The sequence below is a fragment of the Streptomyces sp. NPDC058470 genome, assembly GCF_042721055.1.
Taxonomy (GTDB): Bacteria; Actinomycetota; Actinomycetes; order Streptomycetales; family Streptomycetaceae; genus Streptomyces.
This window is the reverse complement of the sequence record NZ_JBHXMF010000011.1, coordinates 92,375-146,915: the sequence shown is the minus strand read 5'-3', so window position 1 is coordinate 146,915 and position 54,541 is coordinate 92,375. Positions and strand designations below refer to the sequence as shown.

Genomic DNA, 54,541 nt, shown 5'->3' with positions numbered 1-54,541 from the left:
GCGGGTGGCGCTCGGAGACGTCCGCGGCCGCCAGGAGGTTCGCACGGGCCATCAGGTTGGTGTACGTGTTGTCGTCCGCGACGGCGCTGTACTCGTCGGGGCCCGTCACCCCGTCGATGTGGAAACCGCCCTGGTGGTCGTGGTGGCCCAGCGAGCGCCACAGGCGTGCCGTCTCCACCAGCAGCTCGACCCCGGTGTCGCGTTCGAACCGCTTGTCGCCGGTGACGGTCGTGTAGTGCACGACGGCGTCGGCGATGTCGGCGTTGACATGGAAGGCGGCGGTTCCGGCCGGCCAGTACGCCGAGCCCTCCGAGCCCTCGATGGTCCGCCAGGGGAACGCCGCGCCGCGCAGGCCGAGTTGGACCGCCCTCGCGCGGGCGGCGGGCAGGGTGCTCTGACGCCAGCGCAGTGCCTCGGCGACCGCGCCGGGCGCGGTGTAGGTGAGCAGCGGCAGCACGAAGGTCTCGGTGTCCCAGAAGGCGTGGCCGTCGTATCCGGATCCGGTGAGCCCCTTCGCCGGTATCGCACGCTGTTCGGCGCGGGCCCCGGCCTGCAGGACGTGGAACAGCGCGAACCGGACGGCCTGCTGGATCTCCTCGTCGCCGTCCACCTCGACGTCCGCGCGGGCCCAGAAGTCGTCGAGGTAGGACCGCTGTTCGTCGACCAGGCCCTGCCAGCCGCCGTGCCGGGCCGACGCGAGCGCCGCGTCGGCCTGCGCCCGCAGAGCGGGCAGGGACCGGGTGCTCGACCAGCCGTACGAGACGAGTTTCTCCACGTGCAGCTTCTGTCCGGGTTCAAGGACGGAGGTGACGGTGAGACGGGCGATGTCGGCGCTGCTCTCACTGCTCGTGGTGGTCGGCTCGGGTCCCGTGACGGTGTGGTCGGCGGCGGTGGCGACCCGCAGTCCGCTGCGCCGGGTGCGGTGCACGAGTTTCAGCCGCCCGTTCTCCGCGAAGTGCTCCTCCCCTTTCAGCGGAGCCTCCAGGACGATCGCTGCCCGCGGGTCGCCGTTGCGGCCCGGCAGTTGTTCGTTGGCGACCAGTTCCGACTGGACGACGACACGGACCCGGGAGTCGACGGCCTCCACCTCGTAGGAGATGGCGGCGATCGCGCGCTGCGTGAAGGAGACGAGCCGGGTGGAGCGCACGCGGACCGTGTCGCCCGCCGGGGAGGTCCATTCGCAGCTCCGGGTGAGCAGCCCGGTGCGCAGGTCGAGGACGCGCTCGTGGGAGTGGAGCCGTCCGTAGCGCAGGTCGAACGGCTCGTCGTCGACGAGCAGTCGCATGATCTTGCCGTTGGTGACGTTGATGACCGTCTGGCCGGATTCCGGGTAGCCGTATCCGGCTTCGGCGTACGGCAGCGGGTGGACTTCGTGGACACCGTTCAGGTAGGAGCCGGGAAGGCCGTGCGGTTCGCCCTCGTCGAGGTTTCCGCGCCAGCCGACATGGCCGTTGGAGAGCGCGAACACCGACTCGCTCTGCGGCAGCACGTCCAGGTTGAGGACGTGCTCGCGCAGCGCCCACGGTTCGACGGCGTAGGCCGTGTGAGTGATCACGCGTTCTCCCCCAGCTCCGCGAGATCCCGTACGACGATGTCCGCGCCGTGTGCGCGAAGTGCGGCTCCCTGGCCGACTCGGTCGACACCGACGACGTAGCCGAAGTGGCCCGAGCGGCCCGCGTCCATGCCGGCCAGCGCGTCCTCGAAGACGGCGGCCTGCGACGCATCGGCTCCGAGGTCCCGCGCCGCGGCCAGGAAGGTGTCCGGTTTCGGCTTGCCCGGCAGCTTGCGTTCGGCGGCGACGGCGCCGTCGATCCTGACCTCGAAGAGGGACTCGGCGCCCACCGCGCGCAGGATGTCCTGGCAGTTGGTGCTGGAGGAGACGACCGCGGTCCGCAGTCCGCTCGCGCGGACCGCCTCGACATAGCGCAGCGTGCCGTCGTACGCCTCGACGCCGCCGCTGCGGATCAGTTCCAGGAGCAGGTTGTTCTTGCGGTTGCCCAGGCCCTGGACGGTCGCCCTGTCCGGCGGGTCGTCGGCTGCGCCCTCGGGCAGTTCTATGCCGCGCGAGGCGAGGAAGGCGCGAACGCCGTCGGCCCGCGGGCGTCCGTCCACATGGTCGTTGTAGTCGGCGTCGTCGAAGGGACGGAATCCGTCGCCGTCGCGGTGCTGCAGGAACTCGTCGAACGTCCGCTTCCAGGCAGCCGCGTGGACGACGGCGGTCTTGGTGATGACCCCGTCGAGATCGAAGAGGCAGGCCAGGATTTCTTTCGGAAGACCAAGCTGCTCTGTCATACGGGCAGTGTGCCCCGAAGTGCGAAGACCACGGGGTGGCGCACGCCACACGGCCGCGGGGCGGCCGGGTCCCTCTAGGACTTCTTCAGGTCCGCCCGGTAGGTCCGGTACAGCGCGGTTCCGTCCTCGCAGCGCCGCGGTGGGGTGCTGCACTTCTGACAGCCGAGCAGATGGTCGAAGTACGCCCGGTAGCTGTCGGGGGCGAACGTGGGGCTCTGCTGCGACATAGTGTTCTCCCCGTACGTGGCCGCTGCGGTGCCGAATGTTGACCAGAATTCAACAGTCGCGTCAGCATAAGCCGAATCCGCCGGGAAGAGGCGCTGGGCGCCGCCGGACTGGCCGGAATCGACCTGTCGGCCCCGATACTGGAGCCATGGGATTCGTCGTCTTCATGACCCTTCCGGGATTGGTCATCCTGCTCACACTGCTGGCCTTCCTCGACCAGCTGTTCCTACGGCTCGGCCGGGCGGGAATGCTGCCCTGGCGGAACGGCGCGCGGCAGGGGCAGATATCCGCAACAGGGTTCGAGCAGCTCCACGCGAGTTTTTCGCCGGGCAAGCAGAACGAGCTCAAGGAGCGTCAGTCGGCGCTGGTGATGCGGGACGACGAGGAGGACGGGGCGCCGCCGAACCGGACGACGGTCGATCTGGACGGCAGGACGGCGGTCGTCCGAATGCCGCGGGCCGCCCGGCAGGAGCGCCCGTGACCCTCGACGAGCCGCTGGCCTTCGCCGGCCTGCTCGAGCGTGCCGCTTCCCTCGTACGTCCCAGGCACCGCGCCCTCCTCGGCATCACCGGCAGCCCCGGAGCGGGCAAGACCACGCTTGCCGAGCGTCTGGTCTCGGAGCTGAACGGCGACGGGCCCGCCTGGGTCGCCCACGTGCCGATGGACGGGTTCCATCTGGCGGACGCCGAGTTGGACCGCCTGGGCCGCCGCGACCGCAAGGGTGCCCCCGACACGTTCGACGCCGCGGGGTACACGGCGTTGCTCCGTCGGCTGCGCGAGGACGAGGACGACCTGATCTACGCGCCCGGTTTCGAGCGCACTCTTGAACAGCCCATCGCCGGTGCCGTCCCGGTCCCCCGCACCGCCCGCCTGGTCATCACCGAGGGCAACTACCTCCTGCTCGGGGACGACGCCTGGACCCGGGTGCGGGCGCAGCTGGACGAGGTCTGGTTCTGCGAGCTCGACGAGGCTGAGCGCGTACGCCGTCTCGTGGCCCGGCACGAGGAGTTCGGCAAGGACCACGACACGGCGGTGGCCTGGGTCCTCGGCACGGACCAGCGCAACGCCGAACTGATCGACGCGACACGGCACCGCGCCGACCTGGTGGTGGGCTCGGCGGTCAGCGGAGGTGGACTTCCAGCTCGGGTTCCCCACGCGCATCGCCCGCAGGATCGCCGATCAGCGCGGTGAACGCCTCGGTGCGGACCGTGAGTCCGGCCGGGGTTTGCTCGAAAGCTTGGGTGAAGGGGGCCGCCGGTCCATAGCGGACGGCGAAGATGTGCAGGTCGGGCGGTACGCCAGAAGCGCCGGGGTCGCTTCGGGGGCCGTGGAGGTGACGAGGCGGCGCCGGCCGTCATCCGGGTTGCCGTAGCCACGTGGGTCGGCCGCCGGGGCGGAGGCCACCTGTTCCTGGGTGCGCTCCGCGCGCGCGGCGAAGTGGTCCACGCTCTCCGTGGGCGGGTGCGTGAGGCGCAGGTCGCCCGCCGAGGTCACGTCGGCCTTCGCGGTCCTGCGCACACGGTCGCCGTCGTCGGTATCTGGACACCATCAGGAAGATGGGTCGACGAGCCGCTGCCGCGCTTGACGAGGCGCCCGGAGCACGAGATGTCGTCGCGCCAGGTGTCGGCGGCGCCGAAGCCCCCGTCGGCCACAGTGAGCGCGGGTGCGTGACCTGCGCGAGCTTCACGTCCAGGGTCGCGACGGACGCCTGCGCGTAGAGGCCCCGCACGCGTGCCGCCGTGGTCGCCCGGAGCGTGGCGCCCTGCGCGCGTGCGTCGCCATGAGCGTGATGTCCGATTTCCGCCAGCGGGGTGCGGTGTCCTGGCCCACAGTGGAAGGGTGACGAGCGACGACAGCAGGTACGAGGCGGTGTGCAGCCGCGATGCAAGGTTCGACGGCGAGTTCTTCTTCGCCGTGGCCACGACGGGGATCTACTGCCGCCCCAGTTGCCCGGCGACCGCCCCCAAGCGGCAGAACGTGCGCTTCTTCCCGACCGCGGCCGCCGCGCAGGGCTCCGGTTTCCGGGCCTGCCGCCGCTGTCGCCCCGACGCGGTGCCCGGCTCGGCCGAGTGGAACGTCCGCGCGGACGCGGTCGGCCGTGCGATGCGGCTGATCGGTGACGGTGTCGTGGACCGTGAGGGCGTCGCCGGGCTCGCCGCGCGCCTCGGTTACAGCGCCCGGCAGGTGCAGCGGCAGCTGAACGCCGAGGTGGGCGCGGGACCGATCGCACTCGCCCGGGCACAACGGGCCCACACCGCGCGGATCCTGCTCCAGACCACGACCCTGCAGGCAGCGGAGATCGCCTTCGCGGCCGGGTTCGCCAGCGTGCGGCAGTTCAACGACACCGTCCGGGAGATCTACGCCGTCACCCCCAGTGGGCTGCGCGCGGCGAAACCGGGCCGGTCCGCACGCTACGGATCGGTCGGTACGGCGAACGGAGCGGGCGGGGTGCCGCTGCGGCTCGCGCACCGCGGCCCGTACGCGGCCGCCGAGGTCTTCGACCACCTCGGCGAGCGGGCCGTCACCGGCGTCGAGGAACTCACCGGCGAGCGCGGCGGGCGGACGTACCGGCGCACCCTCCACCTCCCCCATGGCAGCGGTATCGCAGAGGTCGGCGAGGTGCTCGGCGAGGGCGGCTGGCTCACCTGCCATCTGCACCTCGGTGATCTGCGCGACCTGACCACGGCCACCCAGCGGATCCGGCGGCTGTTCGACCTGGACGCCGACCCGTACGCGGTCGGCGAGCGGCTGGGCTCCGACGCCGCGCTCGCGCCGCTGGTCGCGCTGCGGCCCGGGCTGCGGGCTCCGGGCTCCGCCGACCCTCACGAACTCGCCGTCCGTGCGGTGCTGGGCGGGCAGGTCTCCGTGGCCGCCGGTCGCAGGCTCGGCGGTGCCCTGGTCGCCGCGTACGGGCAGCCCCTCACGGTGCCCAGCGGTGGGCTCACGCATGTCTTCCCCACGGTCGACGACCTCGCGCAGGCGTCGCTCGAAGAGCTCGGCATGCCCGACGCACGCCGCGGCACCCTGCGTACGGTCGCCGGCGCGCTCGCCGACGGCACCGTGCGCCTCGACGCCGGCGCCGACCGCGACGAGGCCGAGAAGGCGCTGCTCGGCCTGCCTGGCGTCGGCCCCCGCACCGCCGGCTACATCCGGATGCGCGCCCTGGGCGACCCGGATGTCCTGCTCACCGGAGACGTGGCCGTCCAGGCCGGAATGCGCCGGGCGGGCGCCGATCCGGTCGACGCCGAAGCCTGGCGGCCCTGGCGCACCTACGCCATGCACCACTTCTGGAACGCTGCCGCCGACCGGCTCCGGCCTGCCGAAGCGTGACGTCCGAATCCCGCCAGCTTCTGCGCTCGGCACACCTCATTGTTGGAGGTGGAAGAGATGAACGGATACTCAAGACAGGACATGACTGATGACGGTCTACACGACGATCGACAGCCCGCTGGGTGAACTCCTGCTCGTGGGCGAGGAGTCGGCCACGGCTAAGGGCGGCACGGCGCTCGCCTCGCTGTCGATGCCCGGCCAGAAATCCGCCGCCGTCGTCCGGGACGGCTGGATCAAGGACGCGGACGCCTTCGCGCAGATCGCCTCCCAGTTGCGCTCCTACTTCGAGGGCAGGCTGACCCACTTCGACATCGAATACGTCAGCGGTGGCAGCGAGTTCCAGCAACGGGTGTGGAAGGCCCTGGAGGTCATTCCGTACGGGACCACCCTCAGCTACGGCGACATCGCCGCGCGGATCGGCGCGTCGAGGGCCGCGGTACGAGCCGTGGGCACGGCCATCGGTGCGAATCCGCTGCTCGTCGTGCGCCCCTGCCACCGCGTGATCGGCGCGAACGGCGCGCTCAGCGGCTACGCGGCCGGTATGGAGCGCAAGCAGCGGCTTCTGGACCTGGAGAAGGTGCGCCCGGCCGCTGCCGTGTCGTCATGACCCGCACAGCGCGAACCGCGGTGGCGCACCTGGCCGACCGCGTCGGGGCCGGTGACCGGAAGGCGCTGGCCGCCGCGCTCGACGAGCACGGCAGCGCGCTCACCGGCCCGTTGCTGTCGCCCGACGAGTGCCACGAGATCAGCGCCCTGTACGACGACGCCGACCGTTTCCGTACGACCGTCGACATGGCCCGGCACCGTTTCGGCTCCGGCCAGTACCGCTACTTCACCCACGAACTACCCGATGTGGTAAGGGAGTTGCGCGCGGCGTTCTACCCACGCCTGCTGCCGATCGCGCGCGACTGGGCCGGCCGGCTCGGGCAGCCCGCGCCCTGGCCCGACAGCCTGGAGGAGTGGCTGGCGATGTGCCATGCGGCCGGGCAGGCCAAGTCCGCGCAGATCCTGCTGCGTTACGGGCCCGGCGACTGGAACGCCCTGCACCGCGATGTGTTCGGCCCGATGCTCTTCCCGCTCCAGGTCGTCGTCGGCCTCGACTCCCCCGGAGTCGACTTCACCGGCGGCGAGTTCCTGATGACCGAGCAGCGTCCCCGTGCGCAGTCGCGGGGTTCCGCCACGACCCTGCCGCAGGGGCACGGTCTGATTTTCACGACCCGCGACCGGCCGGTGGCCTCCCGGCGGGGCTGGTCCAGCGGCCCGATGCGGCACGGCGTGAGCACCGTCCACTCAGGGCGCCGTCACACGCTGGGCCTCGTTTTCCATGACGCCGCGTGACGCCACCGTCGGCTCGGCCGCGCTGCCCCGCTCTCGGCTTGCGAACGCGGTGTTTCTGTTCTGCGAACAGGCAGCCGCAGCCGGAGACACGGGCCGACCGCCGATGTGACCATGTGCGCATGCTCCCGGGAGAAGATCGCGCCGCCCGGCGGGTGCTGCTGGTGTGCATGGCGGCAGGGGTGACGACTCTGCTCGACCAGTCGGTCCTCAACATCGCGGTGCCGGCGCTGCGCCAGTCGCTGGAGGCCGGTCCCAGCGACGTGCAGTGGATCGTCGCCGGCTACTCGCTCACCTTCGGTCTGATGCTGGTTCCCGGCGGCAGCCTGGGTGACGTACGCGGTCGCAAAGGTCTGTTCCTCGTGGGGCTCTCGACCTTCGTGCTGTGCGGCGTGGTAGCCGCCACCGGCGGGCGGCCGGACATGGTGATCGTCGCGCGACTGGTACAGGGCGCCGGGGCCGGTCTCGTCAACTCCCAGGTCATCGGCACCCTTCAGGACGTCTTCAGCGGCCTGGACCGGGCCCGCGCGCTGGGACTGTACGCGGTCACCGGCGGTGTCGCCGCCGCGCTCGGGCCGGGCCTCGGCGGCGCCCTGGTCGCGGCCTTCGGCCCGGAACCGGGGTGGCGGCTGTGCCTGCTCCTCAACACCCCCTGCGGGCTGCTCACCCTCTGGCTCGCGTTCCGCTGGCTTCCGGCGACACGACGGACCGGCAGGCGGAGTCAGCTCGACTGGTGGGGGCTGATGTGGGCGGGTGCGCTGACCCTCGCTCTGATGCTGCCGTTCATCAGTACCCCGGGCAGTGGCCGGGCTGCCGCGCTGTGGGCCGGCGCCGCACTCGTCCTGGCCGGCTGTTTCGCCGTGGGGCAGCGGCTGCGGGTACGGGCCGGGCGAGCCCCGCTGGTGCATCCGGCGCTCGCGCGTTCGCTCCCGTACACGCTCGGGACGGGCATCGCGATGGCGAGCTTCGGGTCCTCGCTGGCGGCGACGCTTGTCCTGACCATGTTCCTGCAGAGCGGACTCGGGCTCTCCGCGCTGACCGCCGCCGCGGTCACGCTTCCGTCCGCCGTCGCCATGGGAGTCACCTCGGCCGTGGCCTGGCGGGTGGTGCGCCACCTGGGACCGCACACCGTCACGGTCGGCCTCGCCCTGGGGATCCTCGCGCTGCTGGCCGGGGCAGCGGCCACCGTCAGCGCCCCGCGTACCGCACTCCCCCTGGTGCTCGCCGCCGTGCAACTGCTCTCGGGCGCCGCCGCCGGCCTCACCATCGCCCCGAACCAGGCCCAGGTCCTCCAGCACGCACCGGCCGAGGCCGCCGGAGTGGCCGGCGGCATTCTGCAGATGGCCCAGCGCATCGCCGCCGCCGTCGCCCTCAGCGCCGTCTCCGGAAGCTACCTGCGCGGTTCATCAGGGGCAACGGGGTTGCCCCGTACGGCTTTTGCCCACGCGACGCTCCTCTGTGCGGGGCTGCTCACCGTGGCCGTCGCCCTGTCGCTGCTTCGCCCTCGCCTCACGGGCCGACGAGGCCCGCCTGCCCTCCCGGCTTCCGCACACCGTCAGTCCGCACCCGTTCACAAGGAACCGTCATGACCCTGCCGCCCACCACCACCGCTCGCTGGGTGACCGAGGACTGGGACGCGCCGTCCCCGGCCCTGCTCCGCGAGCAGATGTCCGCCGAACTGGCCCCACGCTACGCACCGGTCGCCCACCGCCGCGTCCGGCCGCCCCAGCCGACGGCCGAGGAGATCGTCGTCACCTGGGTGGCGTACGCGGACGAGGTGGCCGTGGCCACCGCCTCGTTGCGCAGGCTGCCGGACCGTCACGAGGTGAAGCGGGTGTTCGTCCATCCCGACCATCGCGGCCGGGGTCTCGCCAAGGAGGCACTCTCGGCGGTGGAGTCCTCCGCGCTCGGGCTCGGCATCGAGCGCCTGTGGTTGCAGACGGGTGAGTTCCAGCCGGAGGCCCAGGCGCTCTACGTACGGGAGGGCTGGCAGCAGGTGCCGCCGTACGCCCCGTACGACGGCAACCCGTTCTGCTTCTGCTATACCAAGGCGCTTGAGTCGCCGTCTCGTTGACGGCCTGTTGCGCCAAAGCGCTTCAACCACCGCCCGTTTGGCATCGGCCAGCCACGCCACGACGGTCGTGGCGGACCGAGGTGCTCGCGCAGGGTCGTGCCCGTGTACTGCGTACGGAACAGGCCGCGGCGGCGCAGTTTCGGGGACCACCAGGTCGGCGAAGTCGGAGAGTGTGGCCGGCAGATACGAGAAGGTCACGTTGAAGCCGTCGGCTGCGCGGCCCCGGAACCACTCCTCGATGTGGTCGGCGATCTGTTCCGGGGTTGCGTACGGAGAACGGAACACCGTGCCCGGTGACGTAGAAGAAGCCCACCTCGTGGGCGGCTGCCCGGAGTTCGGCGAGGGAGGTGGGCCGGTCGGTGTCGGGGGCGCGGAAGCCGGAGATGTCGATGACAGGCAGGGTGGTGGGCTGTGCCATGGGAATCCTTCGCAACGGCGGTGGACCCGGCAGGCGGCGTTGGGTGGCAACGGGCGTGCGGGATCAGCCAGTCGGAGGCAGAGGGGGCGCCGGGAGCGGTCGGGCAGGCGGGAGGCGCGGGCCGTTACACGGCGGTCAGCGACAGATCTCGTCGAACTGGTCGGCGCGGCGGCTCACCCGAGCGACCCGTACTGGCGCGACGGTGACTACCACGACGCCGGGCCCGGGCTGGGCCCGCACGCAGGACTCGGCCTGGCGCGGCGTCTCGCGCACGTCACCTATCGCAGCGAGCCGGAACTGCGGGTCCGCTTCGGCCGCGCACCCCAGGGCGCGGAGGAACCGTTGAACGGGGGCCGGTACCAGGTCGAGTCCTACCTCGACCACCATGCCGCCAAGCTCGTGCGCCGTTTCGACGCCGGGAGTTATGTCACGCTGGCCGAGGCGATGAACACGCACGACGTCGGTCGCGGCCGCGGCGGAACGAGCGCCGCCCTGCGCCGGGTGGCCGCCAGAACCCTGGTCGCCGGCGTCGACTCCGACCGCCTCTATCCACCCTCCCAACAGGCGGAGTTGGCCGCGGGCATCCCCACGGCGGACAGCCTTCGGGTGATCGAGTCCCCCTACGGTCACGACGGTTTCCTCATCGAGGTGGAACAGGTGGCCGCGCTCGTGCGCGAGCTCGTCTGCTGGCGCGACCCGGCGATGGTGCTCTGTGAACTTCGGAAGACCAGTTGGCCCGCTCAGTGGAACGTTCCTGGCAGCGTGCCGTGGGCGCCTGCCATGGTCGATCAGCACGGGCCCGGCACGCTTGGATGTTCTCCCTATGCACACAGGAGAGTTGGCAATGTCGCAGGAATCGTTGAGCCGAAGAAGCATGCTGCGTCTGGGCGGGACAGCCGTCGCGGCCGCGGGACTCGCCGGCATCACCTCACCCGCAACGGCACTGGGCAGTGGAACAGCCGACCTCGGCGCCGGCAGCACGTTCATGGCGTGGAAGGGCGTCACCGGTGACCAGCAGGTCTGGTGGAACAGTCTGCAGAACGGCGGAAGCGGCTGGAGCACTCCGCAGCCGGTCCCCGGCGCCTCGAGCAGCGCCGGAGTGGCGCTGGCGGGGCAGGCGAACGGACCGCTGTTCATGACGTGGAAGGGCGTGGCGGGCGACGAGAAGATCTGGTGGAACTGGTTCGACGGCAACACGTGGTCCGGGGCGCAGCCGGTACCTCGTGCCCTGAGCACCGTCGGCCCCGCCCTGGCCCCCTACTCCGGTGTCTTCATGGCGTGGAAGGGCGGTTCGGGAGACCAGCAGATCTGGTGGAACAGCTACTACGGCGGCTGGACCGTGCCGCAGGCGGTCTCCGGCGCCAGCTCCGGCTTCGGCCCGGCCCTGGCGGTCCGGAAGATCGGCTACGGCGAGCCCTACATGGCCTGGAAGGGCGTCGAAGGCGACCAGGCGGTCTGGTGGAACAAGTACCTGGGCGGTTCGACCGGCCAGAACACCTGGACCGTCCCGCAGCCTATCCCCGGCGCCTCCACCTCCGCGGGGGTGGCGCTGGCCGCACCGCCCGGCGGGGGCGTACACCTGGCGTGGAAGGGTGTCGCGGGTGACCAGCGCATCTGGTGGAGCCAGACCTACCCGTCCTCCCCGGACGTCTGGACGACACCACAGGTCGTCCCCTACGCGACCACCGATGTCGGTCCGGCCCTCGCCGTCTACGGCAGCTCGACCTACATGACCTGGCGGGGGATCCAGGGCGAGCAGGTCTTGTGGAGCCTGTTCAACGGCTCCGGCTGGACCACGCCCCGATCGGTGTCCGGTGCAGCCTCCAGTTTCCGGCCCGCCCTCGCCGCCCTCGGGAGCTGAAACACAGGCTCTGCCCGGCGTCGGCCCGCCCAGCGGACTGGCCGACGCCGGGCATGCCGTGTCACCTGCGCCGCCACTCCTCGGCCAGCAGCTCGTAGGAGCGCACCCGGTCGGCGTGGCCGTGGGTGATGGTGGTGATCAGCAACTCGTCCGCGCCGGTGGCCTCCTGTAGCTGCTCCAGCTGGTCGGCGACCCTGGCCGGGGAGCCGACGAACTGGGTGTCGACGCGATCCTGGACAAGTGACCGGTCCACGTCGGTCCAGACGTGGGCGCGCGCTTCCTGCGGAGTCGGGAACTCGATGGCGCCCTCGGCCGTACGAATGCTGCGAACCCACGCGCCGTAGCCGGTGGCGAGTTCGCGGGCGGTGCTGTCGTCCTCGGCGACGACGACGTCCGCGGAGACACTGACATACGGCTTGTCGAGTACCTCGGACGGCTGGAACGCAGCCCGGTACCCCTCCGCCGCCTCCAGTACGGTCCCGGGGCTGACGTGGTAGTTCGCCGCGAACCGCAGGCCGCCCCGGCCCGCGACCTCGGCGCTCTCTCCCCCGCTGCTGCCCAGGATCCACACCTGTACGTCGGCTCCCTCGCCCGGGACGACATGCGCCTCGACGCCGTCCGCTGTGCGGTATGTGCCGGCCAGCAGTGCGAGGATGTCGTCGATCTGCTCGCCGTAGTCCTGCGACTCGGCGTTCGGCTGCTTGAGCAGCTTGATCTGGAGGGCGACGCGCGGTGAGCCGAGCAGGTGCTCGAAGGAGAACCGCGGTGGAATCCGCAGCCCGTTCGGGGCCAGGCCGTCGACGACCGGGGTGGCCGTCGGCAGCGGCGCGGCGGGCCCGGCCGGCGGGCGACCGCCGGAACGGCCGAGCCCCAGGTCAAGGCGCCCGGGGTGCAGCGCGTCGATCAGGCCGAACTCCTCGACCGTGGACAGCGCGGTGCGGTGACCGAGCTGTACGGCACCGGAGCCCAGCCTGATCGTCGAGGTCGCGGAGGCGGTCAGGGCGAGGACGACCGCCGGAGAGGTGCCGGCCACGCCCGGGTTCAGGTGATGCTCGGCGAACCAGTAACGGGCGTACCCGAACTGCTCCGCCCGCCGGGCCAGGTCGATGGAGTTGCGCAGCGCCTCGGCCGCGGTGGAGCCGGACGAGACCGGGACGAGGTCGAGGACGCCGAGGGGGATGTCGGACATGGGAACGGGTGCTCCTCAGCGGTCGGCCGGCGCGGATACGCGCTCTGGTACGGACGGGGATTCGGGCTCGGATACGCGCTCTGACGCCGGCCCGGAAACGCGCTCGGATTCGGGCTCCGGCTGGGACTCGGGTGTACTCGTGCCCGCCGACGGTTCCGCGAACACCGGGCCCCACGCGAACGGCGGATCAGGAATCTCCCGTCGCAGCACGGGCGCGATGTCGGACTGGAAGAGTTCGAGGGAGGCCCGGTGCTGGGCTCCGGTCAGCCCGCCTGCGTCGGCTTGCAGATGCAGCACGGTGTGCCCGAACTGCTCGTGATAACGGTGCACTTTCTCGATCACCTGCTGGGGGCTGCCGATCAGCGCCGAGCTGCGCTCCACGAAGTCCTCCAGGGTCGTGAACACCGGCTCCAGGCCCAAGCTCTTCTGGAACGCCAACTGCCCCTCGAAGACCGGGCGGTAGGCGGCGATCGCCTCCTGCGACGTACGGGCCGCGTGGTAGCCCGCAGACCCGGCACCGACCGCGATCCGGGCCGGGTCGTGGCCGTAGTGCTCCCAGCGCTCCCGGTAGTAACGGATCAACTCGGCATACGGCTCGATGGGGTTGGTGACGTTCGCCGAGAACAGCGGATCGCCGTAGCGGGCGGCGAGGTCCACCGACTCCTTGCTGGTCGCGCTCCCGTGCCAGACCCGGATGGGCTGCTGGAACGGCCGGGGCCACACCTCGGCCTCGTGCAGCTCGGGACGGAAGCGGGTCGCGGCGGTCACCTTGTCCTGCCGCCAGATCTGCCGGAACACCTCGTAGCCCTCGGCGTTGCGGTCCCACTGATCCTCGGGCGTGACATGGAACAACTCCCGCTGGGCGGTGCCGTTGCCTTTGCCGATGATCAACTCCAGCCGTCCGCCGGACAGGTGGTCCAGGGTCGCGTAGTCCTCGTACGCGCGCACCGGGTCGAGGAGGCTGAGCGTGGTGACCGCCGTGAACAGGCGGATCCGGGAGGTGAGCGCCGCGATGTGGCTGAGTACGACGGGCGGCGAGGAGGAGATGAACGGCCGCTCGTGCCGCTCCCCCACACCGAAGCCGTCGAAGCCCAACTCCTCGGCCAGCAACGCGTTGTCGATGACCTCGCGAAAACGCGCGTTGGTGGGTTTCCGCACGCCGGTCACCGGGTCCGGCGCGTGCACGATCAGGGTGATGGCGAGGAACTTCATGACGCGGCCTGTACGGCTGGAGCGTCGGCGTCGGGGTGGGCCAGGCCCAGGTGATCGCGCAGGGTCGTGCCCTCGTACTCCGTGCGGAAGACGCCGCGTTCCTGGAGCAGCGGGACGACCGTGTCGGCGAAGCCGTCGAGGCCGCCCGGAGTGATGTGCGGGACGAGGATGAAGCCGTCGCTGGCGTCCGCCTGGACGAAGTCGTTGATGGTCTCGGCGACGGTGGCCGGGGAGCCGACGAACGACTGACGGTTGCCGGTCTCGATGACGAGGTCGCGGATGGACCACTTGTTGGCGGCCGCACGCTCCCGCCACTCCCGGGCGGTGGCCAGCGGGTCGCGGTACATCCGCACCTGGGCGCGGCCTCGGGCGATGGTGTGCTCGCCCGGGTCCGGATCGATGTCGGGAAGCGGTCCTTCCGGGTCGTACGCGGACAGGTCGCGGTTCCAGACGAACTCGAGGTGCTTGATGGCGGTGGCGCCGCTGACCTGCTGGCGCCGCACCTCACGGGAGATCTCCTCCGCCTCCGCGTCCGTGTCACCGAGGACGAAGGTGGCGGCGGGCAGGATCAGCAGCTGGTCGTGGGCGCGGCCGTGCCGGGCGAGGCGGCCCTTGACGTCCGTGTAGAACGCCTGGCCCTCTTTGAGGGTGCTGTACCGGCTGAAGATCGCGTCCGCGCCGGCGGCGGCGAACTCGCGTCCTTCGTCGGAGTCTCCGGCCTGGAAGATGACCGGGCGGCCCTGCGGGCTGCGCGGCACGTTGAACTGCCCCTCGATGTCGAAGTGCTGCCCCTTGTGCACGAAGGCTCCGGCCTGCGCGTCGCGGAGGAAGGTGCCGCTCGCCTGGTCGGCGACGATCTCGTCCCCTCGCCAGGAGTCGAACAGTTCGTGGGTGGTGGCCAGGAACTCCTTGGCCCGGGAGTACCGCTCGTCCTGTGGGAGGAAGCCGCCGCGGCGGAAGTTCTCACCGGTGAAGGCGTCCCAGGAGGTGACGACGTTCCAGGCGGCGCGCCCGCCGGAGAGGTGGTCGAGGCTCGCGAACTGACGGGCCACCTCGTAGGGCTCGTTGAACGTGGAGTTGATGGTGCCGGTCAGGCCGAGGTGTTCGGTGACGGCGGCGAGTGCGCTGAGGATGGTGAAGGTGTCGGGCCGTCCGACGACATCCAAGTCGTAGATCTTGCCGCCCTGTTCGCGCAGTCGCAGCCCTTCGGCAAGGAACAGGAAGTCGAACTTGGCGCGTTCGGCGGTTCGCGCGAAGTGCGCGAAGGAGCTGAACTCGATGTGGCTGCCGGCCTCGGGGTCGCTCCACACGGTGGTGTTGTTGACGCCGGGGAAGTGCGCCGCGAGGTGGATCTGCTTGAGCGGCTTGTCCGTTGACTTGCTCATGAGTGAGGTCCCTCCGGCTCAGACGTGGGCGGCGTAGCGGTTGGCGGGGCGGGCGAGCCCCAGCAGCCCGCGCAGGGTGTCGGCCTCGTACGAGTGCCGGAAGGCGTCGCGGCGCTGGAGTTCGGGGACCAGGCCCCGGGTGATCGCCGGGAGGTCGTGCCCGGCGACGGCCGGACGCAGTCGGAAGCCGGTCAGCCCGGACTCCCGCAACTCCTGGAGCAGATCGGCCAGTTGTACGGGGGTGCCGGTGAACACCCGCGCGTCGCTGGTGTACGGGTAGCCCGCGAGGGCGTCGAGACGCTCTCGCCGGTCCACCGCGGCGGCGGGGTCGTTGTCCAGGAACACCACGAGGTCACCGAAGAGGTGCAGGGGCTCCTCGGCGCGTCCGGCCGCCTCCTGTTCGGTGCGGACCGCGGCGACGATGGCACGCGCCTCTTCGACGTCGTGCGGAGTGACGTACCCGATGTCGGTGCTGCGGGCGAGCAACCGGAACGGCGCGCCCGTCGTGGACTCGTGGGCCAGTGCGGTGACCAGGGGCTGGCCCTGCGGCGGGCGGGGTGTGATGGACGGGCCCTTGACGCTGAAGTGCTTGCCCTCGAAGTCGATGTAGTGCAGTTTGTCGCGGTCGACGAAGCGGCCGGTGGTGACGTCCCGGATCTCCGCGTCGTCCTCCCAGCTGTCCCACAGTCGGCGCACCGCCTCGACGTAGTCGGCGGTCTCGTCGAACAGGTCGACGATCAACTCCTGTAGAGCCGGGGTCTCCAGGTCTTCGATACGGAGCTTCGGGAACGTCCGGCGTCCGAAGTGAGCTGCCTCGTTTTGCCGCGCGGACGCCTGCACCCGCAGGCCCGCGCGGCCGGTGCTCACATAGTCGAGGGTGGCGATGGCCTTGGATATGTGGAAGGGCTCCGTGTGGGTGGTCACCACGCTCGGCACCAGCCCTATGTGGCTGGTCAGCGGCGCGACACGGGCGGCGATGAGGACGGCGTCGAGTCGGCCGCGTACCTGATCGGTGCGTGCGTCCGGTTCTTGGAGGCGTGCGGACTGCGGGCCAAGGCTGTCCTCGATGGTCACGAAGTCGAGCAGGCCGCGCTCTGCCTCGGTGATCAGGTCGGTCCAGTACGAGGCGGTGAACAGATCGTGGGGGCGGGCCACCGGATCACGCCAGGCGGCCGGGTGCCAGCCCGCGCCGTCGAGGGCGACGGCCAGGTGCAGTGCGGCGGTGGAGGAAGAGGATGAGGGCAACGACGTTGACGAGGACACGAAAGGGGTGCCTTCCTGATCGACCGTGTGAGATCGCCGGGCCTCGAACTGGGAGGGTGCGGCGGCGGGGTGACAGGTCAGGGACGACAGAGCGCGCCGGCCACGCGCTGGAGATCGATGTGCGGCCGGGAGTACAGGTGCACGCGACGGCGCGGGGCGAGAACCGGGACACGAAGACGGGGCACGGGCTGCACGTCCGTCACCTCCGCCCTTCCGGCTCGGCGGGCTGGAGGCCGCCGGCATCGCGCTTGCGGAACCCGGGACGGGTACCGCCTGGTCGTCACCTGGAGCACCCCGCCGCGGAGGAGGGTTGCCGGTCAGCAAGCCAGGGCTTGACGCTGACGCTCATAACCTGCTGGGGACGTTACGGGAGGCCACAGCGGTGCGCAATGCCCGGGGATCATGGTCGTGCTCACACCGCCGCGCGTCCTCAGGAGCGACAACCACCGGGCTGCGCAATCTGTTCCACGCCTCCTGTCCAGCCTGAGGCACGCCGAATGACCACCTGGTGAGACTGCGCCGGAGGCCTTCTTGACGGCCTCACGGAGCGCACCGACACTGGCGGGGACGGTCACGATTGTCAGCGCCCTTCGGGCAGGTTCTCCTGCCCGTGAGGTCATCGGCCCCGGCTCGCTGGCAGGCAACCCTTCCACCGCGACGGGGTGCCCCGGGTGACGACCGGGTCCCGCCGGTGCGGTGGGACAAGCGTGGTCTCGCGTCTCGCGAGCCCCGAGTGTGGGACAGGTGGGAATGGCCAACAGCGGTTTGACGAGACGCCTGCACATCGATCTGTTGCGTGTCTCCAGCGCCTACTAGTCCGAGCGATCCGGACCGGTACGTAGCGCAGTCACTCCGCTCCGCCGCGGTGCCCACAAGGTGGCCGTGGCTTCCTCGTCCCATGGAGAGTCATGTCCGAGACAATCTCGCACGCCCCGAACTCCGGTACGTCCAGCACGTGTACCCCGACTCCGTGCGTCCCCGGCTCACTTGACGCGGTCCCTCACCCCCGGATCGCCGCCACCCCGTCCGCCCGCCCGCACCGTTTCCGCAGCCGTATCGGAGTGGGTCTCGCCGGCGGCTTCTACCCGGCCCCGCACCGCTACGAGTTGTATCTGTCCGCGCACTGTCCCCTCTCGCTGCGGGTCTCCATCACCCACGGCCTGCTGGGTCTGAAGGACTCGGTCGCCACCACTCTGCTGGCGCTCCCCGCCGACACCCCCTCCGCGTTCGCCTCACTGCGCGGGGCGTACGAGGCCACCTGGCACCACTACGACGGTCCGCTGACCGCCCCCGCGCTGTGCGACCGGTGGAGCGGACGGGTGGTCAGCAACCACACGCCCGACATCCTGCGCGACCTCGGCGACCTCTTCGCCGACCGCGCCGGATCCTGTCACTCCCCGCTCCGCCCGGCGGAACTCGCCGCGGACATCGACGCCCTGCGCGACCTCCTCGACCGGGATGTCACCCCGGGTGCGCCGCCGCAGGAACGGTCGGCGGCCCTCGACCTGCTGAACCGTCAACTCGCCTCTGGCCCCTATGCGTTGGGCAAGGAACTGACCGCGGCCGATGTGGACCTGTGGGTCGCCCTCGTCCCACTCGAAGCGGCTCAGGACCTGTCCTCGTACGCGCTCCTCCAGGACTATGTGCGACGTCTCGACGCCCACCCGGCCTTCCATCGGCACCTGTAGGTCAGGAGTGCTCGTCACGTACGGGATTCCAGGGCGGCCCGGGTGTCGTTGCCGTAGACGCCCGTCTCGTCGCCCCGGATCCCGTACCAGCGCTGGAAGCGGGCCACGGCCTCGGTGAGTGTGGGGTCGTAGGTTCCGCTCGTGACGCCGCTCTCGTACACGTCCGGGATATGGAGGAGCCGTTCCTGGAGTTCCGTCACGTCGGGGCCGCGGTCTCCCTCCCGGAGGGTGCCGGTGCCGTCCGGGTCGGCGGCGCCGGAAGGGGCCTGGACGACGGGGGCCGTGGCGGACGGGGCGGCACCGGCCCGCGATCCGCCGTCACCGCCGGGCAGCAGTATGGCCAGGGCGAATCCGACCAGCGCGGCCGCCGCCACCGAACCGACAACCGTGGCCCGGCGCGGACCGGTGGCACGCTCGGGCCCGGGCTCATGCACGGGCGGCGCCGCCGGCTGCGCCTCCCCGTCGGCGGCATAGTTCTCGCCGGCCAGGACGGGCTGCAGTTCCTCCGTCTCGCCCAGGTACGCCGACGGCAATCTGATCGACTCAGGGCTTTCGTCCGGGCCGACGGCCTGCTGATCCTCACGGAACTCCCTCACCAGTTCCGCGAGGGCCTCCGTCCGGCGGCGTTGCTGGACGTAGGTGGGTTCGAGTGCCGGGCGGCGCATGGGCTGCTCGCGTTCGGGCGGTGTCGACACACTGCTCTCCTTCCGTGCGACGCGGTCTCCCGCCATCCCCGTGGAGAGATACGGAGGCACCGGCGCGGGAGTTCAACCGCCGCCGGCCGACTCCGTGACGGACGAACGGACGAACGGACGAACGCGGCACGCGACCCGTCACTGTACGTAACCCCCCTCGGCCTCCGTGCGTCCCGCCGTGCGGCAAGTCCAAGCCCGCGCGACAGTCGTACAACGTGAAGAATGAGCGCGAGGGGGTAAGACCACCTTCGGAGAGCGGAGAGGGTCGCGGTGGTTTCGAGCAAGGAACGGGACGTGTCGGCCCAGCAGCGCCTCGACATGGCGGACGCCGTGCCCCTGCTGCTCGACGCCCGTATGGCGGTGACCAGCTGGACCGCGGACGCCGAACGGCTGCTGGGGTACGCGGCCCGGGAGGCGCGGGGACGGCCTGCCGCCGACCTGCTGATCCCCGAGGACGCGGCGCGGCTCCCGGAACTGGCCGAGCGGTGCCGCAGTGACGGCGGCTGGGCGGGCCTGCTGTCCGCACGACACCGGGACGGGCACCCGTTGAAGTTGATGGTTCGGGTTGTCCCCCTACGGCCGAGCGAAGGCGCGGCACGCTGGGTGGTGCTGCTCGCGGACCTGGCCGACGGCGCCGGCTGGCACATGAGCCGCTCGGTGCTGGAGCGGATCACCTCGCGTTCCCCGGTGGGCATAGCGATCGTGGACACGGAGCTGCGGTACGTCTGGTCGAACCCCGCACTGGAGCAGTTCGGCGGAGGCCCGGCCCAAAAACGCCTCGGCCGCAGGCTCGCCGATGTGCAGCCGGGCCTGGACACCGAGCGGATCGAGGCGCAGATGCGCCGGGTGCTTGAGACGGGCGAGCCGGTGGTCGCGTACGAGCACGTGGGCCGCGTGAGCTCCGCGCCACACCGCGAGACCTCCCACGCCATGTCGTTCATCCGTTTGGAGGACGACGACGGTCACCCGATAGGTGTCTACTACACCGTCGTCGATATCGGCGAGAGCTACCGCGCCCGGCGGCGGCTCGCGCTGCTCGACCGGGCCGGCGAGCACATCGGGCGCAGCCTGGACGTCATGCAGACCGCGCAGGAACTGGCCGATGTCGCCGTGCCGGGGCTGGCCGACTTCGTCGCCGTGGACCTGCTGGAATCCGTACTCAGGGGCGGGGAGCCGGCGCCCGGTCCACGGCGCGACGCGGACACGGTGCCGCTGCGGCGCGCCGGGCATCGGTCGGTGCAGGGCGGGCTCCCGGAAACCGCCGTCGAGATCGGCGAAGTGGCCTCCTACCGGGCGGGGTCTCCCCCGATCAGGTGTCTGACGGACGGCGAGTCCTGGCGCGAGGAGCGGCTGGATCCGCTGGGCAGGGAGTGGACCACGGCCACCCCCGGGAGCCACGCCGCCTCCTTCCTCGATCTCGGGCTGCACAGCGTGATGATCGTGCCCATCCGCGCCCGCGGCGTCACTCTGGGCATCACCACGTTCTTCCGGCGCAGCCGCCAGGACCCCTTCGACGCGGACGATCTCAGCCTGGCCGAGGAGTTCGTCGGCCGGGCGGCCCTGTGCGTCGACAACGCCCGCCGCTACACCCGCGAGCGCGACGCGGCCCTCGTCCTGCAGCGCAATCTGCTCCCCCATCGCTTCCCCGACCAGGACGCGGTGGAGGTCGCGGCCTGCTACCGGCCCGCGGACGAACTGACCGGTCTCGCCGGGGATTGGTACGACGTGATTCCGCTGTCGGGTGCGCGGGTGGCCCTGGTGGTGGGCGAGGTGGCCGGCCACGGTATCGACGGCGCGGCGGCCATGGGACGGCTGCGGGCCGCCGTACAGACCCTCGCCGATCTGGACCTGACGCCGGAGGAGGTACTGGCCCACCTCGACGATCTGGTCAGCCGCGCCGCCCGGGAGGAGGGCACCGGCGCCGACGACCGTACGAGCGGCATGCAGGCGGTCGGCGCCAGCTGTCTGTACGTGGTGTACGACCCGGTCAGCGGCCAGTGCTCGATGGCGGGCGCGGGCCACCCCGCTCCCGCGATCGTCACCCCCGACGGAACCGTCACCTTCGCGGACCTCCCCCACGGCCCCGCCCTGGGGGTGGGAGGTCTGCCCTTCGAATCGGTCGAGCTGAACCTCGCCGAGGGAAGTGTGCTGGCGCTGCACACCGACGGTCTGATCTCCACACTGCGTACGGGGCGTGATCCGGAGGCGGGCAGGGAGCGGCTGCGCCGTGCGCTGGAGGCACATGGTCAGCCGCTGGACGGACTGTGCCGACGCATCGTCGACGATCTCGTGCCGACGCGTCCGTACGACGACGTGGCGCTGCTGATGGCCCGGACCCGTCGGCTGGGGGCCGGGCGGGTCGCGACCTGGGACCTGCCCATCGATCCGGCGATCGTCGCGACGGCCCGAAAGTCGACCTCGCAGCAGCTGCACACCTGGGGTCTGGACGAGCTGGCCTTCACCACGGAACTGGTGGTGAGCGAACTCGTCACCAACGCCATCCGGCATGCATCGGGCCCGATCCGGCTGCGGCTGATCACCGACCAGGCGCTGATCTGCGAGGTCTTCGACGGCGGCGCGACGGCCCCGCACCTGCGCCATCCCAAGACGACCGACGAGGGGGGCCGCGGTCTGTTCCTGATCTCCCAGTTCACCCAGCGCTGGGGTACCCGCTACACCGCCGAGGGAAAGATCATCTGGGCGGAACAGTCCCTCACGGAACCGGCGGTCTGACGTACTCGGGTGGTGGCCGCTTTCCGCCGAGCGGCCACCACCCGCACCTGCCGACTCAGCAGTCGCGGAACTCCGGTGACTGGTTGAGGATCTGCGAGCGCAGCGAGGTGAACCGGGTGTGGGTCTCGCCGCCCTGCGCCTCGGGGCGGAAGACGGCGACACGGTGGCAGTTCATGAAGGCGAGGGTGACGCCGAAGTGCCTCTCCAGGCTGGAGCGGATCGCGTCACTGGCCAGCGCCCGCAGCAGCTGCCCGCGTTCCCTCTCCGAGGGCGGCGGTGTGTGGTTGTCGGCGAACTCCCGTGCCCCGTCCCGTAGTTCACCGACCAGGCCGGCGATGAGATCGTAGGCGTACGGCAGTGACGTACGGACGGTTTCCACGAAGTCCCCTTCGCGGACCTGACCGCGTTCGGCTTCGGCGAGCAGCTTCGGGGAGACGTCGAGTGACATGAAGAGGCAGTCCTGTCGTCGACTGGTTCGGGTGGTGTGCGGTGATGGTGCGTCGGCGGGCGGTGTACGGCGGTTTCGTGGGCCGTGTGCCGCCGCGCCCCATGGCCTGTGGTGGCGCTTCTTCGCCCCGTTCAGGCGGGGTTCGACGCCAGGGCCGTCGGGCCGTGCCGGAAGCCCGGGTCGATCTGTGCGGAGAGGTCGCTGCCGGTGGCCCGGTCGGCCCAGGCCGCGGCGTTGCGGAGGTGGAAGGCGACGGCGTGCTCCTGGAAGGCCGACCAGTCCTTGGTCCGGGCGTCCAGTGCGGTCCGCAACTGGCTCAGGGCGTGGAGGTTGTGCGGCTCCACATCGCCCTGCGGGCGGCCCTGTTCACGGGATCGCACCCAGGAGGAGTACTGAAAGTACGTCAGGAGGTCGTCGCCGACGTGCTCCTTGAGGAACAGTACGTCGTCCTCGCCGGTGACCTTGTTGCCGACCACCGCCACCGGGATCCCGAACTCCTCGGCGTGGTCGCGGTATTGGCGGTACACCGAGATGCCCTTGCGGGTGGGCTCGGCGACCAGGAAGGTCATGTCGAACCGGGTGAAGAGGCCGGAGGCGAAGGCGTCCGCGCCCGCGGTCATGTCGACGACGACGTACTCACCGGGTCCGTCGACCAGATGGTTGAGGTACAGCTCCACCGCTCCGAGCTTGGAGTGGTAGCAGGCCACGCCGAGATCGCTCTCGTCGAACTCACCCGTGACCATCAAGGGCACGCCCTCCACATCCTGGACATGGTGGGAGTGCACGGCGTCGTCGCCGAGGAGCCTCAGCAGGCGCGATCCACGGCCCGGCGGGGTGGTCTTGATCATGGCCTCGTGTGAGGTGATGCGCGGGTTGCCGCCGCGCAGGAAGTCCTTGATCTCGCCCAGCCGTGCGCTGAGGGGCGGCGCGGTGAAAGATCGGTCGTCGCCGAGGCCCAGGGCCTGGGCCAGGTGCTGGTTGATGTCGCCGTCGATGGCGACCAGGGGCGCTCCGGAGTGCGCGAGGTGACGGGCGAAGAGGGCCGACAGCGTGGTCTTGCCGCTGCCGCCCTTCCCGACGAAGGCAGCGCGCACGTCAGCCCTCCGGGCGCAGCAGCCCGCGCTCGTACGCCTTGGCGAGCCGTTGCGGTACGAGGTACGAGGAACCGTCGACGGTGACAGGGACGAGCTGCACCGGGGCGGCCTTCCACTGCGCGCGGCGGTGGCGGGTGTTGCTGCGGGACATCTTCCGCTTGGGAACGGCCATATCGGTCTCCTGTGAGGGGTGGGATGGCGAAGCTCACGCTATATGAACATGGATCCCATTACCAAGCCGACACCGCAGGACATGGCACCGCGAGACGCCTCTCCCCGACTCCTTCGCGGGCGGACCGAGTTGACGGAAGGTTGACCAAATCGCAGGAGATCACTGACGTTCCCGTCTATATGGTCTCCCGCATGCCCCCACAACCTCAGAGAACGCCAACTCTCCCGGTCCTCCCCTACCGGAAGCCCACCCGCGACCGGGACTACTGGGTGTTCGACGACGTACTGCCCGACGCGGATGCCGTCCGAGCCCGATGCCTCGCCAAGGACGACTGGGTCAAGGGCCATCCGTACACCTCGGAGAGCTGGCCCGGCCTTCGCGCGATGCCCGGGCTCGAACCGGCCGAACTGTCGCGCGTGGAACGGCTGGTGAAGAAGGCCACCGGGGCGCGTGAGCTGTGGCTGCAGAGCACACCCTCCGGAGGCACCCTCAATCACAACTGCATCCAGGTGGTGGGCCAGGGTGAGGGGGATTCGCGCCCGCACACCGATTCCCGCTCGCTGTGCCGCTACGCCGCGGTGCTCTATCTCAACCCTGCCGCCCCCAAGGACTGCGGCACCAGCTTCTACCGGCAGAGCCTGCCCGGCGGAAGGCTGGGCGGCAACATGGTGGCCGCGCCGCACAACAACCTGATCGACGCACTCGGTACACGTTTCGTCCCGCCGGACTCCTTCGTCGAGGACATCCGCGTACCCCACCGGTACAACCGGCTGCTCGCCTACAACGCCAACCTGATCCACAGCGCCAGCGGCTACTGCGGCTCCACCATCGAGGACAAGAGAATGACGGCGGTCTTCTTCTGGATGGCATGAACACACCATGCCGCTGCGGCACGTAGCGCTCCGCGGATTCGACTCGCCCCAATTTCGCGACGAGTTCCGGATGTTCGGGCGGTATGTACCAGTTACGGGTCTCCGACATCCTGGTGGCCAACCGGTGAGCGGGTCATGATGTAGTCATGACGTTGGCCCTGCGCGCCATGACGCGACTGGCGAATTGGCCGGACCTGGCTGAGGCCCTGCCGAGCTGCGGCACAGGACGGGCGCTGCGCTCGGAACAGGCCGAGATCGTCCACTTCCATTCGGAACAGGACGTCGACCTGCATCTCACCTCCCGGGCCATCCTCCGTTTCGAGGGCTACCTGAAGGACGTGCCCGCAGTCCATATCGTGCCCGGTTCACGCTGGGTGACGATACGTCTGGAAGTCGACTCGGACATCGATCTCCTTCTGACCCTGGTGAGCTTCGCTCTGTACGCCCACCAGTCGTGGCCGGCTCCGGGTGAAGCGCCGTCGCCGGGGTGCACCGAGCACCGCGGCATGGCGCTGCCTCTATAGGGGCGGGGCGAGCAGAGCGTCCGACTGGTGCGCGCGGCGCAGCGCGTCGGCGATGAATCCGTCGGCCTTCAGCTCCTCGACGAGATCGCGCAGGAACTGGACGGTCTCGGGCCGTCGGGTCGGTGTCGTGCCCACCGCCTGCCGGATCTGCATGAACCGGCCCTCGATCAGCCGGAGTTCGGGATGCGCCGCGACGTACTCGGTCAACGGCTGACGAATCCCGGCGGCGACCTCGATGCCCTGGGCGCGGAAGGCGTCGATACCGTCCTCACCGCGCACCACGCTCGCGTGCTCCAGCGTGCGGGAGAGGTAGAGGTCGTAGGCGGACCCGCGCTGTACACCGATGCGTACGCCCGCGCGGTCGACGTCGGCGACCGTGGTGAGGCCGGAGTGCCGGGGCACGGCGTACACGCCGTCGATCACGACGTACGGCGCGGTGAAGGCGACCTCGGCCTCCCGTACGGGTTCGATGGCCAGGAAGCACAGGTCGGCCCGGCCCGTCCGCAGCGCGTCGAACGACTTGCGTGCCGCGTCGAAGCAGACGAGCTCCACCGGCAGGTCAAGCCGGGCACCGACCTCACGCGCGATGTCGACGCTCACGCCGGTCGGCGCGGTCGGGGTGCCCTGGGCGAGGACCGGATTGCCCAGGTTGATCGACGCCCGCAGCACGCGCTGGGGAGCCAGGTCCTGGGCGAGGGCGTCGATCAGGATCGTCATGAGCTGAGTTTAGGACACGCTTCCCGGCCACCGTCACGGGCCCGCCCGGCGAGGCCGGGACGCTCGGCGACGAGTGGTCCAACGTCCGGGGATCCCCGCTCGGTCGACGGCCGAGGAGGCCTGAGCACGCGAACGGCCCCGGCACTCACGTACAGAACACGGCAAAGGCCTTGGCACTCACGTACAGCATGAGTGCCAAGGCCTTTCGGAGCCGTCGGGCCCGGGGGACGCCGTACGTCAGGCGCGGGTGCCCGTGGCGCGTCGGCGGCGGGTGACGACGGTGATCGCTGCACCGGCCGCGAGGAGGGCCGCGGCGCCGGCGGCGATCGGCAGGGTGTTGCCGCCGCCGGTCTCCGCGAGGTCGCCGGGCGCGGTGGTCCCGCCACCGTTGGGCGACGGAGCGGCAGGCGTGGTCGACTCCGACTCCGACGGGGTCGCCGAAGTGGTCGACTCGGCGGGTGTCGGCTCGGTCGGCGTCGAGGCCGGCGGCGAGGAGGCGGCAGGTGTCGAAGCCGGGGGCGTCTGCGGGGTGCTCGGCGGCTGCGCCGTGCAGTCCTTCGTGCCGCCGTTCCACGCCGCGATCAGCTTGTCCTTGATGACCGCGCGGTCCGGACCCTTGGGCAGGTCACCGTGCTCGAAGCCGTCGTTCGCGTCGAAACGGCCGTCGAACTTGACGGCGCCACGGTAGAGGTCGACCTGCGCGAAGCAGCCGACGTCGGGCACCGAGATGTCGAGGGAGTCAGTGCCGCCCGGCTTGACCGTGACCGTGTCGAAGTCGTGGAAGACCTGTTCGCCGGAGGTGTTGAAGGTGGCACCGTGGGCGAGATACGAGGCGAGCGCGGCGGTGCAGGTGGTGGCGTCACCGGCGGTACGGACCTTGATGTGGACCTTGCCGTCGTCGGTGGGCTTGAGGGTCTGGTCGTCGACGCGGACCGAGTCGTAGAAGTTCGTCCCGTCCAGGGAGAACTGGCAACGGTCGGTCTCGGTCTTCGTACCCGCACCCTTGCCGGGCTTGTAGTCGCTGCCGGTCTTGTCCCAGCCGTCGCCACCGGGGGTGCCGGTGGCCCAGGCGCCGGTCGTCGACGCCGAGAGGGCGAGCGCCACCGCGCCCGTCCCCAGCAGGCAGCGGAGGGTGACACGTCTCGCTATGGACATGCAGATCCCATCTTGATGTTGCAGGACCCGGTCGACAGCAACACGGCAGCGCGAAGCAGCCTGGGGCCGCACCGGGGGTGAGTGGTCGAAGAAACACTGGGCGCACTGGTCACATGGGCCACAGGTCAACCACATAGTCGATCAGCGCATGGAGGCTGTCAACCTCGCTGAATGTACGAGGACTTCACAGGTCGTCACATTCTGGGCACATGAGGAATTTTGGCGTCCGGAAGATCGGCGAACGGACCAGGGAGCGTCAGGACCGGAAGGAGAGAGCGTCGCGTGCATTCACGGTACTGAGTTCCCTTCCGTAGCGCACTGAGTGCCATCTTGCCGCTTCGATGCTACTTTCCCGTTCATGAACGACGGACCCCTGCCTGCAGAAACCGCGGAGTCGACGACCGCGAAGCCGCCCATGCGGGACGCCCTGGTCGCGGCCGCGTTCCAGCTCTTCCTTGAGCGCGGCTACGAGCAGACCACGGTGGACGACATCGTGGCGCTCGCCGGAGTCGGCCGACGGTCGTTCTTCCGCTATTTCCCCTCCAAGGAAGACGTGGTCTTCCCCGACCACGAGCGGTGCCTGGCCGACATGACGGCCTTCCTGAGCGCCGGGACCGACGAGGACGACCCGGTGCAGCGGGTGTGTGACGCCGTTCGGCTCGTGCTGCGCATGTACGCCGAGAATCCGACGTTCTCCGTTCAGCGGTACCGCCTCACCAAGAAGGTCCCCGGCCTGCGCGCGTACGAGCTGTCGGTCGTCTGGCGCTACGAACGGGCCATGGCCGAGTATCTCCACCGGCGCTTCGCCGACCGGCGGGACGGCGCTCTGCGTGCCGACGTCGCAGCCGCCGCCGTGGCCGCCGCGCACAACAACGCCCTGCGCTCCTGGCTGCGTGCGGACGGGCGGGGTGACGCGAGCTCGGGGGTGGATCACGCACTCGGATACGTACGCGCCACCTTCGGCGAGCCGGCGGACGACGCGGCCACCGAGGAGCAGGAGGACGTGGTGGTCGTCGTCTCCCGGCGGGGGGCGCCTATGTGGCGCGTCGTCCAGGAGATCGAGTCCACGCTCGGGCAGAACTGACCCACGAGGGTACCGAGTGTCTTTACGGGTGGCACTCAGTGTCATATTCTGTAGCTCGTGCCGGGGCGGACCCGAGCACCTCAGGTTTCGGCCGAGCGCAGGGAGACGACATCGTGTACCTCATCGCCGCGGGCGTCGACGCGCCGCCGCACGGGACTCCGGCCCAGCACGCGCTCCTCTTCCAGCGCTGCCACTGGTGCGGCACCGCGATGTACCAACGGCTCCTGTGCCCGGTCTGCGCGGGCAGTGACCTGCGATCGGAGGCGAGCACGGGGACGGGCGTCGTGCGCCACTCCAACGTGGTCCACCGCAACACCCCGGCGGCGCGCAACGTCTCCCTCATCGAGCTGGCGGAGGGATTCACCGTCCAGGGCAGGGTGATGGGCCCACCCGCCACCGTTCACAGAGGAGACCGCGTCCAACTCGCCACCGCCCAGGACGCGATACGCCGACAGCCGGTGTTCCAGATCATCGACGGCCCCTATCGCGGCTGGAGTTGACGACGGGCGGGCCGCCTGCCGGCCCCGGCGCTCCCGGAATCCGGGTACGCCGGGGCCTCGTGCGTGGGTCAGGTGGCCGGGGTGATGCGGATCCCGACCGTCCCGCTCTCGCCGCGCCGCAGCCGACTGCCCAGGAGGGTGATGCGGCCGAGGATGCCGTACTTGCGGGTGAGCAGTCGGCGGTAGTGGGCGGTTTCGGCCGTGTCGAGGATCTCGGCCGTCGCAGGGACCTGGTCACCGGTCGGCCTGCCGCGCACGTCGCAGGGGCCCACCAGGATGTCGGCCCTGTTACGGATCCGCTTCACCTTCCAGCTGTCCGCGGGCGTCCAGACGCCGAGCGTCCGGCCGTCCCGCACCACCCACACCGGCGTCGCAACTCCCGTGCCGTTCTTGCGGTAACTGGTGATGAGCACGTACTTGCCCGAACCGAGCGTGTCCAGCGAGGCCTCGTCCATGACGGAAGTCTAAGCAGCGGGACCCGGAAACAGCCCGGTTCGGCAAGCAGCCGGCCTCAGGACAACTGGCCGTCGTAGTCGGGCAGCTTGAAGGTGCGCTCGGCGTGCCCGCCGACGAGGTCCGTGTCGTTGTTGCCGACGTTGGCGATGATCGTGTAGCCCAGGGACTCGATCTCCGCGCGCTTGCCGGTCTTGTACGCGCTGACCTCGGCGAACAGGTCGGGCAGGTCGCGGACGTAAAGGCCGTCGACCGGGTAGGCCACGGACGTCAGGTTCGACTTCGTCAGGCTGTAGATGATGCCCGGGCGGGCGCTGATGAAGAAGATGGCGGCTCCGCGCGACTTCGCGTACTCGGCGAGTTCCAGCGAGGCCTGGACCGCCGGGGTGGGCAGCTCGTACCAGGGGTGGAAGTCCGTCTCCAGCGTGGTGTTGTCGATGTCGAAGACGAGGGCGAGCTTCTGCCCGTCGGCGTGCGCGGTGCGCTGCTCGACATAGGGCGTGGCCTGGTCGATGACGGCCTGGACGTCCTGCTGCCACGTGGCGTAGTCGACGTCGGTCTGCGCCGCCGTCACGCTCGCCACCGTCTGGGCAGGTACCGCGGCGGCGGTCCCCGCGGCGGTGACCGTCCCTCCTATCCCCAGTGCCACGACCACCGACACTGCGCCGATCCGGCGCCCCATAACGCGTCCTGTCATGCTTGTCCCCTTTTCACGTAGAAGCGGCGAGCGAGCCTTCCCCGTCGCCGCTCCTGACATGATCACGCCTCATTGTGTACGGCGGGGCAAGTTTGAAATTACTCCTCGGTAGAAAATCTCCCGACCGTCCGGCAGAGAACCCCTCGGCCGTGATCTCCGCCCTCCGTTGTGGGGTGGCACGCGCGCGCGTGCCGTGTGAGCCTGGGCTCGCGGTCGGCGGGCCGCGGTGTCTGTCGGAACAAGGAGAGAGGCTGCTCGGATGGACGCACCGAACATAGTGATCGTCGGCGCCGGATTCGCCGGAGTCGAGGCCGCGCGAGGGCTGGAGCGTGCTCTCGCCCCAGGCGACGCCCGGATCACCCTGATCAGCCCGAACGACTACCAGCTCTACCTGCCACTACTGCCGCACGTCGCCGCCGGTGTCGTCACGCCGCAGTCGGTGGCACCCTCGCTGCGCCGGATCCTGCGCCGCACCGAGCTGGTGCCGGGCGGGGTGGTCGGCATCGACCCGGCGGCCAAGGTGTGCGTCGTACACAAGATCACCGGCGAACTCGTCGACCTGCCGTACGACTACCTGCTGCTCACGCCGGGCAGCGTGACCCGCACCTTCGACATCCCCGGCCTCCTCGACGAGGCGCGCGGGATGAAGACGCTGGCCCAGGCCGTGTATCTGCGCGACCACGTGATCGCCCAGCTGGACCTGGCGGCCGCCACACCGGACGAGGACGAGCGGGCGGCGCGACTGCAGTTCGTGGTGGTCGGCGGCGGCTACGCGGGTACGGAGACGGCGGCCTGTCTGCAGCGGCTCACGACCGCGGCGGCCAAGCGGTACCACCCGCGTCTGGACCCCGCCCTGATCAAGTGGCACCTGATCGATGTCGCGCCCAAACTGCTGCCGGAGCTCGGCGACAAGCTGGGCGCGAGCGCGCTGCGCCTGCTCAGCGGGCGCGGGGTGCACATCTCCCTGGAAACCTCCGTCGCCTCCGTCACGGAGGACAAGGTCACCCTCACCGACGGACGGGTACTGCCCTCGCGGACGCTGGTGTGGACGGCCGGTGTCGCGGCGAGCCCGCTCGTCGACTCGCTGGGCGCTGAGACCGTACGCGGGCGGATCGTCACCGAGGCCGACTTCCGGGTGCCCGGCCTGGACGGGGTGTTCGCACTGGGGGACGCGGCCGCCGTGCCCGACCTGGCCAAGGGCGACGGCTCCTACTGCGTACCGACCGCCCAGCACGCGGCCCGGCAGGGCCGGCACGCGGCGAAGGTCCTCAAGGCGCTGCTCAGCGGGCTGCCCGCCACGCCGTACAAGCACAAGGACCTCGGTCTCGTCGTCGACCTCGGCGGTCACGACGCGGTGTCCAAGCCGCTCGGTATCGGCCTCAAGGGTGTACCCGCTCAGGTGGTGGCCCGCGGGTACCACCTGTACGCGCTGCGCACCGGCGCGGCCCGCTTCCGTACCGGCGCCAACTGGCTCCTCAACGCGGTCGCGGGCGACGACTTCGTCCGCACCGGCTTCCTCGCGGACCGCAAGGGAACGCTGCGGGACTTCGAGCACACCGATGTGTATCTGACTCCGGAAGAGGTGGCCGCCCGAACTCGGGCCTGACACACGGTTCTTGACGGTCGGGGTGAACCCGTGAACGCCCGGACGTGGACGCACGTATGAAGGGAGGGCTCTCGACCGGAGCCCCCGGCGGCGGTGAACGCCGTCGGTGTTCGGCTTCGGGAGCCCATGGATGAGGCACGCACGACGACGGATCGTCCAACGGGGGGCGCGGATCGCGGCCGTCGGAGGACTGCTCTTCGGGGGCCTGATGGTGACGCGTGCGATGGCGAGCGAACCGTCCGACACGTCGCGTGTCACGGAGAGTTCGGCGCAGGCCGCCGCGGACAGGGGGGCCGAGCTGGTCTCCACCCTGGGCGCTTCCCGTACGGCGGGGAGTTGGATCGCCTCCGACGGGCAGCCGGTCGTCGCGGTGACCGACACGGACGCGGCGGCCGAGGTGAAGAAGGCGGGTGCCCGCCCCAAGGTCGTGGACCACAGCATGCAGGACCTCAAGTCCGCGACGCAGAACCTGAGTTCGGCGCCCCGGGTGGCGGGAACCGCCTGGGCCGTCGATTACGCGAACAACGAGGTGGTGGTGCGGGCCGACAGCACGGTCTCCGCTGCCGACTGGTCGAGTATGACGGCACTGGCCGAGGGAATCGGTGACTCCGTGCGCATGGAGCGGATCGGGGGCACGTTCACCACACGGCTGAACGGCGCCGATCCCCTTCTGTCGACCGGCGGCCGCTGTTCGGCGGGCTTCAACGTGACCAACGGACAGGGCGACTTCATCCTCACGGCCGGGCACTGCGGGCCGGCCGGGTCCCTGTGGTTCGCCGACAACCAGGGCACACAGCAGGTCGGCCAGACGATCACCGCGTCCTTTCCCGGCGACGACTACTCACTCGTTCAGTACGCCAACGGGCAGGCCCCGCAAGGGGACAACATCGTGTCCATCGGCGGCGGAAAGGGCGTACGGATCACGGGCGTCGCCGATCCGACCGTCGGTCAGCGGGTCTTCCGCAGCGGCAGCACCAGCGGACTGCGCGATGGTCAGGTCACGGCGTTGAACGCGACGGTGAACTACCCGGAGGGCACCGTCTCGGGGCTCATCGAGACCACCGTGTGCGCCGAACCGGGCGACAGCGGCGGCCCGTTGTTCTCCGAGGGCATCGCGCTCGGCGTGACCTCGGGCGGCAACGGTGACTGTACCGCGGGCGGTACGACGTTCTTCCAGCCGGTCACCGCGGCGCTGACGGAACTCGGTGTGACGCTGACGGGCCAGTCGGGGGCCTCCGGCAGTCCCACGGCCCAGGCGTCCACCCCGCCGTCCGCAGCGGCCCCGCAGGGCGCTGCTGTCGCGCCGGGCTCCGCCGCGCCGGGTTCCGTCGAGTCGGTCGGCGCGGCTGCCGCCGAGACACTCATCACACGCCTCACGGATCCCAGGAACATAGGCCCGGGGCTCCTGGTCATCGCGGGAAGTATCGTCGCGCTGGTGGCGACCCGCTACATCCGCACGGAGCAGGACCGCAGTCGCTATCGGCGACAGTACTCACAGAGTTGGGGGTGAGACCCGGCTCACATGGGCCGGCGGGTGGTTCGCGGGGTGGAGGTTGATGCCCGGCTCACATGGGACGGCGGGTGGTTCGTAGTGCGGGGGCTGATGCCCGGCTCACACAGGACAGCGGATGGTTCGCAGTGCGGGGGCTGATGCCCGGCTCGTCACGCGGCCCGGGTGGGTGAGTGCGGGGCGGCTTCCGACCACTCCAGGACGAGCCGCTGGTACTCCCGCCGCTCGGCCATGCTCAGCGTCCCGCCGGTACGGAACCAGAGGGCTCGGATCTCCTCATTGACCTCGGTGGCGGACCGCTCGGAGGCGGGTTCAGGAGTGGTGGACATGTTGTGAAGCATACGGACCTTGGCGTGAAGGCGATGTGAGTAAAGGTACGTCGAGCGACATTCCGGACCGTGAAGCTCATCACTCACGCCTCCGTCGACCCCAGGACCAGCACCTGGATCGCCAGTACCGCGGCTCCACGCGCCCAGTCGTGGAAGTCGGACACCTTCGTCTCCAGGCGGACGGGATCGGCCTGCGGATGGCGGCCGGCGAGGACGGTCTCCTCGACCAGTGAACCCGCCACGGCGACGAGTCCGACGCCCTCCCCGGCGAGGAGGATCTTCTGCGGCATCGCGAAGTTGGCGATCTGCGCGACCAGGGTCCCCAGGGCGCGGGCCGCCTCGTCGACGACCCGGGAAGCCATGGGGTCACCGGCTGCGGCGCCGGCGAGGATCTCCTCGTAGCTCATGTCGCGGCCGGTGGCGGCACGGAGTTGGTAGCGGATGCTGGGGATGGTGAGCAGCGAGACGGCGCTGCCCCGGTCGCCGTCGGGGGTGAGCGGGCCCTGGGGGTTCACCGGCCAGTGGCGGCCCATGCCCCTGCCGTCCTCGGCGGAGGCGACCCGCCTGCCGCCGAGGACAAGGCCGTAGCCGATCCCGGCGCCGATGGTGAGAACGACGAAGCGGTCGAGGCCGCGCCCGGCGCCGAACCAGGCCTCCGCCTCGATCAGGGCGGCCACGTCGTTCTCGACGACGACCGGCAAGCCGGTTCGCTCCTCGACGAGTTGGGCCAGCGGCACGTCGCTCCAGCCGAGGAAGGCGGACTCGGCGACGACGGCGCGCTTCTCCGCACGGCCGCCCACACCGATGCCGATTCCGGCGAGGCGGGGAAAGGCGCGGGCGAACTCCTGCGTCATCTCCCGCAGCAGGTCGGCGACCTGACCCGGTTCATGCGTGGTGAGTGGACGGTCCTGCCGGGCGACGATGTCGCTCCTGAGGGTGGTGACCACGCCGTAGACCATGTCCCCGGTGATTTTGAATCCGGCGAAGTAGCGGGACTCGGCGACGACGGCCAGAGGTTGGGAGGGACGACCCTGCCGCACTTCGGGGGGTACGGAGTCCTCTGCCGACTCGATCAGCAGGCCTGACTCGATCAGCGGTTTGGTCAGCCGGGTGAGGCTGCCCGCCGAGAGGTGCAGCCGGCGCGCGATCTCACTGCGGGACAGGGGACCGTGGACGAGTACCTCGATCGCCACCGCCCGTTCACCCGGACTCAGCGGCGGCCAACCGCCGACAGGTGTGGTCATTGACGTCCGACTCCTCAAGTTTTTCTTTCTCCTTGGAAGTAACGAGGTCACCATATGCCGCTCATCGAGGTCGGGAAAAGACATCTGCAGGACTCTTGACGCCAGGATTCTTCCGAGTCAAAAGTAAGTAGCCGGGGTGAGTCGCGGCCTGCCTACTCGGCGGGCCGGCCCCGGCCCCACACGCAAGCAGGCGACCACAGCGAAGGGTGTCACCCGCATGACGTTCTCTCTCGGCATTGTCGGAGCCGGGCAGTTCTCGGGCCAGTTCGCCAAGCTGTTCCTCGCCCATCCGGGCGTGGCCGATGTGTACGTGACCGATCTCCTGCCCGAGCGGGCGGAGCAACTCGCCGCCACCGAACGGCTGTCGGGCACCTTCCCCTCGTACGAGGCGATGCTGGAGTCGAAGGCGGTGGACGCCGTCGCGATCTTCACCCAGCGCTGGACCCACGGGCCGCTGGTGCTCCAGGGGCTGAACGCCGGGAAGCACGTGTACTCGGCGGTGCCCATGGCGATCACCACGGACGAGATCGCGGCGATCATCGACGCGGTGCGGGCGACCGGACTGACGTACATGATGGGCGAGACCAGCCAGTACAACCCGGCGACGGTGCACGCCCGCAACCAGATCGCCGACGGCGCCTTCGGCCGGATCTTCTACGCCGAGGGCGACTACGTCCACGACATGGATCTCGGGTTCTACGAGGCGTACCAGTACAGCGGCGGCGAGAACTGGAAGGCGACCGCCAGCTATCCCCCGCTCCTGTACCCGACACACTCGGTGGGCGGGGTGCTCGGGGCCTGGCAGACGCACGCGGTGAGCGTGTCCGCGATCGGGGTGCGCGACCAACGCGGCGACGGTGTGTTCGACGAGGAGATCAGCCAGTTCGGGAACGACTTCTCCAACGCGACCGCCCTGTTCGAGGTCGCGGGCGGCGGCGCGTTCCGCACGAACGAGTTCCGGCGGGTTGGCTATCCCTCGCACATCAGGGAGTCGCGTTTCCGGTTCTTCGGCACGGACGCGAGCATGGAGCAGCTCGCGACGGTGGCCCTGTGGCAGGACAAGAAGGGCGTGCGGGACATCAGCGAACTCCTGGAGCCCAAGGCGACGTTGGCGCCCGACGATCCCTCGCTCCAGCACATCGCGCCCGCGCTGCGGGCCGCCTTCACCTCCGGGTCGGCGCCGGTGCACGACCGGACGCGGCTGCCCCGGGAGTTCGACCACCTCCACAACGGACACGAGGGCAGCCACCACTTCCTGGCGGACGACTTCGTGACCGCGGTGAACACCCGGAGCCTGCCGTCGGTGAACGCGTGGGTGGCCGCCCGCTACACCCTGCCGGGCATCGTCGCGCACGAGTCCGCGCGGCAGGGTGGGGTCAGGCTGGAGATCCCGGACTTCGGGGACGCCCCGGCGTAAGCTCCGGCCGGCCTCCGGCCGATCTCCAGCCAGTCTCCAGCCGGTCTCGGGCCGGGATGACCTTCGACCGGTGTGACCTTCGGCCCGTGCGGGCCGGGTGCCGTCAGGTGCCCGGCTTGCGGCCGTACACGTAGACGTCGTCGCCGTTCTTCAGCAGCGACCAGTACTTCTTGGCGGTGGTCGTCGTCATGTTGACGCAGCCGTGCGAGCCGGGCGGGTTCCACATGCTCAGGCCGACCGAGTGGAAGGCCTGGCCGCCGTCGAAGAACTGGCTGTAGGGCATGGGCACGTCGTAGATGTTCGAGACGTGGTCGATGTCCCGCCAGTAGATCTTCTTCAGCCCGGTGCGGGTCTCGTAGTTGTTACGGCCCGTGCGGACGGGGACCGGCCCGTAGACGAGCTTGTTGCCGTCCTGGATCCAGCTGAGCTGAAGCGTGAGGTTGACGCAGGCGATGCGGCCCTTGTTGACCGGGCACTTGCCGTCCTTGTTGGGCTTGTTGCCGACGGCCTTCTGCTTGTTCATCAGGTCCATCACGCCCCAGGTGACGGATCCCGCGTACCCGATGTTCGGGGTGATGCCGTGCTTGTTCTGGAAGGCCTGGATCGCCTTGCAGTCGGCGGTGGACTGCCGTCCGTCGACCGGGCGGCCGAGGAACTTCTCCACCTGCTTCTGGTACGGGCCGACGCTTGTCGTACAGCTCGCGGCCTGCGCGGGCGCCGCGCCCAGCACGAGTGTCAGCGGCGCGACCAGTCCGGTGATGCCGAGCGCGATGGCTCCGCGTCTGCGTATGTCCCCCATGACGGACCTTTCCCTTGCGTTCTCTTCGCATCCTTCGCGATGTCCGACTGCTAGACCCGCGTCGGGGGGTATGCGTTGTAGGGGCTGGTCAGGCTGCGACGAAACGGTGACATTACGCGGCGCCGAGCACCCCCTGCGCAGATCCACCGCCCGCGTGAGCCGTGCCGGGCACGGACCAGTTTCCCTCAATTGGACCGGGATTCTCGCGTGCCGTCCGCCTACCCTGCCGCCATGCACCGCACACTCGCCGACGACCTCGACCGGCTCCCCGAACTCCTCCAGTCCGCCCGTGACTTCGCCGCGAGGGAGGTGAGCGGGCTGGCCGACCGTCCGGTGGCACACCTCGGCAAGGCGCCCGACCGCGAGCCCCTACCGGCCGTGGGGATCGGTGCCGAAGGCGCGCTGGCCCGCTTCGCCGAGCGCTGGGCCCCGGGCTTCTCCGGCTCCGCCGGCCCGCGCTATCTCGGCTTCGTCACGGGCGGCGCGACACCGGCCGCGCTCACCGGGGACTGGCTGACCAGCGCATACGACCAGAACGCGTCCGGGGGCGGTGACTCGTCCGCGAGCGCCCTGGAGCGCGAGACGCTGGGCTGGCTGCGCGAGCTGTTCGGGCTGGACGAGGAGCACAGCGGTGCCTTCGTGACCGGGGCGACCGTCTCCAGCACGGTCGGTCTGGCCATCGCGCGGGAGTGGCTCGGCGAGCGCCAGGGGGTGTCCGTGTCGCGGGAGGGCGTCGGTGCGCTCGGTCCGGTCGACGTGCTGTCCGGCACTCCTCACTCCAGCATCACCAAGGCGCTGTCCGTGCTCGGCATCGGGCGGGACCGGCTGCGCTCGGTTCCCGTGCTGTCCGGGAACCGCGAGGCGATCGACGTGGAGCAGCTCGCCGCCGCCCTCGACGCGCTCGGCGGACGCCCGGCGATCGTCGTGGCGAACGCCGGGACCGTGAACACCGTCGACTTCGACGATCTGCGGGCCATCGCCGCGCTCAAGGAGCGGTACGACTTCTGGCTGCACGTGGATGCCGCGTTCGGCGGCTTCGCCGCGCTCTCACCCTCGTACGCCCATCTCGTCGAAGGCCTCGACGCGGCAGACTCCGTCTGTGTCGACCTGCACAAGTGGCTCAACGTCCCCTACGACGCGGCCGTCCAGTTCACCCGCCGACGGGACCTCCAGGTGCGGGTCTTCCACAACGCCTCGCCCTACCTCGGCCTGCCACCGGCGACCCCGACTTCCTCCACCTCACACCGGAGAACTCCCGTCGGCTGCGCGCCCTGCCGTCATGGTTCGCGCTCACGGCGTACGGACGTGAGGGGCATCGCGAGATCGTCGAGCGGAACGTCGCACTCGCCCGGCACCTGGGCGAACGCATCGAGCAGGAACCGCGGTTGAGACTCCTCGCGCCGGTCCGGCTCAACGTCGTGTGCTTCACCCTCGCCGAGGACGCGGACGAGGGCGCAGGCGCGGGCGTGGGCAAGGAGCGGGTGCATGAGTTCGCCCGGACGATCGCCGCCTCGGGCGAAGCCTTCGTCACGCCGACGTTCTACGGCGGGTCTCACGCACTGCGGGCTGCGTTCAGCAACTGGCGTACGTCCGAGGCCGATACGGGCCGGGTGTTCGACGCCCTGAAGCGCCACAGCGGTGTCGGACGGTCCTGAGCGTCGCCCCGCTGCCGGAACGCCTGGCGGAAACGGGTGTTGACCGCCGACAGGCCCCCGTCCACGCACAGAAGGTGTCCACGGCGTACGCGACAGCCGCCTCGACCGACGTCCGCTCCCCCACGCCGCACAGGAACGCCTCGGCCCGCGCGCCCTGCTCCCGGATCGCCGCCGCCGTCTTCTCCGCCTAGGCCAGGTCCACGTCCGTTGGGACGGACGGCGGTGCCGTGATCGTCAGGGCGACAGATACCGTGCGCTCATGTCCGCGTTCATACAACAACTCCCGGCGCTGATCGGCGTGGTCGTCGGTGCTCTCGGCTCGTATCTGGCCGTCATGCGGGGCGAACAGGTCCGGTTCCGTCGCGAACGGGCGGCTCGCTGGGAGGAACGGCGGCTCGCGGTGTACTCGGACTACGCGACGTCCCTCAAGAGGGCCGTCACCCTGACGTACCGCATCGCCTCCCACCTCGGGAACGACCCTCACCCGCACCCCTTGTCCCCCGAGGACGCCGCTCCCCTGCTGGCCGAGGCCACCGTCGGCCGGGACCCGGCAGGCGAGACACTGCTGCTGCTGGGCACGCAGGAGGTGGTGGACAAGGCGCGGGTCTGGGTCCTCTCCGTCATCGACATGGAACGGTTCCTGAGCGAGCGCGTCCACGATCCGGGGGCATGGCAGGTCCTGCTGGACCGCCAGCGCGCCGGGCGCGAGGAGTACTACGCGGCGGTCCGCAGGGATCTGGCGCTCCCGCCCGGCCACTCGGCGCACTGGGAGATCCCGCCGCCCCCTGCACGCGGGTGACCTCAGCGGTACCCCGTCGCGTCCGCCGCCTTGCCCACGTCCTGGACCTCGACCATGTAGCGCCAGGCGTCCGGGCGGCTGCCGTCACGGTCGGTGAAGCCGTACACCTGAGCGAGCTGTCCGCTGGAGAGCGAGTCGCCGTTCCAGCGGGCGACGTCAGGGTCGGCGGCCAGCGCGGCGACGGCACGGCCGACGTAGAAGGGTGTCTCGGAGATGCCGAAGTGCGGGACGCGCTCCAGGGCGTCGCGCCAGTTCTCCTCGGTCACGCCGAAGGTCTCGAGCATCATCTCCGAGCGGAGCCAGCCGGGAGTGAGTGCGACCGCGGTGGCTCCCCGCGGGCCCAGCTCGTGGCCCAGCGCGAACGCCATACGCAGGACGGACGACTTGGCGAGGTCGTAGAAGAAGGAGACCCGGTAGGTGTTCCGGTTGTACTCGGCGGTGCCGTCGGTCATCTCGACGACCAGTCCGCCGGGGTTGCGGAGCAGCAGGGGAAGCGCGTGGTGGCTGGTGATCGCGTGCGTCTCGACGGCGAGGCGCAACAGCCTGAGGCCCTTGTCGAGGTCGTGTTCCCAGACCGTCGACTCCCACTCGAAGAGCGTCTCGCCACCCCAGACGTCGTTGACCAGGACATCCAGGCGGTCCTGCTCGTCCGCGATGCGGGCGACCAGGGCCTCGACCTCGGAGGGCACCAGATGGTCGGTGGGTACCGCGATGCCGCGGCCGCCCGCCGCCGTGACCAGCTCCGCCGTGTCCTCGACGGTCTCGGGGCGGTCGTACTCCGATCGCTTCGCGCGCGTGCTGCGACCGGTCACGTAGACGGTGGCGCCGGCCGCGCCGAGCTCCACGGCGATCCCGCGCCCCGCGCCCCGCGTCGCCCCGGCGACGAGGGCGACCTTGCCTTCCAGCGTGTTCTGCAGCGGCCCCGACATGTCCGACCTCCGTGCTCGTAGCGCTCACGCGATGCCTTCACGCATGCGTCCCTACGAGGGTCCCGCGGAAGCCGGACATCTCCTGTCGTCTTTCTCCGGCGCGTCGAGGTCAGTGACCGCGCGCGATCCACTCCTCCAGGTGGGGGGCCTCGGCGCCGATGGTCGTGGAGTCGCCGTGTCCCGTACGAACAGTCGTGTCGGCCGGGAGCGTGAGCAGCCGGTCGCGGATCGAGTCGACGATCGTCGGGAAGTGGGAGTACGAGCGGCCGGTGGCTCCCGGGCCGCCCTGAAAGAGCGTGTCGCCGGTGAAGACGGTGCCCAGGCCCGGGTCGTACAGGCAAACCGCGCCGGGGGCGTGTCCCGGGGTGTGCAGCACGGTCAGGTCGGCGCCGGCCGCCTCGATCACCTGGCCGTCCTGGAGCCAGGCGTCGGGGAGGCGGTCGGGGTGGGTCTGCTTCCACAGCGGCAGGTCGTCGGGGTGGAGCCAGATCGTGGCGCCGGTGCGCTCCGCGAGGGCGGGAGCGGCGTCGATGTGATCGTTGTGGGCGTGGGTGCACACGATGGCCAGCAGGCGCCGGTCGCCCACCGCCTCGGCGATGGCGTCGGCGTCGTGGGCGGCGTCGATGACGATCGCCTCGTGGTCGTTCCCGACGATCCACACGTTGTTGTCGACGTCCCAGGTGCCGCCGTCGAGCGAGAACGTGCCGGAGGTGACGAGGTGTTCGATACGCGTGGTCATCACAGCACCACCACCGAACGCAGCACGTCGCCGTGGTGCATCCGCTCGAAGGCGGGCTCCACCGCGTCCAGGGCGATCGTCTCGGTCACGAAGGCGCCCAGGTCCAGCCGCCCTTGCAGATGCAGGTCGATCAGCAACGGGAAGTCGCGGGAGGGCAGACAGTCGCCGTACCAGGACGACTTGAGGGCTCCGCCGCGCCCGAAGACGTCGAGCAGCGGCAGTTCCAGCTTCATTTCCGGCGTCGGTACGCCGACCAGCACGACCGTGCCCGCGAGGTCACGGGCGTAGAACGCCTGCTTGTACGTCTCCGGGCGGCCCACCGCCTCGATGACGACGTCGGCGCCGAAACCGCCGGTGAGCTCGCGGATCGCCTCGACCGGGTCGCTCTGCGCGGAGTTGACGGTGTGCGTGGCGCCCAGCTTCGACGCGGTCGTCAGCTTCCGGTCGTCGATGTCGACCGCGATGATCTTCGCCGCACCGGCAAGCTGGGCCCCGGCGATCGCCGCGTTGCCGACCCCTCCGCAGCCGATGACGGCGACGGAGTCGCCCCGGCCGACGTTCCCGGTGTTGATCGCGGCGCCGATGCCCGCCATGACGCCGCAGCCGAGGAGTCCGGCCACTGCCGGTGACACGGCCGGGTCGACCTTGGTGCACTGTCCGGCGGCGACCAGGGTCTTCTCGGCGAAGGCGCCGATGCCCAGGGCCGGTGACAGCTCGGTACCGTCGGTGAGTGTCATCTTCTGCTTCGCATTGTGCGTGTTGAAGCAGTACCAGGGCCTCCCGCGCAGACAGGCCCGGCAATTCCCGCACACCGCACGCCAGTTGAGGATGACGAAGTCACCGGGAGCAACGTCCGTGACGCCCTCGCCGACCGACTCGACCACGCCCGACGCCTCGTGGCCGAGCAGGAACGGGAAGTCATCGCTGATGCCGCCCTGTTTGTAGTGCAGGTCGGTGTGACAGACCCCGCAGGCCTGGATCTGAACGACGGCTTCTCCCGGCCCCGGATCCGGCACGACGATGGTCTCGACACGCACCGGCTCGTTCTTGCCGGGTGCGATCACGCCCCGTACTTCCTGCGCCATGTTGATCAGCCTTCCGTAGGTCGACGTAGCCTCGGAGCCCGCGTCCGATCCGACCGGCGATCAGGCACAGGCTCTCCGACCGACCCTACGGCGTGACCGACTGGTAGAAGGCCAGGTGATGCGCGGCCGCCTCGGTCCAGGTGTGGCGGGCGGCCAGCTCCTGGCCGGCCTCCGCGCGGGCCGGATCGGACGAGTCGAGGGCCCGGCCGAGTTCGGCGGCAAGGGATCGCGGTGAGTCCCCGAACCGGGCGGCCGGTCCGAACACCTCACGCAGCACCGGTAGATCCCGGACTACCAACGGGACCCCGGCCGCGAGCGCCTCCATCGCGGCCAGCCCGAAGCCCTCCTTCAGGGACGGGAAGGCGAAAGCGTCGGCGGCGGCGACGAGTGCGGGCAGTTCGTCGTCGGCGACGGCTCCAAGGACCATGGGCTGCACGCCCAGCTCCGCCGCCCGGGCTTCCCAGCGGGCGCGGTAGTCCCGGTAGTCGAAGAGGGTCTCACCGCCCGCGATCACCAGCCGTACGCCGGGGTGTCCGGTACGCAGCGACGCGTACGCCTCCAGTAGGTCGAGCGATCCCTTCCGCGGCTCGATGCCGCCGACGGTGAGGATGTAGGGGCCGAGCCGGGAGCGCCAGGCCGCGCGCGCCGCCGGGTCCGTGGTCGCGAAGCGCTCGTACGCCACGCCGTTGGGGATGACCGCGGGCTTCAGGCCCCACCCGTCGGCCAGTTCGTCGGCGACCGACCGTGAGACGCAGATGTGCGCGTACGGCTCGGCGATGGCCCGTTCGTGGCAGGCGGCGAGCTCGGGGGTGGTGAAGTGGTCGAGGTGGTGGACGGTGCGGACGCAGCGGCCCGCCGCGTTGGCGCTGATGCAGTCCTGGGCGTGGACGATGTCGTACGCGGTCGGGTCGAAGGCGTCGCGGAGGGTGGCGATGGAGCGCAGGATGCGTGCGCCGACCGTCTCGTCCGGCGGCCCGTCGGGGAACGGCACGACGCGCAGACGCACGGCCCGGTCCACCGGCCGGAAGAAGCCGGAGTCGCCACCGCGGCCGAGCGTCCAGACGGTGACGTCCTCGCCGGCAGCTGCCAGCGCCTCGGCGAGCGCGAGGGTGTGCACGACGCCACCGCGCGGCTTGGTGGAGTAACTGAGCAGGGCGATCCTCATGAAGGCACCTCCCAGTAGGTGGCCGGACGGCGTTCGCGAAGGTGGCGGTCCATCCCGGCGGCGACGCTGATCAGGGCGATCGTCACGAAGGAACCTCCCGGTACGCGGCCGGACGGCGCTCCCCGAGGTGGCGCAGGACGCGGCGGGCGCGGTCCATCTCCGCGGCGACGTCGACCTCGGCGACGGCGAGGCCGGCCTTGGCCCAGGTGCGGGCGAGGATGTCGCCGCCGGGGCCGACGACCTTGGACTGGCCGAGGAAGCGCATGCCGCCCATGGTGCCGGTCTGGTTGGAGGAGGCGAGGACGACCTGATTCTCTGCGGCGCGTGCCTGGTCGTACAGGTCGAAGAGTTTGGCCTGGCGGTCCTGGGCCATGCGCGGGGCCCGGTTGGTGATGCTGGTGGGCCAGGCGGACAGGCAGGCGAGGATCTCGGCTCCGTCCAGGGCCAGTGAGCGGGCGGACTCCGGGAACGTCTTGTCGTAGTCGATGAGCATGCCGATCCGGCCGACCGGTGTGTCGAAGGCGTCGAAGCGGTCGCCCGGCGCGTACGCGGCGACCTCACCGGCCGGGAGGTGGACCTTGCGGTGGCGGCCGAGGACGCCGTCGCCGCTGACGCACACGGCGGCGTTGTAGTGCTCGGTCCCGCCGTCCTCGCAGTAGCCGACGCAGACGACCATCTCGGCGGCGAGACGGGCGACTTGGAGGATCAGCGGGTCGTCCGGCTTCAGCGCGGGCGGCAGGGCGTCGGGGTCGGGGTGGCGCAGGTCGGCGAGGTAGCCGCCGAGCGCGGCATCGGGCAGGACGAGCAGTCCGGCACCCGATTTACGCGCGTCATCGATGAGTTTCGCGATGCGTGCGAGGTCGAACTCCAGGTCGCGGCCGAAGTGGGCGGCGGCGGCCGCGATCCGGATGGTGCTCATGGGCTGACTGCTCCTGCGTGCGTGTAGGTTTCCGGGCGCCTGTCGCGCAGGTGCCCCATCGAGCGGCGGGCGGTCTCCAGGGCCTGGGCGACGTCGACTTCGGCGATCGCCAGACCCGACCCGACGCCGGTGTCGGCGAGGATCTCGCCACCCGGGTCGACGACCTTGGCGCTGCCGACGAAGCGTAGCGACCCGAAGGTACCCGCCTGGTTGGCGGAGATCCACACGATCTGGTTCTCCAGGGCGCGAGCCCGGTCGAAGAGGTCGAAGCGGCGCTTCCAGCGGTCGTTGACCAGGTCCGTCGTGGCGTGGGTCCTGGCGCCCGGCCAGGCCGAGACGCAGACGCCGATCTCGGCGCCGTCAAGCGCCAGCGCACGTGCGGACTCCGGGAACGCCTTGTCGTAGCAGATCATCATGCCGATCCGGCCGACCGGTGTGTCGAAGGCGTGGAAGCGGTCGCCGGACGCGTAGCTGACGTCCTCGCTGAGCGGCTGGTGGACCTTGCGGTGGTTGCCGAGCACGCCGTCGCCGTTGACGCAGACGACGCTGTTGTAGCGGGCGTCGCCGTCGGCCTCGCAGTAGCCCGCAATGACGGTCAACTCCCCTGCCAGGGCGGCCAGTCGGCGAATTTCGGGGCCGTCCAAAGCGAGCGCGGGCGGGCCCTCGTCGGATGCGGAGTCGTCGAGGCTGAGCAGATAGCCGCCCAGGCAGGCCTCCGGGAGGGCGAGAAGCCCGACGCCCTCGGCCCGCGCCTCCTTGATCAGCCGTTCCACTACGGCGAAGTCCTCTTCAAGGTCCCGCCCGAACTCGGCGGAGACTGCGGCCATACGAAGGGGGCCTGTGCGGTGGGTGGCTGTGCGGTGCATGGCTGTGCGGTGCGCACTCGTGCTGTCGGTGCTGATGCCGTCGGCGCTCGTGCGGCTCACGCTCGTACGAGCGGTGTCCGTGCGCTCGGCGCCCACGCGACCGGCGCCCGCCCCGTCGACGCCCGCACGATCGGTGCTCATGCCGTCGGCGCCTGTCGGGCGGGCGGCCACGCGATCGGTATCCATGCCGTCGACGCCCATGCGGTCGGTACTCATGCGGTCCCCATTCCGGTCACCGGTCCGGTGACGGCTTCGGTGATCTCTCCGTCGGGCCAGCGCAGCCCGACCCCGTGTCCCACGGTCAGCTCTCCGCAGCGGGCCCCTGCGGCGGGACCGGCGGGGAGGGGTGGCGCGTCCGGCTGGTCGGCGGTGAGCATCGCGAAGCCCGGGAAACAGGTGAGCCAGTCCCCCATGGCCGCCGCTGCGGGGCGCGGCACAGCGGCCACGTCGAGCACGGCGCCACAGCCACTCGCCTCGGCGAGCATGCCCAGGGTCCCGGCGATCCCGGCCATCGACACGTCCTTCGCGGCGGCGGGCCGTACCGCCGCCACCGCCCCGGTCATGGTGCGGAGTTCGTCCCCGCGGCGGTGGCTGGACGAGTCCCACTGGCGCCCCCGGTAGCCCTGGCGCCAGCCGCCATCCAGGTCCGCGGTGAGGCGCACCGCGTGCCCCGGACGCCCGCCGCCGCCCGGCACCGGGTGGTCGGTGCGGCCGAGCGCGGTCACGGACAGGGCGGCGGGCACGCCGAGTTGGGTGTGTCCGCCGAGCACCGGGACGCCGTACGCACGCGCCGCGCGGCCGAGCCCGGCGAGGATCCGGGACGCGTGCCAGGCGTCCTTCGCGCCCACCGCATCGAGCAGTCCGACGGGTGAAGCGCCCATCGCGGCAAGGTCGTTGACGTTGACCAGCACCGAGCACCAGCCTGCCCAGTCGGGGTCCCGCTCGACCATGGACGGCACGATCGCGTCGCAGGCGGCGATCACATCCGTACCGACGACAGGTGCGCCGTCGTCGCCCACGTAGCCGAGTGGCGCCGGCGTCAGTGCGCGGAGCAGGGGGCCGAGCGGGGCCTTGGTGGCCTCGGCCTGCGCGGCGATGCGGCCGATCGGCCACCGCATGAGGACATGCGGACGGTCCGCGAGCACGACCTCCCTGACGGGCTGCCAGCCAAGCCGCTTGAACAGCAGTTGATTTCGGACCTGGACGGTGGCGTCGAAGCGCAGGACGCCCTCGGCCTCCGCCCGTGCACAGGCGGCCCGCACGAGGGCGGCTCCGATCCCCTGCGGGCCCCTGGCGCCGGGTGCGACGACCAGCCGACCGCCCGCCCACCATCCGAGGTCCGGGCCGTCGTCCGCGGGGCCGAGCCGGACGCCTCCGAGGACGGCGCCGGAACGGTCCCTGGCGATCAGGACCAAGGTGCGGGGGTCGTCGTCGCGGTCGTCGAGGTCATGGCCCGCGAAGAGCCCCTGTTCGTGGACGAAGGTGTCCCGGCGCAGCCGTCCGTAGGCCCTCAACTCGCCCTTGTCCGAGGCCTCTTCGATGTGAAAGCCGGGCTGTCGTGCGAGTGTGCTGCGATCGCCGAGCAGCGCGAGGATGTCCTCCGCGCTCTCCACCACCACGGGCACGGTCGTCGTCGATCCGTCGAGGTACACGGCTCACCCACCCGCCGTCCTGAGCACACTGCACGCCCCGCAGGCCGCGCAACCGGCCTGCTGGTCCGCGCCGTTCATGTCCGCCGCGCGCAGTTTCGCCGCGACGCCCTCGGTGACGTACCGCAGCAGCGCGGCGCTGGGAGCCTCCGCGCCGTCGCGGGCGGCCAGCGTGCCGCCCATCGGGCGGAAGGGGACGACGAACGGGTACACCCCTCGGTCGATCAACCTCCCTGCTCCCGCGATGAGTTCGTCGGGGTTCTCACCGAGACCGACAAGCAGGTACGTGGAGACACGGTTGGTCCCGAACACCCGGACCGCCTCGTCCCACGCGGCCTCGTACTCCTCCAGGGGTACGGTCGACTTGCCGGGCATCCAGCGCCGCCGTACCGCGTCGTCGAGGGACTCGACATGGATGCCGATGGCCGTCGCCCCGGCGTCGTGCAGCTCACGGATCCACACCAGGTCGCCGGGTGGTTCGCACTGCACCTGGACGGGCAGTCCCGGCACCGCTTCGAGGACGGCGCGCACGGACCGTACGAGATTGCGGGCACCCCGGTCCGAGCCGGTGGTCGTGCCGGTGGTCATCACCATCTGCCGCACCCCGTCCAACCGGACGGCCGCCTCGGCGACTTCGGCGAGTTGCGCCGGGGTCTTGGCGGCGACCGTCGCACCGGAGCGCAGGGACTCCTCGATGGTGCAGAAGCGGCAGCGGTCGGACTCGGCATAGCGGATACACGTCTGTACGACGGTCGTGGCGAGGACGTCGGCGCCGTGGAGACGGGCGATGTGCTCGTACGGGGTGCCGTCGGCGGTGGTCAGGTCGTAGAACCTGGGGCGCTGTACGGCGGTCAGGGTCAGGCCGGTGTCGTCGTCGCCGAGCCATACGCGGCCGTCCCGGACGGAGTAGGGGCTGTCGGGGTTGCGGGGCAGCGCCGCGTTGGCACCGTCGACGAGGACGTGCCCGTCGTCGCTGGGTCCGGCGCCGTCGGGACGCCGTACGGGAGCCTCCAACCGGACTCCGTGGAGGGCGAGTTCGGCGCGGGTCGTGATCCGGACATCGACCGGACCCGCCCCCCTCGTCTGTGTACCGGTGCCAACGCTCATGGCTCGCCCCTCAGAGCTGGTAGGTCGAGTTGATGATGGCGCCCTTGCGCGCGTAGTGGATCAGCGCGTCCTGGACGTCGAGCGGGTGGGTCGGGATGACGCCCTCGATCAGGTCCTCCTCGCGGGCTCCGTGCAGGGAGAGCCCGAAGCGGCAGCAGTAGACCTTGCCGCCCTCCCCGAGGAAGGTCTTGAGCTGGTTGTTGATGTTGTGCTCGCCCGGGAAGGCGGAGTTGCCGACGGTCGGAAAGCCGCGTGTGGCAAGGCAGTTCAGCGAGCCGGGGCCGTAGAAGTAGATGGCGGTCTCGAAGCCCTTGCGCAGGGCACGGGTCGCCTGCAGGACGGCGACGAAGGAGACCGAGGACTCGTGGGCGATGCCGTGGACGAGGGTGAAGTACGTCTCGCCGTCCTCGGCCTTGTAGTCGGGGAAGACCTTGGTGTCGCCGTAGATGCTGGTGCCCTCGGGGAGGGAGGGGTGCGGGATCTCGGTGAGGGACTTCTGCTCGATCTCGCTGAGTTCGACGGTTTCCGGCATGGCTGTCTCCTTGGGCGTGTTGGTGAGCGAGGGTTGTACGGGGGTCGGAGAAGGTCGTACGTGGGTGAGGGGTGGGCGGGTCAGTCGTAGAGCGTGGCGAACGTGTCCCGGAAGACCCGCTCGCCGAGTTCGCCGCCGCCGGCCGCGGCGGTCATCCGGGCGTACTCGCCGGCGAAGTCGCCCCAGGGCTGGTCGCTGGCGAAGAGCACCCGGTCGTGGCCGATACCGCGGTGCTCGATCTCCCGGGCCAGCCAGTACGGGGCGAAGCCGATGGCCCAGGAGAGGTCGGTGTAGACGCGCTTGCCCGACTCGATCCAGTCGAAGAAGCGGGAGCCCACGAGTTTGATGTGGCCGCTCATCCCGCCGCCGAAGTGCACGAGGTGGACGGCGACTTGATCGGCATACCAGTCGACGAGGTGGCCCACCTCGTCGATGTCGGAGGCGGCGCCGGGCGAGGTGTGCACATGCACCACGAGGTCCAGGCGCGCTGCCTCGTGGAAGATCCGGTCGAGGAGCGGGCGGCAGTCGGGGTCGGTGGGGCGTCCGCCGAGGAGGAAGCTGAGTTTGAGGGCGCGTACGCCGTCCTCGCGGGCCAGGGCGAGGGCGTGCGCGGTGCGGTGCTCGTCCGCGGGGCGCGGGGAGACCCACAGGCCCGCCCGGATGCGCTCGTCGGTCTGGGCGGCTTCGATGGCCAGCTCGTTGAAGGAGAAGGCGATGTCGGGGTCGGGGACGCCGTAGTTGGGGAGGACCAGGGCGCGTTCGGTCCCTTCGGCGTCGAGGTCGGCGAGGAGCTGCTTGACGGTGGCGCGGGCGGTGGTGTCGGGGTTGACGGGCGGTCCGCCGTAGAAGGGGTACGCCGGGAGGACACCGATGTGGCGGTGTGCGTCGAAGACCATGAAGTCCGTGCTTTCAGCCGACGGGGAGTGCGGAGGCGAGCTCGGTGGGGGCGCCGGTGAGGGTGCCGCAGACGTCGGCGAGGCGGCGCGAGGCGTCGATGTGGCCGGCGAGGAACTCGGCGTCCCGGCCGACGGCTTCGAAGCGCCCCGAGCCCCACGAGAACTGCCAGGGCAGGCCCAGGAAGTACAGGCCGGGGGTGCTGGTGACGCCTCGCCAGTGCATGGGGTAGCCGCGGCCGTCGAAGACGGGTATCTCGATCCACCGGTGGTCGCGGGTGAAGCCGGTGGACCAGATGACGGAGGTGATCTGTGCCTCGGCCAGGTCGAGCGCGGCCGGCTGCTCGGTCGGCTCCCACACGGGTACGTAGCGGGCCTCGTCCGGCGCCGACAGGCCCCGCTCCGTGATGTGTACGTCTATGGCGTCCTTGATGCCCTCGGCCACGGCGTCCGCCCGGTCGAGGTTGACCTTGAGGTCGTCGGCGAACTCCAGGGTCCCGCCGTCGATGCCGGTCAGCCGCCCGTACAGGCGCATTCCGTCGCGGGCGAAGGCACGGAGGTCGATGTCCCTGCCGCCGTCGCGCCCGGTGACGTAGTGGTTGACGCGCATCCGGACGGCCGCCGCGTCGTCGAAGTGGTCGATGCCCTTCGCGTAGTGGCCCATCTCGTCGAGCCAGGCGACACAGTCCCGGCCACGGTAGAAGCGGGCCACCCGGGGTGCGCTGCCCACGGCCAGGTGGACCTGGCGCTCCGCGAGGTGCAGATCCTCGGCGATCTGGCAGCCGGACTGTCCGGTGCCCACCACCAGGACGGCGCCTTCGGGGAGTTGGGCCGGGTTGCGGTAGCGGGAGGAGTGGATCTGCTCGACCCCGCCGGGCAGCCGCTCGCCCATCCGCGGGACGGCAGGAGTGTGGTATGGACCGGTGGCGACCACCACCTGATCGGCGGTGAACTCCCCCGCACTGGTGGCCAGTTCGAAGACGCCGCTCGGGGAGCGGCGCAGCCCGGTGACGGACACGCCCTCGACCAGCGGCGGTTGGAAGCGGGCGACGTACTCCTCCAGGTAGCGCACGATCTCCGTGCGCACCATGAACCCGTCCGGGTCGGGCCCCGTGTAGGGGTGACCGGGCAGTCTGCACTGCCAGTTGGGGGTGACCAGGCAGAAGGAGTCCCAGCGCCGCTCGCGCCACTCGTGGCCGACCCTGTTCGCCTCGATCACCACATGCTCGATACCGCGCTCGCGCAGACAGTGGCTGACGGAAAGTCCCGCCTGGCCACCACCGACGACCGCCACCGGATAGTGGGTTCCGTACAGCTCAGGCATGAAGTCCTCCATGCGCGGGGCGAGGTTGTCGGGGACGACCGTTGCCGGTCTCGCACCTCGCCGCTGCTTGTGGGAACCACTTCAGCCACGGCCTATTGCGGAATGACGTCATCCGGAACAAAGCGGCGTTACCAAAACCTCACTCGTTGCCTGGCAGGCAAGGTTCCCCGTGAAAGCCATCGGCTTCCCTGACGGCGCCGAGATGCCGCACGCACCGTCCACCCCTCTCACCGACGTAGCCTGAATGCTCCGCACAGACCCCGCACAAGGAGCGCCGTGAGCACTGCCGCAGCCAAACCCGAGGCACCCGCGTGGCGCCTGCTGTTCGGGTACGTACGACCGCATCGATGGGCGCTCCTTGCGGGCGGGTTGCTGGCCCTCACGACCGGGGCCACCGGGCTGGTGCTGCCGCTGGTGGCGCGCGGACTCATCGACGATCTGTCGCACGACCGCCCCATCACCGGGGCGCTGTTCGGCATGGCGGCGCTGGTGGTGACCAACGCGGCGGTGGGCGCGACAGGTTCGTACGTGCTGCGGCGCACCGCCGAGTCGGTGGTGCTCGGCGCGCGGCGTGCCCTGTCGTCGTATCTGCTGCGGCTGCGCATACCGGCGGTGGACCGCAGCGAGCCGGGCGACCTGATGGCCCGGATCACCTCCGACACGACACTGCTGCGCGAGGTCACGACCGATTCGCTGGTCGGCTTCGGCACCGGAGGGCTCACCCTCGTCGCGACGGTGGTGATGATGGGCCTGGTCGACCCCGTGCTCCTCGGCGTCACCCTGGCAGTGATCCTGTGCGCGGGCACCGTCCTCGGCGTGATCGTGCCGCGCATCAACCGGGCGAGCAAGCGGGCGCAGGACGCGGTCGGCGTGATGGGCGCCTCATTGGAACGGATCCTCGGCGCGCTCCGCACGATCAAGGCCTCCGGTGCCGAGAGCCGCGAGGAGCAGGCCATCCACGCGGCCGCCGAGGAGTCGTGGCGGCAGAGCGTGCACGCCGCCAAGTGGTCGGCCGCCGCGGGCAACACGGCCGGTCTGGCGATGCAGATCGCGTTCATCACGGTGCTGGCGGTGGGCGGCGCCCGCGTCGCGACCGGCGCCATCGACGTCGGCACGCTCGTCGCGTTCCTCCTCTACGTCTTTTATCTGATGTCACCGATCCAGCAGCTCGTCGGCGCGATCACGCAGTACCAGACCGGCGCCGGCGCGCTCGCCCGTATCCAGGAGGCCCTGCGGCTCCCCGCCGAGCCCGCTGCCCTGCCCGCGCCACTGCCGTCCCCCAGCGCTGAACCCGCCGCCCTCGCCTTCGACGACGTGCGCTTCCGGTACGCCGACGATCTCCCGTACGTCCACCACGGCGTGACGTTCGCCGTCCCGGCCCGCGGTATGACGGCGTTCGTCGGCCCCTCCGGCGCGGGCAAGACGACCGTCTTCTCCCTCCTCGAGCGGTTCTACGACCCCGAGGCGGGCGTCATCACGTTCGACGGCCGTGAGCTGGAGGACTGGGATCTGCCCGAGCTCCGTTCCTCGATCGGTTACGTGGAGCAGGACGCGCCCGTCCTGTCGGGCTCCCTTCTGGACAACCTCCTGCTCGGCAACCCGGACGCCGACGACGCCGACGTCACCCGCGTGCTGAAGACGACACGTCTGGACGGACTCGTCGCCCGGTTGCCGCTCGGCCTGGACACGCTGGTCGGCCACCGCGGCACCAAGCTGTCCGGTGGCGAGCGGCAGCGCGTCGCCATCGCCCGTGCCCTGCTGCGCCACCCCCGCCTGCTGCTTCTCGACGAGGCGACGTCTCAGCTCGACGCGGTGAACGAGGCCGCGCTGCGCGACACCGTCGCCGATGTCGCCCGTACGACGACGGTCCTCGTGGTCGCGCACCGGCTCTCCACCGTCACGATGGCCGACCGGATCGTCGTCATGGACGCGGGCCGGGTCCGCGCGGTCGGCACCCACCGCGAACTCGTGGCCGGGGACCCGCTCTACGCGGAACTGGCGGCCACGCAGTTCCTCGCCACCGTCGGCTGACCGGCCTGCGCCCGGCGCACCTGCCCGGGGGCTCGCGCTCCCCTCCGTCTAGAACGGGTAGTGCGCCTGCTGCGTGGCGATGGTCACCCAGCGGGTGTTGGAGAACGCCTCCAGGCCCCAGCGGCCGCCGAAGCGCCCGTAGCCGGAGGCCTTGACGCCGCCGAAGGGCGCGTGCGGCTCATCGGCGACGGACTGGTCGTTGATGTGCACGATGCCGGTGCGGATACGGCGGGCGACGGCCAGCCCGTGCGTGGCGTTCTCGGTGATGACTCCGCAGGTCAGGCCGTTGTCGGTGTCGTTGGCCACGGCGACGGCGGCGCTGTCGTCGGCGAAGGTCTCGATCACGCAGACCGGGCCGAACGCCTCCGCGTAGTAGAGGTCCGCGTCCTTGGTGACATCGGTGAGGACGGTCGCCGGGTGCACCGCGCCCTCCGGTTCCCCGCCACCGGTGAGGACCGTGGCGCCCTTGGCCACCGCGTCCTTGATGAGCGCCGCGACGCGCTGTGCGGCGGCGGCGCTGACCAGTGGACCGACCACCGTGTGCGGGTGGGCGGGGTCACCGGCCTGGAGCTGGGCGACCTTCGCGGCGAACTTCTGCGTGAACTCCTCGGCGAGCGACTCGTGTACGAGGATCCGGTCGCCGGACATGCAGATCTGGCCGGAGTTCATGAACACGCTGAAGGTGACCGCGTCGACCGCGTAGTCCACGTCGGCGTCGTCGAGCACGACGACCGCGTTCTTGCCCCCCAACTCCAGTACGGCGGGCTTGAGATGCGAGGCGGCGTGCGCGCCGATGATCCGGCCGACTCCGGTGGAGCCGGTGAAGTTGACGGCGCGGACCCGCGGGTCGGCTATGAGTACCTCGGCGATCTCGGCCGCGTCCTCACGGGCGTTGGTGACCACGTTCAGCACACCGTCCGGCAGCCCGGCCTCGCGCAGCACGTCGGCGACGAGCAGCGCGCACGCGATCGGCGCGTCCTCGCTGGGCTTCACGACGACGGTGTTGCCCGCGGCGAGAGGAGCCGCGACGGCCCGTACGCCGAGGATGACGGGCGCGTTCCAGGGCGCGAAGGCGGCGACGACACCCAGCGGTTCGCGGATCGCGAGGCCCAGCGCGCCCGCCTCCTGGGCGCTGAGCACCTCACCGCGCGGAGCAGTGATCGCGGCGGCCGCCTCGCGCAGGATGTTCGCGGCGAGACCCACGTTGAAGTACGCCCACGGGCGGGTGCCGCCCGCCTCGTGCGCCATCAGCTCGGCCACTTCCTCCCCCTTGGCGTCGAGGAGGTCGGCGGCCTTCAGGAAGATCGCCCGGCGTGCGAAGGGTGCGAGCGCGGCCCAGTCGGCGAAGGCCGCGTCGGCGGCGTCCACGGCACGGGCGACGTCCTCGGGACCGGCCGCGGCGACGGTCGCGTACACCTCGCCGGTGTAGGGGTTGATGTCCTCGGCGGTGCGGCCGGAGGCGGCCGGCACGTCCTTGCCGCCGATGAACAGTTCACGGGTGATGGCCATGGCGGGTTCCTCCGGTACGTAGCGACAGCGGTACGCAGTTGTCAACAACATCAGTAGAGAGCTCACAGCGGCAACACTTGTTCGCCATGTGAATCCTACTTCACCAACCTACTAGGTAGGATGCTCGGACTGGACCCCGTGAAAGTCAAGGCAGACGCGTCTGCCCCCGGCACCTAGGGTGCCGGGGGCAGAGGAAGCTGTCGAGGCCCGAGGACTACGGCTCAATGGCGGGGAGGACCCCGGTGACGGGCGCGACCAGGTCTGTCACTTGGTGCAACTCGTCGAGGCCGCTGTTCAGACGGTTGAGCCCGGCCAACTGGGTGGAGACCCTCGGGAGCGCGGCCTGGTACTCCGCGGGAATTTCGCTCACAGCGAGCTTGTCGAGCTCGGCGATGGGGTTCAGCGGCTTCGGCGCCTCGGAGACGGCGGCGTTCGCCATCGGCGCGGCAAGGCCCGTGACACCGACGGCGAGACCAACGGCGGCGACAATACGTCGTGTTGAGATCATGCTTTCAGCAACGGCTCCGGGCCCCGGCAGACACGGCCGTTCCGCTCCGCTCACCCGTGAGGCTCACAGTCCCTGCAGGGCTTGCCGCGCGCCCCAGGACGGAGGAGTCTCGAAGAAGAGGCCCTTCGCGGCCCGCTCCTCGCTGGGCCGCGGCCTTGCTAGGAGGTCATCATGGGTACCGCGGCAGACCCCGCCTTCGACACCGAAGCGCTACGCCGGGGCATAGAAGGACGGAGCGCGGCAGATCTGCTGTCGCTCTACGCGGACGACGCGGAGGTCCGTGTCGTCGACCACAACACCCAGCCCAGCCATCCGATGGTCAAACACGGTCGCGGCGAGATCGCCGACATGCTCAACGACGTCTACAGCCGGGACATGACCCACAAGCTGGAGCGGTGCGTCGTCCAGGGCGATCAGGTCGCCTTCACCGAGTCCTGTCAGTACCCGGACGGCGTGAAGGTGCTGGCCAGCTCGATGATGTCGCTGCGCGACGGCAAGATCGTCGAACAC

53 protein-coding genes, 5 pseudogenes and 2 riboswitches (2 of these 60 cut by a window edge) are annotated in these 54,541 nt (G+C 70.6%); of the genes and pseudogenes, 23 read left to right on the top strand and 35 right to left on the bottom strand.

Annotation, left to right across the window (positions count from 1 at the left end):
* The 3 genes from ACFWP7_RS11030 to ACFWP7_RS11020 form a co-directional block, all read right to left on the bottom strand.
* Positions 1-1,555, bottom strand: the 5' portion of a protein-coding gene (locus ACFWP7_RS11030; RefSeq protein ID WP_384379419.1) for a glycoside hydrolase family 65 protein. 791 nt of this gene lie to the left of the window's left edge; the window shows 1,555 of its 2,346 coding nt (coding positions 1-1,555); its start codon is at positions 1,553-1,555; its stop codon lies beyond the left edge, outside the window.
* Complete coding sequence (locus tag ACFWP7_RS11025) at positions 1,552-2,292, bottom strand: HAD family hydrolase (RefSeq protein WP_384379416.1); 741 nt, start codon at positions 2,290-2,292, stop codon at positions 1,552-1,554. Before ACFWP7_RS11025 ends, ACFWP7_RS11030 begins: the two co-directional genes overlap by 4 nt.
* Positions 2,293-2,366: 74 nt before the next feature.
* Positions 2,367-2,519, bottom strand: coding sequence for a hypothetical protein (locus ACFWP7_RS11020; RefSeq protein WP_384379413.1), 153 nt, complete (start codon positions 2,517-2,519; stop codon positions 2,367-2,369).
* Positions 2,520-2,665: 146 nt separating this feature from the next.
* On the opposite strand from ACFWP7_RS11020, the gene ACFWP7_RS11015 reads away from it, so the two are divergent.
* Together ACFWP7_RS11015 and ACFWP7_RS11010 are read left to right on the top strand one after the other, a co-directional pair.
* On the top strand, positions 2,666-2,998 hold the full coding sequence (locus ACFWP7_RS11015; RefSeq protein ID WP_384379410.1) for a DUF6191 domain-containing protein: 333 nt from the start codon (positions 2,666-2,668) through the stop codon (positions 2,996-2,998).
* Positions 2,995-3,708 (top strand): nucleoside/nucleotide kinase family protein, encoded by a 714-nt coding sequence (locus ACFWP7_RS11010; protein WP_384379407.1) that lies wholly within the window; start codon positions 2,995-2,997, stop codon positions 3,706-3,708. Before ACFWP7_RS11015 ends, ACFWP7_RS11010 begins: the two co-directional genes overlap by 4 nt.
* Here the strand turns inward: ACFWP7_RS11010 and ACFWP7_RS11005 are convergent.
* Positions 3,638-4,050 (bottom strand): annotated as a pseudogene (locus tag ACFWP7_RS11005) (hypothetical protein); the annotation flags it as partial. The gene ACFWP7_RS11010 and the pseudogene ACFWP7_RS11005 sit on opposite strands and share 71 nt — an antisense overlap.
* A gap of 306 nt (positions 4,051-4,356) precedes the next feature.
* On the opposite strand from ACFWP7_RS11005, the gene ACFWP7_RS11000 reads away from it, so the two are divergent.
* The 5 genes from ACFWP7_RS11000 to ACFWP7_RS10980 all read left to right on the top strand — a co-directional run bounded on the left by ACFWP7_RS11000 (position 4,357) and on the right by ACFWP7_RS10980 (position 9,256).
* Entirely contained in the window at positions 4,357-5,847 is a 1,491-nt protein-coding gene (locus ACFWP7_RS11000) for an AlkA N-terminal domain-containing protein (RefSeq protein ID WP_384379404.1), read from the top strand.
* An 88-nt stretch (positions 5,848-5,935) separates the two neighbouring features.
* Entirely contained in the window at positions 5,936-6,454 is a 519-nt protein-coding gene (locus ACFWP7_RS10995; protein ID WP_384379401.1) for a methylated-DNA--[protein]-cysteine S-methyltransferase, read from the top strand.
* Positions 6,451-7,185, top strand: a complete 735-nt coding sequence (locus ACFWP7_RS10990) for a 2OG-Fe(II) oxygenase (RefSeq protein WP_384379398.1) — start codon at positions 6,451-6,453, stop codon at positions 7,183-7,185. The genes ACFWP7_RS10995 and ACFWP7_RS10990 overlap by 4 nt, the downstream gene beginning before the upstream one ends.
* A 119-nt stretch (positions 7,186-7,304) precedes the next feature.
* Positions 7,305-8,771: an MFS transporter gene (locus ACFWP7_RS10985; RefSeq protein ID WP_384379395.1), complete on the top strand. Its 1,467-nt coding sequence runs from the start codon at positions 7,305-7,307 to the stop codon at positions 8,769-8,771.
* Positions 8,768-9,256 (top strand): GNAT family N-acetyltransferase, encoded by a 489-nt coding sequence (locus ACFWP7_RS10980; RefSeq protein ID WP_384379392.1) that lies wholly within the window; start codon positions 8,768-8,770, stop codon positions 9,254-9,256. Before ACFWP7_RS10985 ends, ACFWP7_RS10980 begins: the two co-directional genes overlap by 4 nt.
* Here the strand turns inward: ACFWP7_RS10980 and ACFWP7_RS10975 are convergent.
* Together ACFWP7_RS10975 and ACFWP7_RS10970 are read right to left on the bottom strand one after the other, a co-directional pair.
* Positions 9,223-9,520, bottom strand: a pseudogene (locus ACFWP7_RS10975) (hypothetical protein); the annotation flags it as partial. The gene ACFWP7_RS10980 and the pseudogene ACFWP7_RS10975 overlap by 34 nt on opposite strands.
* A 64-nt stretch (positions 9,521-9,584) precedes the next feature.
* A pseudogene (locus tag ACFWP7_RS10970) lies at positions 9,585-9,674 on the bottom strand (hypothetical protein); the annotation flags it as partial.
* A gap of 180 nt (positions 9,675-9,854) precedes the next feature.
* Between ACFWP7_RS10970 and ACFWP7_RS10965 the strand changes: the two are divergent.
* Both ACFWP7_RS10965 and ACFWP7_RS10960 read left to right on the top strand, forming a co-directional pair.
* A pseudogene (locus ACFWP7_RS10965) lies at positions 9,855-10,358 on the top strand (homoserine O-acetyltransferase); the annotation flags it as partial.
* Between the two features lie 160 nt (positions 10,359-10,518).
* Positions 10,519-11,535, top strand: a complete 1,017-nt coding sequence (locus tag ACFWP7_RS10960; protein ID WP_384379473.1) for a hypothetical protein — start codon at positions 10,519-10,521, stop codon at positions 11,533-11,535.
* A gap of 61 nt (positions 11,536-11,596) precedes the next feature.
* Here the strand turns inward: ACFWP7_RS10960 and ACFWP7_RS10955 are convergent, their stop codons facing one another.
* From ACFWP7_RS10955 to ACFWP7_RS10935, 5 genes are all read right to left on the bottom strand, one after another.
* Positions 11,597-12,724, bottom strand: coding sequence for an LLM class flavin-dependent oxidoreductase (locus ACFWP7_RS10955; protein WP_384379389.1), 1,128 nt, complete (start codon positions 12,722-12,724; stop codon positions 11,597-11,599).
* A 15-nt stretch (positions 12,725-12,739) separates the two neighbouring features.
* Entirely contained in the window at positions 12,740-13,936 is a 1,197-nt protein-coding gene (locus ACFWP7_RS10950; RefSeq protein ID WP_384379386.1) for an LLM class flavin-dependent oxidoreductase, read from the bottom strand.
* Positions 13,933-15,321 carry an NtaA/DmoA family FMN-dependent monooxygenase gene (locus ACFWP7_RS10945; RefSeq protein WP_384379383.1) on the bottom strand — a complete coding sequence of 463 codons (1,389 nt, stop codon included), beginning with the start codon at positions 15,319-15,321 and terminating at the stop codon, positions 13,933-13,935. Before ACFWP7_RS10945 ends, ACFWP7_RS10950 begins: the two co-directional genes overlap by 4 nt.
* Before the next feature lie 18 nt (positions 15,322-15,339).
* Entirely contained in the window at positions 15,340-16,584 is a 1,245-nt protein-coding gene (locus tag ACFWP7_RS10940; RefSeq protein WP_384379380.1) for an LLM class flavin-dependent oxidoreductase, read from the bottom strand.
* A gap of 77 nt (positions 16,585-16,661) precedes the next feature.
* Positions 16,662-16,727: a putative leader peptide gene (locus ACFWP7_RS10935; RefSeq protein ID WP_384379464.1), complete on the bottom strand. Its 66-nt coding sequence runs from the start codon at positions 16,725-16,727 to the stop codon at positions 16,662-16,664.
* Between the two features lie 96 nt (positions 16,728-16,823).
* A riboswitch (SAM riboswitch) is annotated at positions 16,824-16,937 on the bottom strand.
* A gap of 216 nt (positions 16,938-17,153) precedes the next feature.
* Positions 17,154-17,298: riboswitch (SAM riboswitch) on the top strand.
* Between the two features lie 36 nt (positions 17,299-17,334).
* Here ACFWP7_RS10935 and ACFWP7_RS10930 point away from each other — a divergent pair.
* Together ACFWP7_RS10930 and ACFWP7_RS10925 are read left to right on the top strand one after the other, a co-directional pair.
* Positions 17,335-17,400 carry a putative leader peptide gene (locus tag ACFWP7_RS10930; RefSeq protein WP_365443830.1) on the top strand — a complete coding sequence of 22 codons (66 nt, stop codon included), beginning with the start codon at positions 17,335-17,337 and terminating at the stop codon, positions 17,398-17,400.
* Positions 17,401-17,492: 92 nt separating this feature from the next.
* Positions 17,493-18,272: a glutathione S-transferase C-terminal domain-containing protein gene (locus tag ACFWP7_RS10925; protein ID WP_384379377.1), complete on the top strand. Its 780-nt coding sequence runs from the start codon at positions 17,493-17,495 to the stop codon at positions 18,270-18,272.
* Positions 18,273-18,286: 14 nt separating this feature from the next.
* On the opposite strand, the gene ACFWP7_RS10920 is transcribed toward ACFWP7_RS10925, so the two are convergent.
* Entirely contained in the window at positions 18,287-18,967 is a 681-nt protein-coding gene (locus tag ACFWP7_RS10920; protein ID WP_384379374.1) for a peptidoglycan-binding protein, read from the bottom strand.
* 318 nt (positions 18,968-19,285) lie between these two features.
* Here ACFWP7_RS10920 and ACFWP7_RS10915 point away from each other — a divergent pair, with 318 nt between their 5' ends.
* On the top strand, positions 19,286-21,700 hold the full coding sequence (locus tag ACFWP7_RS10915) for a SpoIIE family protein phosphatase (protein WP_384379459.1): 2,415 nt from the start codon (positions 19,286-19,288) through the stop codon (positions 21,698-21,700).
* Positions 21,701-21,755: 55 nt separating this feature from the next.
* Here the strand turns inward: ACFWP7_RS10915 and ACFWP7_RS10910 are convergent, their stop codons facing one another.
* The 3 genes from ACFWP7_RS10910 to rpmF form a co-directional block, all read right to left on the bottom strand.
* Positions 21,756-22,148, bottom strand: coding sequence for an SCO5389 family protein (locus ACFWP7_RS10910; RefSeq protein ID WP_384379371.1), 393 nt, complete (start codon positions 22,146-22,148; stop codon positions 21,756-21,758).
* Positions 22,149-22,279: 131 nt separating this feature from the next.
* Positions 22,280-23,242 carry an ATP-binding protein gene (locus ACFWP7_RS10905; protein ID WP_384379368.1) on the bottom strand — a complete coding sequence of 321 codons (963 nt, stop codon included), beginning with the start codon at positions 23,240-23,242 and terminating at the stop codon, positions 22,280-22,282.
* Position 23,243: 1 nt separating this feature from the next.
* Positions 23,244-23,414 (bottom strand): 50S ribosomal protein L32, encoded by a 171-nt coding sequence (gene rpmF / locus ACFWP7_RS10900; protein WP_365443787.1) that lies wholly within the window; start codon positions 23,412-23,414, stop codon positions 23,244-23,246.
* A gap of 191 nt (positions 23,415-23,605) precedes the next feature.
* Between rpmF and ACFWP7_RS10895 the strand changes: the two genes are divergently transcribed.
* Together ACFWP7_RS10895 and ACFWP7_RS10890 are read left to right on the top strand one after the other, a co-directional pair.
* Positions 23,606-24,286 (top strand): DUF6445 family protein, encoded by a 681-nt coding sequence (locus tag ACFWP7_RS10895; RefSeq protein ID WP_384379363.1) that lies wholly within the window; start codon positions 23,606-23,608, stop codon positions 24,284-24,286.
* Positions 24,287-24,432: 146 nt separating this feature from the next.
* Positions 24,433-24,810, top strand: coding sequence for a luciferase family protein (locus ACFWP7_RS10890; RefSeq protein ID WP_384379360.1), 378 nt, complete (start codon positions 24,433-24,435; stop codon positions 24,808-24,810).
* Here the strand turns inward: ACFWP7_RS10890 and ACFWP7_RS10885 are convergent.
* Both ACFWP7_RS10885 and ACFWP7_RS10880 read right to left on the bottom strand, forming a co-directional pair.
* Positions 24,805-25,527 carry a transporter substrate-binding domain-containing protein gene (locus ACFWP7_RS10885; RefSeq protein ID WP_384379357.1) on the bottom strand — a complete coding sequence of 241 codons (723 nt, stop codon included), beginning with the start codon at positions 25,525-25,527 and terminating at the stop codon, positions 24,805-24,807. The genes ACFWP7_RS10890 and ACFWP7_RS10885 overlap by 6 nt on opposite strands.
* A 237-nt stretch (positions 25,528-25,764) precedes the next feature.
* Positions 25,765-26,682, bottom strand: coding sequence for an LAETG motif-containing sortase-dependent surface protein (locus ACFWP7_RS10880; RefSeq protein WP_384379354.1), 918 nt, complete (start codon positions 26,680-26,682; stop codon positions 25,765-25,767).
* A gap of 415 nt (positions 26,683-27,097) precedes the next feature.
* Here ACFWP7_RS10880 and ACFWP7_RS10875 point away from each other — a divergent pair, with 415 nt between their 5' ends.
* Positions 27,098-27,766: a TetR family transcriptional regulator gene (locus tag ACFWP7_RS10875; RefSeq protein WP_384379457.1), complete on the top strand. Its 669-nt coding sequence runs from the start codon at positions 27,098-27,100 to the stop codon at positions 27,764-27,766.
* A gap of 113 nt (positions 27,767-27,879) precedes the next feature.
* On the top strand, positions 27,880-28,266 hold the full coding sequence (locus ACFWP7_RS10870; protein WP_384379351.1) for a Zn-ribbon domain-containing OB-fold protein: 387 nt from the start codon (positions 27,880-27,882) through the stop codon (positions 28,264-28,266).
* A gap of 68 nt (positions 28,267-28,334) precedes the next feature.
* Here ACFWP7_RS10870 and ACFWP7_RS10865 read toward each other — a convergent pair whose 3' ends face one another.
* Both ACFWP7_RS10865 and ACFWP7_RS10860 read right to left on the bottom strand, forming a co-directional pair.
* The gene (locus ACFWP7_RS10865) at positions 28,335-28,721 is read right to left on the bottom strand and encodes a PPOX class F420-dependent oxidoreductase (RefSeq protein ID WP_384379348.1); all 387 of its coding nucleotides are present in this window, start codon (positions 28,719-28,721) and stop codon (positions 28,335-28,337) included.
* A 56-nt stretch (positions 28,722-28,777) separates the two neighbouring features.
* The gene (locus ACFWP7_RS10860) at positions 28,778-29,416 is read right to left on the bottom strand and encodes an HAD family acid phosphatase (RefSeq protein ID WP_384379345.1); all 639 of its coding nucleotides are present in this window, start codon (positions 29,414-29,416) and stop codon (positions 28,778-28,780) included.
* 259 nt (positions 29,417-29,675) lie between these two features.
* Here ACFWP7_RS10860 and ACFWP7_RS10855 point away from each other — a divergent pair, with 259 nt between their 5' ends.
* The gene (locus tag ACFWP7_RS10855) at positions 29,676-31,022 is read left to right on the top strand and encodes an NAD(P)/FAD-dependent oxidoreductase (protein ID WP_384379342.1); all 1,347 of its coding nucleotides are present in this window, start codon (positions 29,676-29,678) and stop codon (positions 31,020-31,022) included.
* Between the two features lie 130 nt (positions 31,023-31,152).
* Positions 31,153-32,532, top strand: a complete 1,380-nt coding sequence (locus ACFWP7_RS10850; RefSeq protein WP_384379339.1) for a S1 family peptidase — start codon at positions 31,153-31,155, stop codon at positions 32,530-32,532.
* Between the two features lie 152 nt (positions 32,533-32,684).
* Here ACFWP7_RS10850 and ACFWP7_RS10845 read toward each other — a convergent pair whose 3' ends face one another.
* Together ACFWP7_RS10845 and ACFWP7_RS10840 are read right to left on the bottom strand one after the other, a co-directional pair.
* Complete coding sequence (locus ACFWP7_RS10845) at positions 32,685-32,873, bottom strand: hypothetical protein (RefSeq protein WP_384379336.1); 189 nt, start codon at positions 32,871-32,873, stop codon at positions 32,685-32,687.
* Between the two features lie 71 nt (positions 32,874-32,944).
* A complete protein-coding gene (locus tag ACFWP7_RS10840) occupies positions 32,945-34,105 on the bottom strand; it encodes an ROK family protein (protein WP_384379333.1) in 1,161 nt (386 codons plus the stop codon).
* Positions 34,106-34,322: 217 nt separating this feature from the next.
* On the opposite strand from ACFWP7_RS10840, the gene ACFWP7_RS10835 reads away from it, so the two are divergent.
* Positions 34,323-35,522: a Gfo/Idh/MocA family protein gene (locus tag ACFWP7_RS10835; protein ID WP_384379330.1), complete on the top strand. Its 1,200-nt coding sequence runs from the start codon at positions 34,323-34,325 to the stop codon at positions 35,520-35,522.
* A gap of 103 nt (positions 35,523-35,625) precedes the next feature.
* On the opposite strand, the gene ACFWP7_RS10830 is transcribed toward ACFWP7_RS10835, so the two are convergent.
* Positions 35,626-36,321 (bottom strand): L,D-transpeptidase family protein, encoded by a 696-nt coding sequence (locus ACFWP7_RS10830; protein ID WP_384379327.1) that lies wholly within the window; start codon positions 36,319-36,321, stop codon positions 35,626-35,628.
* A gap of 231 nt (positions 36,322-36,552) precedes the next feature.
* Here ACFWP7_RS10830 and ACFWP7_RS10825 point away from each other — a divergent pair.
* Positions 36,553-37,976: pseudogene (locus tag ACFWP7_RS10825) on the top strand (pyridoxal phosphate-dependent decarboxylase family protein).
* Positions 37,977-38,235: 259 nt separating this feature from the next.
* Positions 38,236-38,775, top strand: a complete 540-nt coding sequence (locus tag ACFWP7_RS10820; protein ID WP_384379324.1) for a hypothetical protein — start codon at positions 38,236-38,238, stop codon at positions 38,773-38,775.
* A 2-nt stretch (positions 38,776-38,777) separates the two neighbouring features.
* Here the strand turns inward: ACFWP7_RS10820 and ACFWP7_RS10815 are convergent, their stop codons facing one another.
* From ACFWP7_RS10815 to ACFWP7_RS10765, 11 genes are all read right to left on the bottom strand, one after another.
* Complete coding sequence (locus ACFWP7_RS10815) at positions 38,778-39,704, bottom strand: SDR family oxidoreductase (protein WP_384379321.1); 927 nt, start codon at positions 39,702-39,704, stop codon at positions 38,778-38,780.
* Positions 39,705-39,813: 109 nt separating this feature from the next.
* Entirely contained in the window at positions 39,814-40,443 is a 630-nt protein-coding gene (locus ACFWP7_RS10810) for an MBL fold metallo-hydrolase (RefSeq protein WP_384379318.1), read from the bottom strand.
* The gene (locus tag ACFWP7_RS10805; protein ID WP_384379315.1) at positions 40,443-41,528 is read right to left on the bottom strand and encodes an S-(hydroxymethyl)mycothiol dehydrogenase; all 1,086 of its coding nucleotides are present in this window, start codon (positions 41,526-41,528) and stop codon (positions 40,443-40,445) included. Before ACFWP7_RS10805 ends, ACFWP7_RS10810 begins: the two co-directional genes overlap by 1 nt.
* Positions 41,529-41,613: 85 nt before the next feature.
* Complete coding sequence (locus tag ACFWP7_RS10800) at positions 41,614-42,693, bottom strand: MSMEG_0565 family glycosyltransferase (protein WP_384379312.1); 1,080 nt, start codon at positions 42,691-42,693, stop codon at positions 41,614-41,616.
* 82 nt (positions 42,694-42,775) lie between these two features.
* Entirely contained in the window at positions 42,776-43,612 is an 837-nt protein-coding gene (locus ACFWP7_RS10795) for a carbon-nitrogen hydrolase family protein (protein ID WP_384379310.1), read from the bottom strand.
* Positions 43,609-44,694 (bottom strand): carbon-nitrogen hydrolase family protein, encoded by a 1,086-nt coding sequence (locus ACFWP7_RS10790; RefSeq protein WP_384379307.1) that lies wholly within the window; start codon positions 44,692-44,694, stop codon positions 43,609-43,611. The genes ACFWP7_RS10795 and ACFWP7_RS10790 overlap by 4 nt, the downstream gene beginning before the upstream one ends.
* Positions 44,691-46,130 (bottom strand): MSMEG_0567/sll0787 family protein, encoded by a 1,440-nt coding sequence (locus ACFWP7_RS10785; protein WP_384379304.1) that lies wholly within the window; start codon positions 46,128-46,130, stop codon positions 44,691-44,693. The genes ACFWP7_RS10790 and ACFWP7_RS10785 overlap by 4 nt, the downstream gene beginning before the upstream one ends.
* Before the next feature lie 3 nt (positions 46,131-46,133).
* A complete protein-coding gene (locus ACFWP7_RS10780) occupies positions 46,134-47,234 on the bottom strand; it encodes an MSMEG_0568 family radical SAM protein (RefSeq protein WP_384379301.1) in 1,101 nt (366 codons plus the stop codon).
* Between the two features lie 10 nt (positions 47,235-47,244).
* The gene (locus ACFWP7_RS10775; RefSeq protein ID WP_384379298.1) at positions 47,245-47,766 is read right to left on the bottom strand and encodes an MSMEG_0572/Sll0783 family nitrogen starvation response protein; all 522 of its coding nucleotides are present in this window, start codon (positions 47,764-47,766) and stop codon (positions 47,245-47,247) included.
* Between the two features lie 80 nt (positions 47,767-47,846).
* A complete protein-coding gene (locus ACFWP7_RS10770; RefSeq protein ID WP_384379295.1) occupies positions 47,847-48,662 on the bottom strand; it encodes an amidohydrolase family protein in 816 nt (271 codons plus the stop codon).
* A 13-nt stretch (positions 48,663-48,675) separates the two neighbouring features.
* Complete coding sequence (locus ACFWP7_RS10765; protein WP_384379291.1) at positions 48,676-49,983, bottom strand: MSMEG_0569 family flavin-dependent oxidoreductase; 1,308 nt, start codon at positions 49,981-49,983, stop codon at positions 48,676-48,678.
* Positions 49,984-50,259: 276 nt separating this feature from the next.
* Between ACFWP7_RS10765 and ACFWP7_RS10760 the strand changes: the two genes are divergently transcribed.
* Positions 50,260-52,014, top strand: coding sequence for an ABC transporter ATP-binding protein (locus ACFWP7_RS10760; protein WP_384379288.1), 1,755 nt, complete (start codon positions 50,260-50,262; stop codon positions 52,012-52,014).
* 48 nt (positions 52,015-52,062) lie between these two features.
* Here the strand turns inward: ACFWP7_RS10760 and ACFWP7_RS10755 are convergent, their stop codons facing one another.
* A complete protein-coding gene (locus ACFWP7_RS10755) occupies positions 52,063-53,523 on the bottom strand; it encodes an aldehyde dehydrogenase family protein (protein WP_384379285.1) in 1,461 nt (486 codons plus the stop codon).
* Between the two features lie 214 nt (positions 53,524-53,737).
* Positions 53,738-54,031 carry a hypothetical protein gene (locus tag ACFWP7_RS10750; RefSeq protein ID WP_384379282.1) on the bottom strand — a complete coding sequence of 98 codons (294 nt, stop codon included), beginning with the start codon at positions 54,029-54,031 and terminating at the stop codon, positions 53,738-53,740.
* A 171-nt stretch (positions 54,032-54,202) separates the two neighbouring features.
* Here ACFWP7_RS10750 and ACFWP7_RS10745 point away from each other — a divergent pair, with 171 nt between their 5' ends.
* Positions 54,203-54,541, top strand: partial view of a nuclear transport factor 2 family protein gene (locus tag ACFWP7_RS10745; RefSeq protein WP_384379279.1) — the 5' portion only. The gene runs 27 nt beyond the window's last position; 339 of the gene's 366 nt are visible here — the first part of the coding sequence; it begins with the start codon at positions 54,203-54,205; its stop codon lies off the right edge, out of view.

Bases quoted from the DNA above. Each gene is read 5' to 3' on its own strand.
- ACFWP7_RS10835 (WP_384379330.1), top strand. From the start codon at position 34,323: ATGACGTTCTCTCTCGGCATTGTCGGAGCCGGGCAGTTCTCGGGCCAG.
- ACFWP7_RS10915 (WP_384379459.1), top strand. From the start codon at position 19,286: ATGGCGGACGCCGTGCCCCTGCTGCTCGACGCCCGTATGGCGGTGACC.
- ACFWP7_RS10885 (WP_384379357.1), bottom strand. From the start codon at position 25,527: ATGACGATCCTGATCGACGCCCTCGCCCAGGACCTGGCTCCCCAGCGC.
- ACFWP7_RS10755 (WP_384379285.1), bottom strand. From the start codon at position 53,523: ATGGCCATCACCCGTGAACTGTTCATCGGCGGCAAGGACGTGCCGGCC.
- ACFWP7_RS10995 (WP_384379401.1), top strand. From the start codon at position 5,936: ATGACGGTCTACACGACGATCGACAGCCCGCTGGGTGAACTCCTGCTC.
- ACFWP7_RS11015 (WP_384379410.1), top strand. From the start codon at position 2,666: ATGGGATTCGTCGTCTTCATGACCCTTCCGGGATTGGTCATCCTGCTC.
- ACFWP7_RS10955 (WP_384379389.1), bottom strand. From the start codon at position 12,724: ATGTCCGACATCCCCCTCGGCGTCCTCGACCTCGTCCCGGTCTCGTCC.
- ACFWP7_RS10840 (WP_384379333.1), bottom strand. From the start codon at position 34,105: ATGACCACACCTGTCGGCGGTTGGCCGCCGCTGAGTCCGGGTGAACGG.
- ACFWP7_RS10770 (WP_384379295.1), bottom strand. From the start codon at position 48,662: ATGGTCTTCGACGCACACCGCCACATCGGTGTCCTCCCGGCGTACCCC.
- ACFWP7_RS10820 (WP_384379324.1), top strand. From the start codon at position 38,236: ATGTCCGCGTTCATACAACAACTCCCGGCGCTGATCGGCGTGGTCGTC.
- ACFWP7_RS10860 (WP_384379345.1), bottom strand. From the start codon at position 29,416: ATGACAGGACGCGTTATGGGGCGCCGGATCGGCGCAGTGTCGGTGGTC.
- ACFWP7_RS11020 (WP_384379413.1), bottom strand. From the start codon at position 2,519: ATGTCGCAGCAGAGCCCCACGTTCGCCCCCGACAGCTACCGGGCGTAC.
- ACFWP7_RS10780 (WP_384379301.1), bottom strand. From the start codon at position 47,234: ATGAGCGTTGGCACCGGTACACAGACGAGGGGGGCGGGTCCGGTCGAT.
- ACFWP7_RS10845 (WP_384379336.1), bottom strand. From the start codon at position 32,873: ATGCTTCACAACATGTCCACCACTCCTGAACCCGCCTCCGAGCGGTCC.
- ACFWP7_RS10790 (WP_384379307.1), bottom strand. From the start codon at position 44,694: ATGAGTACCGACCGCATGGGCGTCGACGGCATGGATACCGATCGCGTG.
- ACFWP7_RS10775 (WP_384379298.1), bottom strand. From the start codon at position 47,766: ATGCCGGAAACCGTCGAACTCAGCGAGATCGAGCAGAAGTCCCTCACC.
- ACFWP7_RS10990 (WP_384379398.1), top strand. From the start codon at position 6,451: ATGACCCGCACAGCGCGAACCGCGGTGGCGCACCTGGCCGACCGCGTC.
- ACFWP7_RS10985 (WP_384379395.1), top strand. From the start codon at position 7,305: ATGCTCCCGGGAGAAGATCGCGCCGCCCGGCGGGTGCTGCTGGTGTGC.
- ACFWP7_RS10765 (WP_384379291.1), bottom strand. From the start codon at position 49,983: ATGCCTGAGCTGTACGGAACCCACTATCCGGTGGCGGTCGTCGGTGGT.
- ACFWP7_RS10880 (WP_384379354.1), bottom strand. From the start codon at position 26,682: ATGTCCATAGCGAGACGTGTCACCCTCCGCTGCCTGCTGGGGACGGGC.
- ACFWP7_RS10945 (WP_384379383.1), bottom strand. From the start codon at position 15,321: ATGAGCAAGTCAACGGACAAGCCGCTCAAGCAGATCCACCTCGCGGCG.
- ACFWP7_RS10810 (WP_384379318.1), bottom strand. From the start codon at position 40,443: ATGACCACGCGTATCGAACACCTCGTCACCTCCGGCACGTTCTCGCTC.
- ACFWP7_RS10830 (WP_384379327.1), bottom strand. From the start codon at position 36,321: ATGGGGGACATACGCAGACGCGGAGCCATCGCGCTCGGCATCACCGGA.
- ACFWP7_RS10850 (WP_384379339.1), top strand. From the start codon at position 31,153: ATGAGGCACGCACGACGACGGATCGTCCAACGGGGGGCGCGGATCGCG.
- ACFWP7_RS10890 (WP_384379360.1), top strand. From the start codon at position 24,433: ATGACGTTGGCCCTGCGCGCCATGACGCGACTGGCGAATTGGCCGGAC.
- ACFWP7_RS10795 (WP_384379310.1), bottom strand. From the start codon at position 43,612: ATGAGCACCATCCGGATCGCGGCCGCCGCCGCCCACTTCGGCCGCGAC.
- ACFWP7_RS10910 (WP_384379371.1), bottom strand. From the start codon at position 22,148: ATGTCACTCGACGTCTCCCCGAAGCTGCTCGCCGAAGCCGAACGCGGT.
- ACFWP7_RS10980 (WP_384379392.1), top strand. From the start codon at position 8,768: ATGACCCTGCCGCCCACCACCACCGCTCGCTGGGTGACCGAGGACTGG.
- ACFWP7_RS10895 (WP_384379363.1), top strand. From the start codon at position 23,606: ATGCCCCCACAACCTCAGAGAACGCCAACTCTCCCGGTCCTCCCCTAC.
- ACFWP7_RS10925 (WP_384379377.1), top strand. From the start codon at position 17,493: ATGTCCGAGACAATCTCGCACGCCCCGAACTCCGGTACGTCCAGCACG.
- ACFWP7_RS10815 (WP_384379321.1), bottom strand. From the start codon at position 39,704: ATGTCGGGGCCGCTGCAGAACACGCTGGAAGGCAAGGTCGCCCTCGTC.
- ACFWP7_RS10950 (WP_384379386.1), bottom strand. From the start codon at position 13,936: ATGAAGTTCCTCGCCATCACCCTGATCGTGCACGCGCCGGACCCGGTG.
- ACFWP7_RS11025 (WP_384379416.1), bottom strand. From the start codon at position 2,292: ATGACAGAGCAGCTTGGTCTTCCGAAAGAAATCCTGGCCTGCCTCTTC.
- ACFWP7_RS10875 (WP_384379457.1), top strand. From the start codon at position 27,098: ATGCGGGACGCCCTGGTCGCGGCCGCGTTCCAGCTCTTCCTTGAGCGC.
- ACFWP7_RS10855 (WP_384379342.1), top strand. From the start codon at position 29,676: ATGGACGCACCGAACATAGTGATCGTCGGCGCCGGATTCGCCGGAGTC.
- ACFWP7_RS10960 (WP_384379473.1), top strand. From the start codon at position 10,519: ATGTCGCAGGAATCGTTGAGCCGAAGAAGCATGCTGCGTCTGGGCGGG.
- ACFWP7_RS10805 (WP_384379315.1), bottom strand. From the start codon at position 41,528: ATGGCGCAGGAAGTACGGGGCGTGATCGCACCCGGCAAGAACGAGCCG.
- ACFWP7_RS10800 (WP_384379312.1), bottom strand. From the start codon at position 42,693: ATGAGGATCGCCCTGCTCAGTTACTCCACCAAGCCGCGCGGTGGCGTC.
- ACFWP7_RS10865 (WP_384379348.1), bottom strand. From the start codon at position 28,721: ATGGACGAGGCCTCGCTGGACACGCTCGGTTCGGGCAAGTACGTGCTC.
- rpmF (WP_365443787.1), bottom strand. From the start codon at position 23,414: ATGGCCGTTCCCAAGCGGAAGATGTCCCGCAGCAACACCCGCCACCGC.
- ACFWP7_RS10750 (WP_384379282.1), bottom strand. From the start codon at position 54,031: ATGATCTCAACACGACGTATTGTCGCCGCCGTTGGTCTCGCCGTCGGT.